Consider the following 41927-nt stretch of genomic DNA (forward strand, 5'->3'; position numbering starts at 1 on the left):
GTTGCAGCCGGCCTCCAGGTGGGCGGGCTCGGCGTCCTCGATCTCGTTGTGGCTGATGCCGTCGGCGCAGGGCACGAAGATCATGGCGGCAGGCGCCACGCGCGCCAGGTAGACGGCATCGTGGCCCGCGCCGCTGACCACGTCCATGGCGCTGTAGCCCAGGTCGGCGGCATTGGCGCGCACGGCCTCCACCAGGTGCGGCGTGAAGGGCTGGGGCGGGAAGTAGACGACCTGCTCCACGCCAACGGTCACGCCATGCGCGGCGGCAATGCGCTCGCAGGCCGCGCGCAGTGCGGCGTCCATGTCCAGCAACTGGCCGTCGTCCGGCGCGCGCAGGTCCACGCTGAGCTTGACGCCGCCCGGGATCACGTTGCGCGAGTTGGGAAACACCTCCAGCGATCCCACGGTGCCGCGCGCATGCGGCATGCGGTCCAGGGCGATGCGGTTGACCTCGGCCACGATGCAGCTGGCGGCCAGCAGGGCGTCGTGGCGCAGCTCCATGGGCGTGGGGCCGGCATGGGCCTCCATGCCCTGCACGCTGACGTCGTACCAGCGCTGGCCCAGCGCGGCGCTGACCACGCCGATCACGCGTTCATGGTTTTCCAGCACCGGGCCCTGCTCGATATGGGCTTCGAAATACGCGCCCACGGCAGGCGCCGGGCCGGCCGGCCCGGCATAGCCGATGGCGCGCAGCGCCTCGTCCACGCTCACGCCCTGGGCATCGCGCTGGGCCAGCGCATGCTCCAGCGTGAAGGCATTGACGAACACGCCCGAGCCCATCATCACGGGCACGAAGCGCGAGCCTTCCTCGTTGGTCCACACGGCCACCTCCACCGGGGCACGCGTGCGCACGCCGCCATCGTTGAGCGTGCGCAGCACCTCCAGCCCGGCCAGTACGCCGTAGTTGCCGTCGAACTTGCCGCCTGTGGGCTGGGTGTCGATGTGGCTGCCCGTCATCACGGGCGGCAGCGCATCGTCCAGGCCCGCGCGGCGCGCGAAGATGTTGCCGATGGCATCGACGCGGATGCTGCAGCCGGCCTCGCGCGCCCACTGCACGAAGAGATCGCGCCCCTGGCGGTCCAGGTCCGTCAGCGCCAGGCGGCACACGCCGCCCTTGGGTGTGGCGCCTATGCGCGCCAGGTCCATCAGCGATTGCCACAGGCGGGCGCCGTCGGTGCGCAGCCCGGCCGCAACGGCGGTGGCTGCAAGAGGGGTACTGAGATCCATGAATGACTCCTGGGAATGCGAAAGGCGGTGGATCAGGCGATCCCTACACCGAGATACCGGTCCTTGATGGCGTCATCGGCCAGGAAAGCGGCATTGCCTGCCTCGTGCGCAATCGCACCCTGTTCGATGATGTAGTGGCGGTCGGCCAGCTGGGTGCAGACCTCCAGGTTCTGCTCCACCAGCAAGATCGCCACGCCAGCGGCCTTGATGGTCTTGAGCTGGGCCACGATCTCCTCCACGATCACGGGCGCCAGGCCCTCGACGGGCTCGTCCAGCATGAGCAGGCGCGGCGCGTTCATCAGGGCGCGGCCTATGGCCAGCATCTGCTGCTCGCCGCCCGACAGCTGCCCGCCGCCGTTGCCGCGCCGCTCCTTGAGGCGCGGGAAGATGCGGTAGATGTCGGCCAGCTGCCAGGGGGAGCGTTTGCGCTGGCCCAGCAGCAGGTTCTCCTCCACCGTGAGCAGCTTGAAGATGCCGCGGTGCTCTGGCACCAGGCAGATGCCGCGCTGGGCCACCTGGTGCGTGGCCAGCCGGTGCACGGGTTCACCGCCGAAGCGGATCTGCCCCTGCGAGGGCTGCATCACCCCCGCGATGGACTTGAGCGTGGTGGTCTTGCCCGCGCCGTTGCGGCCCAGCAGCGTGACCAGCTCGCCGTCCTGCACCTGCAGCGACACGCCCTGCAGCACATGGCTCTTGCCGTAGTGGGCGTGTATGCCCTCGACCGAAAGCAGGGGACCGCTCATGCCTTTCCTCCCGTGATCATGTTGCCCAGATAGGCGCTGCGCACGCGCTCGTCGGCGCGGATCTCGTGGGGCAGTCCTTCGGCCAGCACGCGGCCCTGCTGCATGACGGTGATGGTGTCGGAGATGTCCATGACGATGTTCATGTTGTGCTCGATGAGGACCACGGTGTGCTCGTCCCTGAGGCCCTGGATCAGGCGCTTCATCTCGTCCAGATCGTCGATGCCCATGCCCGAGGTCGGCTCGTCCAGGAAGATGGCCTTGGGCCGGGCGGCCAGGGCCATGCCCACCTCCAGCCGCCGCTGCTGGCCGTGCGAGAGGTTGCCGGCCGGCGTGTCCGCATGGCGCTCCAGGCCCAGGCGCGACAGCACGCTGGCCACGGTGTCGGCCAGGGCGCGAGCACCCACGGGCGCGTTCCAGCAGTCCAGTGCCCTGGCGGGGGCCACGCCCTGTGCGGCCAGGCGCAGGTTCTCGCGCACGGGCAGGGTCAGGAACAGGCTGGTGACCTGAAAGGACCGTGCCATGCCACGGCGCACGCGGCGGTGGTCGGGCTCGCGCGTCACGTCGTGGCCATCGAAGACGATGCGCCCGCCGCTCACGCTTTTGGTGCCCGTGAGCATGTGGAACAGCGTGGTCTTGCCCGCGCCGTTGGGGCCGATCACCGAGTGCACGGTGTGGGCGCGGACCTTGAGGTCCACGCCGCCCAGGGCGACGAACTTGTCATAGCGTTTCTCGACGCCCACGGCCTCGAGCAGGATGGGAGATGCTGCGGCGCTCATGCCTGGCCTCCTTTGGTTTCTGCAGCGGCCGCCTCGGCATCTGCCGGCCCTTTGCGGCGCACCAGGGCCCACAGGCTCTCGCCCAGGCCCCACAGGCCGCGCTGCAGGCCCAGGCTCACGATCATCAGCACCACGCCCAGCAGCAGCAGCCAGCGCGGCCACAGGGTGGACAGCCAGTCGCCCAGCAGCACATAGAAGGCCGCGCCCAGCACCGAGGCCAGCAGGTTGCCCGTGCCACCGATCACGGTCATCACCAGGATCATTTCGCTGGTGTGGTACTCGGCGTTGGACAGCGGGGCGATGCCCGTCATCATGGCGTGCAGCGCGCCGGCCAGGCCCGTGACCGCGCCCGAGATCACGAAGGCCTGCAGCTTCAGCAGCCTCAGGTCGTAGCCCACGGCGGCAGCGCGCTCCTCGTTGTCGCGCACGGCCAGCAGGGTGCGGCCGAACATGGAGTCGCAGACGCGGCGCAGCAGCCAGAACACCACCAGAAAGAGCACGGCCACAAAGCCGTAGTACTGCCAGGGCGTGGCCAGCGGCCACAGCGTCTGGCCGGCCACCGCGAGGGCGGGGCGGGGCACATCGAGCAGGCCGTTGTCGCCGCCGGTGATGTCCGTGGCCGAGTAGGCCAGAAAATAGAACATCTGCGCAAACGCCAGGGTGAGCATCACGAAGTAGGTGCCGCGCTGGCGTATGGCCACCCAGCCGACGATGGCCGCGCCCACGGCGCCCATGGCCGTGGCTGCCAGCAGCGCCAGCGGCATGGGCAGGGGCCAGCGCGTCAGCAGCAGGGCGATGGTGTAGCTGCCCAGGCCGAAGAAGATGCCCTGCCCGAAGGACAGCAGCCCCGTGTAGCCCAGCAGCAGATTGCAGCCCATGGCCGCGAGGCCGAAGATCAGCACCTCGCTGGCCAGCGAGCCCGACTGCATGCACAGCGGCATGGCGACCACGATGGCCAGCGCGAGAAGGAGATGGGAATGCCTGGTCATGGTCTTCATCCTTTGCGGCCCAGCAGGCCATGGGGTCGCAGCAGCAGCACGGCGGCCATGGCCACGTAGATCATCAGGCGCGCGCCCTCGGGCCACAGCGTGCTCATCACGCTTTGCACGATGCCGATCAGCAGGCCGCCGACCAGGGCGCCGCCGAAGCTGCCCAGCCCGCCCACGACCACGATCACGAAGGCCACGCCCAGCGCCTCCACGCCCATGAAGGGCTCGGCGCCGCGTATGGGTGCGGCCAGCACGCCGGCCAGCGCCGCCGTGGCCGCGCCCAGCGCGAACACCAGGCTGAAGATGCGCAGCACGTTCACGCCCAGCAGGGACACCATCTCGGTCGATTCGCTGCCCGCGCGCACCGCGCTGCCCAGCCGCGTGCCCTCCAGCAGCCACCACAGCAGCACGGCCAGCACGGCGGTGAAGCCGATCACGAACAGCCGGTACTTGGGATAGACGAAGCTGCCCCACATCACCACGCCCTGCAGCAGATCGGGCACGGCCACGCTGTCGCCCAGCGGGCCCCATTGCACGATCACCAGCTCCTGCACCACCAGGGCCAGGCCCACGGTGACGATGATGTGGAACTCATGCGCCTTGGCATACACATGGCGCAGCATGAGCTTTTCCACCAGCCAGCCCAGCGCGCCCACGGCCAGCGGCACCACGACCAGGGACAGCCAGAAGCTCATGCCCCAGCGCGTCATCTGGTAGCAGAAATAGGCGCCCAGCAGGTAGAAGGCACCGTGCGCGAAATTCACGAAACGCAGCAGGCCGAAAACGATGGACAGGCCCACGGCCAACAGGAAATACAGCATGCCTATGCCGATCCCGTTGATGGTCTGAAGCAGATAGATGCTCATACAGGGTCCGAAACGATGGACGAAGGAGGCGCCGTGGCGGCCTTGATGCGCGGTTCGCCATGAAACTGGCGAGGCCCAGGCGAGGGGCACCGAGCAAGGGCCGCCCCGCCGCGAGGGTGCCGTCCCCCCGCGACGCGAGAGGGGGGAGCGGCGTAGCCGCTCAGGGGGCTTTCAAGCCAATTTGCAGCCGGTCTGGTCTACGGGCAGGAAGGACTTGCCGGAGCTGACCACATCCACGTAGTCGTCCTTGTTCTTCATCTTGGACTTGGCCTTGCCCTTGAGCAGGTAGTAGCTCTTGAGCACCTGGTGGTCGGCCTTGCGCACTTCTTCCTCGCCCGTCAGGCCCTGGTACTTCATGCCTTCCAGCGCGCCGACCACGGCCTTGGGGTCGGCCGTGCCGGCCTTGATGATGGCGTCGATCATCAACTTGGTGCAGATGTAGTGGCCGGCCAGGCTGTAGTTGGGATTGGCCTTGAACTTGTCATTGCAGCGCTGCACCAGATCGCGGTTGAGCGGCGTGTCCACCGTGTGCCAGTACTGGGCGCCGAAGTACACGCCGTCGCACAGGTCGGCGCCCAGCGATTCGAACTGCTCCAGCCCGGAGGCCCAGGCGATCAGGATGGTCATGTTCTTGTTCATGCCGAAGCTGATGGCCTGGCGCAGCGTGTCCGAGGACTGGGCGCCGAAGTTCAGCAGCAGCAGCACGTCGGGCTTGGCGGCCACGGCATTGGTCAGGTAGCCGCTGAACTCCTTTTCGGTCAGCGAGTGGTAGCTGTTGCCCACATGCTCGATGCCCTTTTCCTTGAAGATGTTCTTGGCCGCCGTCAGCAGGCCGTCGCCGAACACGTACTGCGGCGTGATGGTGTACCAGCGCTTGGCCTTGGGCAGGGATTCGACCAGGGGGCGCACGGTCTGCTCGATGGCGCCGAAGGTGGGCGCCGACCAGCGGAAGGTGGCGCTGTTGCAGTCCTTGCCCGTGATCTCGTCTGCGCCTGCGGTGGTGATGAAGATGCCGCCGGCCTTCTCGGCCTCCTTGCCCATGGCCAGTGCCTCTGACGACAGGATGCCGCCTGCGAAGAAGCGCGTTCCCTGCTGCTGCGAAGACTCCTGCAGCTTGCGCACGGCCGTGGCGGGCTTGCCCTCGGTGTCCAGCACGGTGTAGGCCAGCGGGCGGCCCAGCGCCTTGCCGTACTGCTCTATGGCCAGCTTCATGCCCAGGTCCGCGTACTTGCCGTTGGCCGCGAAGGCGCCCGACATGGGCACGGGGCAGGCGAACTGGATGCTGTCCTTGGACTGCGCCCAGACGCTACGGCCCAGGCCCAGCGATGCGGGCAATGCGCCCAGTGCCGAGAGTTGCAGGAGGTGACGACGTTGCATGGGATCTCCGTGATGGGGACTGAAGGCGCGGCGGCCCGGGTACGCTTTTCAGAGCAAGTTGCATGCCAGTCGAAATGGGTGCGTGCAGGCTCCTTGATTCATATTTATAGTGATAAATAGAAGAAATAGGGCGCGTGCTAACCCTAGGCGGGCACGGCCACGCGCCATGGCGGTGCATACTGCACCAAACCCGCATGCAGACTGGGCGCGGACACGATCCGGTGCCCTTCCGGAGAACACAACAATGGATACACCCAAGTCGCCCTCCCTGGCAATCCGGCAGCTCAAGCGCCCGGATCTCGTGGCCCAGGAGATCAAGCGCCTGATCACCGAAAAGAACCTCAGCCCCGGCGACCGCTTGCCGCGCGAAAGCGAGCTGCAGGCACAGTTCCAGGTCAGCAAGGGCACGATCCGCGAGGCCCTCAAATCGCTGGAAGTGCAGGGGCTGATCACCATCTCCACCGGCCCTTCGGGCGGTGGCACGGTCGTCGAGGTGCCGCTGGACCGCACGCTGCAGTTCATGCAGAACTACCTGTTCTTCCAGGAGGTGACCATCGACGACATCTATACGGTGCGCCAGATGCTGGAGCCCGAGCTGGCGGCAGGCGCCGTACCCCATCTGACCGAGGCGGATTTCGACGCGCTGGAGCACAGCATCGCCTGCTGCGACCCCACGCAAAGCAGCGAGGACCTAGTGAGCCAGCGGCGCGAGGACGTGAACTTCCACGACATCCTTGCCGCGGCCAATCCCAACCCCTTCCTGCGCTTCACCTGCGAGCTCATCAACGAGATGATTCGCCAGCTCATCGTCTTCGCCAACCGCACGCCCCAGTCCGAGCACCGGCGCTTTGGCGAGGCCAATGCCCGGATCCACCGCGACATCGTGCAGGCCGCACGCGAACGGGATGCCGTGAAGGTGCATGCGCTGATGCAGCAGCACATGCGGGACGCGGCCAGCAGCGTCAAGCGCATGAAAGGCCGCATCCAGGGGCGGCTCATCCTGGATGCCGACAGCCTGCGCAGCCCGCGTCCGCAACGCGCCGTGCAGCCGGTAGAAAAGCCGGCGATGGCAGTGCCAAGGACTGCACCAAAAAAGGCAGCAGAGTCGGCACCCAGAACGGCAGCAAAGACGGCGCCAAAAACAACGGCAAGGCCGGCCGCAGAGACCACCGCAAAAGCCGTCGCAAAGACCAATGCAAAGCCCACTGCAAAGGCGGCTCCGAAGGCACCTCCAAAGGCGCCCGCCACGCCACCTTCCGTGCGTCCCGCCGCCGCACGCAAGCGCGCGGCCTCCTGAACTGTCCCGCGCCGGTCATTGCCGCCCCGCGCCACGCGTTTCGCGCCGCCCGCTGCTGGTATGCTGCCGCGCGCTCGGCCTTCACGCATTCCACCCCCCTCACGAGACAACAGCATGAGACAAACCCCTTTCGCATCTTCCCGTACCCCTGCCCTGTGGCGCGCCCTGGCCGGCGGCCTGGCGCTGGCGGCCACGCTGGCGGCGCCCCTTGCCCATGCCCAGGGCGCAGGCAGCTATCCGTCCAAGACCATTCGCCTGGTCGTGCCCTTTGCGCCTGGCGGCTCCACCGACATCCTGGGCCGCCTGCTGGCACAAAAGATGGGCGAGAGCATGCACACCACGGTGGTGGTGGACAACAAGCCCGGCGCCAACGGCACCATCGGCTGCGACCTGGTGGCCAAGGCGCCGGCCGACGGCTACACCGTGGTGCTGGGCGATGTGGGCTGCATGGCCATGGCCAAGGGCCTGTACACCAAGCTGCCTTATGACCCGCTGCGCGACTTCGCGCCCATCAGCCTGGTGGCACGCAGCCCGCTGGTGCTCACCGTGGGCGCGCAAAGCCCGTTCCACTCGCTCAAGGAGCTGACGGCGGCGGCCCAGGCCCAGCCCGGCAAGCTCAACTACCCCTCGTCGGGCACGGGCGGCCCCAACCACCTGGGCGCCGAGCTGTATGCCATGCAGGCCAAGGTCAAGATCGGCCATGTGCCCTACAAGGGCAGTGCGCCTTCCGTGGTCTCGCTGGCAGCCGGTGAGACCGACTTCGGCTTTCTCACGGCCGTGACGATTGCCGCGCAGCTCAAGGCCGGCAAGGTGCGTGCCCTGGCCGTGGCCCACAACGAGCGCCTGCAGTCCATGCCCGACGTGCCCACCATGTCCGAGGCCGGCCTCAAGGACTTCACGGCCGATGCCTGGTTCCTCGCGGCCGTGCCCGCAGGCACGCCCAAGCCCATCGTGGACCGGCTCTACGCCGAGATCGCCAAGGCCCTGCCCGCGCCCGAGGTCAAGGAAAAGCTGGACGCCATGGGCGTGCTGCCCTCGGGCCTCAAGCCCGATGCCTCGGCCCAGTTCCTGCGCGTGGAAGTGGACAAGTGGCGCGATGTGATCAAGAACGCGGGCATCACGCTGGACTGATTTCGCAGCCTTGCCGTTGCCATGTAAAAAGCCCCTGCGGCCTCACGGCCCAGGGGCTTTTCTCATGTACCGGAGATGCTCAGTTCGTTTCCGTCAGGGCATCGCCCAGGGCGCTGACCAGCCGCTCGATCTCGGCCTTCTCGCTGATGAAGGGCGGCGCGATCTGGATGGTGTCGCCGCCGTAGCGCACGTAAAAGCCCTTGTCCCAGCACTTCATGGCGATCTCGTAGGGACGGCGGGCCGGCTCGCCGGGCAGCGGCTCGATGGTGAAGCCCGCAGCCAGGCCGAAGTTGCGGATGTCGGCCACATGCTTTGCTCCCTTGAGGCTGTGCACGGCCTGCTCGAAGAACGGGGCCAGTGCGCGCACGCGGCCCGGGCCGTCCTCGCGCTGCAGCAGGTCCAGCGCGGCCACGCCCGCCGCACAGGCAATGGGGTGGGCCGAGTAGGTGTAGCCGTGCGGGAACTCCAGCATGTACTCGGGGCCGCCCGCTGCCATGAAGGTGTCGTAGATCTCCTTGCTGGCCACCACGGCGCCCAGGGGCTGGGCACCATTGGTCACCTGCTTGGCGATGTTCATGATGTCGGGCGTGACGCCGAAGGCCTCGGCCCCCGTCATGGCGCCGCAGCGGCCGAAGCCCGTGATGACCTCGTCGAAGATCAGCAGGATGTTGTTCTGCGAGCAGATCTCGCGCAGGCGCTGCAGGTAGCCGGCCGGCGGAATCACCACGCCGGCCGAGCCCGAGAAGGGCTCGACGATGACGGCCGCGATGTTGCTGGCGTCATGCAGGGCGATCAGGTCCAGCAGCCGGTCGGCCAGCGCGCGGCCATCGGTGGTGGGCATGCCTTTGTGGAAGGACCCCAGCGCCGGCTGCGTGTGCGGCAGGTGGTCGGCCTCCACGCCCTGGCCGAAGGTCTTGCGGTTGCCCACCATGCCGCCGACCGAGATGCCGCCGAAGTTCACGCCGTGGTAGCCCTTCTCGCGCCCGATCAGCCGGGTCTTGCCGCCCTGGCCCTTGGCACGCCAGTAGGCGCGCGCCATCTTCAGCGCCGTGTCGGCCGCCTCCGAGCCCGAGCCCGTGAAGAACACATGGTCCAGGCCTGCAGGCGTCAGCTCCTTGATCTTGTTGGCCAGCGCGAACGAGGCCGGGTGGCCGAACTGGAAGGCCGGCGCATAGTCCAGCTGCTGGGCCGCGCGGCCGATGGCTTCGGCGATCTCGCGGCGGCCATGGCCCAGGCCCGAGCACCACAGGCCCGACAGGCCGTCGAAGATCTTGCGGCCGTCGGCATCGGTGTAGTAGGCGCCCTGGGCGCTGGTGATCATGCGCGGGCGCGCCTTGAACTCGCGGTTGCCGGTGAAGGGCATCCAGTGGGCGTCAAGCCAGGCGGCATCGGTGCGCGTGGCGGCTGCAGTGCCTTGTTCGGTGGGAACCAGGGTCATGGTGATCTCCTCGGGCCGGGAAAGAAATAAAGGAACCGGCCCATTGTGATCGTGCCTTTTGATTTCTCGAAGTGCGTGATATCGAGGTTCACTTGCGGATTCCTGCAAGTGAGCAGGGGCTTGCCGATCCGGGCCAGGAGAGCGCGCATTGTGGGAATCCATGGCCGTCTCCGCCCTGGTGCTCGCCTATAGTGGCTCCCCTGTAGTGGTGGCCAGTTCAGGCGGGCACCGGGAGGCGAAGGGCGATGGCGGATTTTTCGATGGACAGCACCCCAGGCCGCCCGGCGCGGGACGGGCGCGCGCGGGCCGCGCTGGGCCAGTTGGGCGACATGGACCTGCGCCTGCTGCGCGTGTTCAAGGCCGTGGTCGAGTGCGGCGGCATGTCGGCTGCCGAGCTGGAGCTGAACATCGGCAGCTCCACGCTGAGTCGCCATATGAAGGACCTGGAGGAGCGCCTGGGCCTGACGCTGTGCCGGCGCGGGCGCGCGGGCTTCGCGCTCACGCCCGAAGGCCATCGCATCTACGAGGCCACCTTGCAACTGCTCGGTGGCGTGGAAGGCTTCCTGGGCCAGGTGGACGACATCCATGGTCGGCTGGCCGGCACGCTGGACGTGGCGCTGTTCGACAAGACCGTGGGCAATCCGCAGTCGCGCATACCCGAGGCGATCGGCGTTTTGCACGACCAGGCGCCGCAGCTGCATCTGCGCCTGCATGTGGCCTCTATCCAGGCCATCGAGCGCGGGCTGATGGAGGGGCGCTGGCAGGTGGGCGTGCTGCCATCGGCACCCAGTTCGGGCGCGCTGGACAGCGCCCGGCTGTTTGGCGAGCGCATGCAGCTGTACTGCGCCCCCGGCCATCCGCTGCATGGCGCCGACCATGGCGCGCTGGACTGGGACAGCCTGGGCGCACATGCCTTTGCAGGCCTGGGCTACCAGTCGCCCAACATGGCGCTCAGCCACCAGGCCGGCCTGCAGCGCCAGGCCACGGGTTTTGACCAGGAGGCCATTGCCATGCTGGTGCGATCGGGCCGCTACCTGGGCTTTCTGCCCGATCACTATGCACAGGCCATGCAGGACCAGGGCCTGCTGCAGGCCGTGGCACCGCACCGCTTTTTCTATCTGTGCGATTTCTTCGCCGTCTGGCGCAATGCCGTGGCCCCTGGGCGTGCGGCCCGGGTGTTCATTGACGCCCTGCTGTCCGTGCACCATGGATGAACGGGTTCATCACAGCCTTGGAAAGAGGAAATTCACAGGTTTGATATCAGGATATGCACAGGTTTTTACACAGTTTGTGCTCAGGTTTTTTCAGCGTATGCGCTTGACAATGTTTGGCATTGTGGCCGGGGCCAGGGCTTCAGTCCGCCCCGATTGCGCCGACATGCATGCATGGATTCCGTGTCGGCCCTGGGCCGTACGAGCAGCGCCTTGATACCAACGATTTCGCATTTCCCGGGTTCTTGCCACCATGCGCCGCCATGTCCACCTCTCTTGCCGCCACGGCAGGGCCGGGTTTCAGCCCGTGCCGCCATCGACCATCCTGGCCAGGGTCTCGGCCAGCCATTTCCCGAATGAGTCTGCGCCAAGGGGCTGCATGGGTGTCGGCATGGGCATGGGCATGTTCATCTCCGTGCTCCCGGCAGGCTCAGGCTGCAGCCGTGGGCGGCGCCATCGCGGCGGCGGCATCGGCACGGCGGCGCAGGCCCCGTTCCCAGAGCTTTTCATGGAAGAAGAAGGCCACGGCCTGGACAGTGGGCTCCAGCAGGCTGAGCGTCAGCGCGGCCCAGAGGTTGCGGGTCACGGCATAGGCCACGGCCGCCGCCACCGTGACGTGGATGACGTAGTAGCTGGCGGTTTTCATCAGCGTGTGGCGGTGGTGGTGCAGGGTCTGGCGGATGCGGGTCATGGGGCTTTCCTCGGGGCTTTTCTCGTGATGAGACTCCATGCTAGGTGTGATCAATAGCTGCGGCCAATCGAAAATGATTATCAAAGACATGAAGACTATCGATGGCGGGCAGGCAGGTGCCGTGGCCCTGTGCCATTCAGGGGGGGCGCCATGAATTGGGACGAGATCTTCGTGCTCGGATGGGCACCCCATCCGCAGTGGTTCCAGTGGCTGCATCCGGGCCTGGTGGCGCTGTCGGTGGTGGTGGCCGTGGCCACGTCGATGATGGCCATGCAGATCGCGGGGCTGGCGCGCAATGCCGCCTCGCCCCGGATACGCCGCACCGGCGTGCTGACCGGCGCCTTCTGCCTGGGCGCCGGCATCTGGGCCATGCACTTCATCGGCATGCTCGCCTTTGTGCCCTGCACCTTCGGCGACTACGACCCCTGGATCACCGCGCTGTCCATGCTGCCCAGCATGCTGGCGTCCTGGCTGGCGCTGACGCTGATGGTGCGGCCCCGGCTGTCCGCCCAGGCGCTGGTCGGCGGCGGCGTGCTCATGGGGCTGGGCATTGGCTCCATGCACTACATCGGCATGGCGGCGGCCCAGACCTGGAGCCTGATGCTCTACGACCCCTGGGGCGTGCTGCTGTCGGTGATCGTGGCCGCCACCATGGCCATGCTGTCGCTGTGGGTGCGCTTTCGGCTGGGCAACACGGGCCGCCTGTGGCCCACGCTGGTGGCCGGCATAGTCATGGGCCTGGCCATTTCCTGCATGCACTATGCGGGCCTGTACGCACTGCGCCTCAAGCCCGGTATCGATGCGCTGGCGCAGCAGCAGGCGCCCACGCATGCGCTGCTGGTGTTCTCCATCGTGGGCGTGGTGGTGCTGATCTTCGGCCTGGTGCTCGCGGTCAACATGACGCTGCGCTACCGCCAGATCTACCGGCAGGTCCAGCGCAGCGAGTCGCGCCTGCGCGCCGTGGTGGATACGGCGGTGGACGGCATCGTGATGATCGACGGGCGCGGCAGCATCGTCTCGTTCAACGGCGCGGCCGAGCGGCTGCTGGGCTGGACGGCGCAGGAGGTGCTGGGCCGCAGCGCCAGCCTGCTCATGCCTGCGTCGGGCTGCGATGGTGAGGGCGGCTCGCTGGAAAAGCAGCTGGCCACGGGCTTTGCAGGCCTGCTCGGCTCCAGCCGCGATGTCCATGCCCTGCACAAGGACGGCACGCAGATCGCCGTGCGCCTGGCCGTGGGCCGGGTGGCGATTGCGGGCGATCCGCTGTTCGTGGGCTTTGTGACCGACATCCGCGAGCGCCGCCAGATGCTGCAGTCGCTGCGCCGCAGCGAGGAGCAGTACCGCACCCTGATCAACAACGTGCCGGGCACCACCTTCCGCTGCCTGTACGACGGCAAGTGGACGCCGCTGCTGCTCAGCCGCTCCATCAAGGAGCTGACCGGCTGGACGGAGCAGGACTTCACGGACGGACTCACGGGCTGGGACCGGCTCATCCATGCCGAGGACCGCGACCGGCTGGAGGCTGCGGTCTCGCATTCGCTGTCACGGCGCCAGACCTACAACGCCGACTACCGCCTGCTGCACCGCGACGGCAGCACCCGCTGGGTGTCCGAGACCGGGCGCGGCGTCTTCAACGAGCACGACGAGCTGACCTGGATCGACGGCGTGATCATGGACCAGACGGCGGCGCGCGCGCGCAATGCCGAGTTCGAGGGCACGGTGCGCGCCATCGACCTGTCGCTGGCCACCATCGAGTACGACCTGCTGGGCCAAGTGCTGCGCGCCAACCGCAATTTCCTGGACCTGTTCGGCTACCGGCTCGACGAGGTCGCGGGCCGCCACCACGGCATGTTCTGCGAGCCCGGCTATGCCCACACGCCCGAGCATGTGCAGTTCTGGCGCCGCCTGGCCGAGGGCGAGTTCCAGGCCGGCGAATTCCTGCGCTGCGGGCGCGAGGGGCGGCGCATCTGGGTGCAGGCCACCTACAACCCCATACGCGACGCCGACGGCCGGCCCTACAAGATCGTCAAGCTGCTCACCGACATCAGTGCCCAGCGCAAGCTGGCCCAGGAGCTGGTGCTGGCCAAGGAGCATGCCGAGGCCGCCGCCGCCGCGCGCAGCACCTTCCTGGCCAACATGAGCCACGAAATCCGCACGCCCATGAACGCCATCATCGGCTTCACCGAGGCGCTGCGCGAAACCGCCCTGCAGCCCACGCAGGCGCGCTACCTGGACACGGTGCACTACGCGGCGCGCTCCATGCTGCGCCTGCTCAATGACATCCTGGACACGGCCAAGCTCGACAAGGGCGCGGTGGAGCTGGAGATCGAGGATTTCTCGGTGCGCGAGCTGTGCCAGCAGATCCTGGCGTCGCTGCGCATCACGGCCGACCGCAAGGGCCTGGACCTGCGCCTGGACTACGACCCGCACACGCCGGCGGCCCTGCGTGGCGACGGCATGCGCGTGCAGCAGATCCTGGTGAACCTGCTGGGCAATGCCGTGAAGTTCACCGAGCGTGGCCATGTGCTGCTGCGCGTGCGCTACGAGCAGGGCGTGCTGCAGCTCGATGTGCATGACACGGGCATCGGCATCGCGCCTGAGAAGATCCACCGCATCTTCGACCCCTTCGCCCAGGCCGACGCCTCGACCACGCGGCGCTTTGGCGGCACGGGCCTGGGCACGACCATCTCGCGCCAGCTGGCCGAGCTCATGGGCGGCAGCATCCAGCTGCACAGCACCGTGGGCGTGGGCACGGTGTTCGAGGTGCGCCTGCCCCTGCCGGTCGGCGAGAGCCCGCTGTCCGAGCGCGGCGCGGCCAGCCGCGGCCTGCCGCCGCTGCACATCCTGGCCGTGGACGATGTGCCCGAGAACCTGGAGCTGCTGCAGATCAACTTCTCCAGCCAGAACCACCAGATGGCGCTGGCGCATGACGGCGCCGAGGCGCTGCGCTGCGTGCAGGCGCAGGAGCCGCCCTTCGACGTGGTGCTGATGGACCTGCAGATGCCGGGCATGGACGGCCTGGCGGCGGCGCGCGCCATCCGCGTCTGGGAGCGGCAGCTGCAGCGCCGGCCCGTGCCCATCGTCGCGCTGTCGGCCAGCGTGCTGGAGAAGGACCGCAGCGACGCCAGCGCCGCCGGCATGGACGGCTTTGCCTCCAAGCCGCTGGACATGGCGCGGCTGCAGGCCGAGATTGCGCGGCTGCTGTCGCTGCAGGTGGCGCTCAAGGAGGCCAGGCCGCCCGCGCCCGCCAGTGCCCAGGCGGGGCTGCCTGATGTCACGGTGGACTGGGCCTCGGGCATTGCGCTGTGGGGCCGGGTCGATCCGCTGGTGGCCGCCATTCGGCGCTTTCTGAACGAGCAGCTTGATCTGGCCGATCGCCTGCGCCGCGCCCTGCAGCGCCCGGGGGCCGAAGCCCTGGTGGGCCTGGCGCACCGCGTGCGCGGCGCGGCAGGCAACCTGGGGCTGCAGGCTGTATACCGCCTGGCATCGCGCCTGGAAGGCCATGCGCAGGATGGCGCCCCGCAGCCCCAGCTGCTTGCCCTCATCGACCAGTTGCAGCAGGCGCTGGATGCCGTGACGCAGGAGCTGCGCCAGCGCCATCCGGCCGCCATGCCGGTGGCCGAGGTCGCGGGCCAGGCGCTGCCCGGCGGCACGGCACCGGCGCCGCCCGTGGCCGATGCCGGGCCGCAGGGCGGCGCGTCCTGCCTGCCGGCCGATGCCCGGCCCTGGCTGGAGCGCATCGTTGCCGCATTGCAAAGCGGGGAGCTGGACGGGCAGGCCATGCAGGCCCTGGTGCGCATACTGACGGCCGAACAGCTGCAACCACTGCAGCAGGCACTGGATAATTTCGACTTCGAGCGTGCGCAGGAATGCGCCCAGCAGCTGCAGCAGCAACTGCCCTCGATCGATGGAGACAGAGCATGAATGCGCCCAATCTACTGGCAACGGACAAGCGCCCGCGCCTGCTGCTGGTCGATGACGACCCGACCAACCTGCATGTGCTGCGCCAGATCCTGGGCGAGGACTACCGGCTCTCGTTCGCCACGGACGGGCGCAAGGCACTGCAGCTGGCACAGCACCAGCCGGACCTGATCCTGCTGGACATCATGATGCCCGAGCTGGACGGCTACGCCGTGTGCCGCCAGCTCAAGGCACATGCCGACACCGCCCGCATCCCGGTGATCTTCATCACGGCCCTGTCGGACGGGCAGGACGAGGCGCTGGGCTTTGCCTCCGGCGCGGTGGACTACATCGTCAAGCCCGTGCGTGCGCCTGTGGTGCGCGCGCGGGTGCGCAACCACCTGTCGCTGGTCAAGCTCGACGAGTTGCGCAGCACCCGCCTGCAGATCGTGCAGCGCCTGGGCCGCGCGGCCGAGTACCGCGACAACGAAACCGGCATGCACGTGATCCGCATGAGCCACTACGCAAAGACGTTGGCGCTGGCGGCGGGCTGCACGGACGAGTGGGCGGACGACCTGCTCAACGCCGCGCCCATGCACGACGTGGGCAAGATCGGCATCCCCGACGCCATCCTGCTCAAGAACGGCCCGCTGACGGCCGAGGAATGGACGGTCATGCGCCGCCATCCGCAGATCGGCGCCGAGATCATTGGCGAGCACGACTCCCAGGTGCTGCAGATGGCCTACAGCATTGCGCTGACCCATCACGAGAAATGGGACGGCACGGGCTACCCGCAGGGCCTGGCGGGCGAGGACATTCCGCTGGCCTCGCGCATCGTGGCCGTGGCCGACGTGTTCGACGCGCTCACCACGGAGCGCCCCTACAAGCACGCCTGGACCGTGGACGACGCCATGGAGCACATAGAGCAGCAGGCCGGCGCCCACTTCGACCCGCGCCTGGTGCCGCTGTTCATCGGCCTGCGCCCGCAGCTGGAAGACATACGCGAGCGCTGGAAGGATTGACTGCACCGGCAGCACCGATTCCGGCAGGGCATGCTGGGGCATGGGCCATCGCTTACCCTGGCGGGCCTGCCATCGCCGCTCAAATGACCTCTCCATGTCTTCTACCCCGTCCCTCGCTGGCCGCTTCCATGTCCGCGCACTGACCGCTGCCGACCTGTCCGATCTGCTGCACATCCAGCTGGCCTGCTATGGCGCGGACTATGCCGAGAGCGGCGAGGTCTTTGCGCGGCGCCTGGCCAGCGCGGTGAACTGCTCGCTGGCGCTGGAGCAGGGCGGCCGGGTGCGCGCCTACCTCGCGGCCTACCGCAGCCGGATGGCCAAGATCACCCCGCTGCACGGTGACTTCGAAGCCGTGGAGCAGGCCGACACCCTCTACCTGCACGACATGGCCGTGCACCCCGACGCTGCAGGCCAGGGCCTGGCGCGCGCGCTGCTGGCGCCGCTGTGGGACAGGGCGCGTGCCGAGGGCCTGCGCCACACGGCCCTGGTCTCGGTGCAGGGCTCACGCGGCTACTGGGAGCGCCATGGCTATGCCGTGCAGGCGCTGGTGAACCCGCTGCAGCAGCAGCGCCTGGACAGCTATGGCGACGGTGCGCTGTACATGGTCCGGCCGCTGTAGGGGGCGGTGTCGCGTGGGTGGCCGGCAGGGCGTGTTGAGGGCGTGTTGATGGGGTTTTGGCCGGGGACGTGGTGGCCGCCTCTGGTCATAATGCGCGCCATGCCCGATCGCTGGAAACCCAATGTCACTGTGGCGGCCATCATTGAGCGCGATGGCCGTTTTCTGCTGGTGGAAGAAGACACGGCCGATGGCGTGCGCTACAACACGCCCGCAGGCCATCTCGACCCGGCCGAGTCGCCCATCGCCGCCTGCGTGCGCGAGGTCGATGAGGAAACCGCGCACGACTTCGTGCCCACGGCCCTGGTCGGCATTTACCTGAACCGCTTCGTGCGCACGCGCACGGGTTCGGACATCACTTATCTGCGCTTTGCATTCACGGGCGAGCTGGGGGACTTCCGGGCCGGCCAGCCGCTGGATGACGGCATCCTGCGCACGGTCTGGATGACGCTGGACGAACTGAAGGCCTGCACAGCCCAGCACCGCAGCCCGCTGGTGATGCAAAGCATCGAGGACTACCTGGCCGGCCGCCGCTATCCGCTGGAGCTGATCCATACCGATCCCAGCGTGATGCAGGCTCCGCAGCCCCACTGAGTCACCAAGGCACCGAGCACCATGCCGGCCCTGTCTGTCACAAAACGCCACGCTCCCGCGTCTTGATGGCATGCAGACCTCCTCCGCCCCTGACGATCCCCTGGCGCTGTTCGAGCGCCACCGCCCGCGCCTGTTCGGCCTGGCCTACCGCATGCTGGGCCAGCGCGCCGATGCCGAGGACCTGGTCCAGGAAGCCTGGCTGCGCTGGCATGGCGCCGAGCGCGCCGGCATCGAGCAGCCCGAGGCCTGGCTGGTCTCCGTGACCACGCGCCTGGCCATAGACCGGCTGCGCCGCCTGCGTGCCGAGCGCGAGCACTACCAGGGCTTCTGGCTGCCCGAGCCCCTGGTCCAGCCCTGGGCCGAGGAGTCCGCGCCCTCGGCCGAAGACCTGCTGGAGCGGGCCCACGACGTGTCCACGGCCCTGATGTTCGTGCTGGAGCAGCTCACCCCCGACGAACGTGCGGCCTTCCTGCTGCGCGAGATCTTCGATGCCGACTATGCCGAGGTGGCCCAGACCCTGGGCCGCAGCGAGGCCGCCTGCCGCCAGCTTGTGCACCGCGCCCGCAGCCATGTGCAGGCCGGCCGCCCGCGCTTTGCGGCGCCGCCCGAGGCCCATGCCGCGCTGCTGCAGCGCTTTGCGCAGGCCGTGCAGGGGGGAAACTTCGCGCAGATCCAGGCGCTGTTCGCGCCCGATGCCGAGCTCATCAGCGACGGCGGCGGCAAGGTGCCCTCGTTCGGCCGCGTGCTGGAGACGGGCCGGCGCCTGGCCCTGCTGTACTTCGCCACCACGCGCCGCATGCGGCGCAACGGCCAGCAACAGAGCCTGCATCTGGCGCGCGTCAACGGCCTGCCAGGCCTGCTGCGCTGCATCGACGGCGAACTGGAGTCCGTGCAGACGCTGCTGGTCGAGGACGGCCTGATCCGCTGCATCTACACGCTGCGCAACCCCGACAAGCTGGCCGGCGTGGCCGTGCCGGCGCCATTGCCGTTCCCTGCAGGCCCTGCCGCGTAGTCAGATGGTCAGATGAACTGAAGATCGCGGGGCGTGACGCCCTCGAACACGCGCTGCAGCTGGGCCAGGCTCAATCCATACATGCGCTGGAACAGGCCGCCCAGCACGGCGCGGTACTCGTTGAGCACGGGGTGGTCGCGGTTCTGGAACAGGTTTTTCTGATTGACTTCGACCTGCTCGCCCACGATGCGACCGCCCGCGCGCGAGGACAGCCCGCCGCCCAGCAGCCAGTAGGTCGTGCCGTGGCCGTGGTCCGTGCCCTTGTTGCCGTTCTCGCGGAAGGTGCGGCCGAACTCGCTGATCACCACCACCACCGTATGCCGCCAGGCTTCGGGGCCGATCTCCTGGGCAAAGCCGGCCAGGCCCCGGCCCAGCTCGTCCAGCCGCCCGGCCAGCGCGCCCGTGGCGCCGCCCTGGGCCACGTGCGTGTCCCAGCCGCCCACATCGACGAAGCCCAGGTCGAAGCGCTCGCGCATCAGGGCCGCCATGCGCTGCGCCACCAGGGCAAAGCCGCGTGCGCTGATGGCATTGCGCCCGGCCTGGTCCATTTCCTCCTGCACGCTGCGCTGCACGGCATCACGCACCGCAAAGCCCTCCTGCACGGCCGGGCCCAGGGCAGTGCCCGCGTACATGGCGGCAATGGCCTGGCTGCGGCGATCGTCCAGGCCGCCCTTGCCCACGGATGCCAGCGCCATGTTGGCGGCCGGCAGGCTGCCGCGCAGCAGCAGTGGAAGCTGGGGCGTGAAGGCCATGGGCGATACCGCCGTGCGGCCATCCTGTCCCAGCACCTGGGCCAGCCGGTTCAGAAAGCCCGACTGGTAGCTGCGGCGCCCGTCCAGGCCCTGGCCCAGCTCGATGGAGTCCTGCGTCTCGAAATGGCTGCGCGACAGGTCGTGCGTGCCCGCAAAGGGCACAAAGCAGGCCTGGCCTGCCTGGAACAGCGGGTGGATGCTGTCCTGCAGCACCGGGTGCAGGCCCCAGCGGTCGTCCAGCGCCAGGGCGCCCCGGGCCTCGCCGGGCCGGGCAATGGCGATGCTGGGGCGGGCCTCGTAGTAGAAGTCGCTGTGCGTGGGCACGAGCAGATTGCTGCTGTCATAGGCGCCGCGCAGGAACACCAGCAGCAGGCGCGGCGTGGCTGGCTGGGGCGTGGCGGCTTGCAGCCGGCCCAGGTGGGCGGCAAAGGGCAGGGTGGAGGCCAGGGACAGAAAGTGGCGTCGCTGCATGGACAGTCTCCCGGGGGTCAGCGGAACATCATTTCGGGGGCGGACAGGAAGTAGGTATTCCAGTCCGCCGGATTGCGGGCCTGGGCCAGTGCCGCCTGCGTGGCCTGGCTCCACTGCGGCAGGCGCTGGCGCACGCTGGCCAATTCCGACAGCGTGGGGTAAGGCGGCTTCTCCAGCGCGTCTGCGGGGTCGGCGCGGAACAGCACGGCGCTGCGCGTGGCGATCTGGCGCGCCACCTCGAAGCGCGCCGCCATCTGGCCCGAGCTGGCCCAGTCGGACTGCATCTGCGGATAGCCGTCCGGCGTCTCATGCGCATAGAGGTTCTGCCCCAGCCGGTTGACCCAGCCCAGCACCGGCGCCACGTCGGCCGCCACGCGCTGGTCCACCGACAGCCGCGTGGCGGCCAGCACGTAGTGCAGCGGATCGCGGAACTTGCGGCCGAAGCGGGCGGCCTCGGGATCGGCCAGCAGCGTGGCCACGGTGGCCGCGATATCGCCCCGGCTGCGCGTGAAGGCCTGGGCCGTGCGCTGCACCAGGGCGGGCGGCGGATCGTCGGCAATGAAGAACACCGCCAGCTTGCGCGCGATGAACTGTGCCGTGGCCGGCGAGGCGACGATGCGGTCCAGCGCCTCCTGGACCTCGGCCATGCCGCGTGCGCGCAGGGGCTGGCCCAGGAAGGTCTTGGGGCCGTAGTCGTGCCGGTTGGGGTTGAACTCGAAAAAGCCCGAGCGCAGGTAGTCGCCCTGGCGCTCGGGGCGCATGCGCGGCGGCGGCGTGCCGGCCGGCTGCAGGCTGATGCCCACGCCGGTCAGGATGCGCGCCATCTCCTGCACATCGGCCTGGGTGTAGCCGCTGCCCACGCCCATGGTGTGCAGCTCCAGCAGTTCGCGCGCGTAGTTCTCGTTGATGCGGCCTGCCGCATTGCTGGCGTTGTCTAGGTAGCGCAGCATGGCCGGGTGGCGCAGCGAGGCTTCCAGCAGGCTGCGAAAGCTGCCCAGCGCATGCGGGCGTATGGCCTGCTCCTCGTAGTCGCCCACCCAGGCGCGGATATCGGCCTTGCGCAGGCTGACGCTGAAATGGTTCATCCAGAACCAGGTCATCTGCTCCTGCAACTGCGCCGGCGAGTACAGCGCGCGGATCACGAAGCGCTTCTGGGCATCGTTGCCCAACTGGTTCAGCGTGCGCTGGTAGGCCTGCTGCAGCGTGGCCTTTTCATCGGCCGATGCCGCCTCCTGCACGGCCTTGCGCTGGGTCTCCAGTTCCAGCAGCACCTCGTTCATGGGGCGCTGGCTGATGCTCAGCTGGTCAATCCGTTGCTGTGCCTGCGGCGGCAGCGGCCGGGGGCCGGGCTGCAACTGCCGGGCCAGCCAGGCTTTGAGGCCCAGGCGCTGCAGCTGTGCATCCTCGCTGTCGGTGGCGCCCCAGGTCACGCGGTCCAGCCATTGCTGGCGCTGCGCGGCGGTGAGGGGCGCATCGGGCAGGGCCTGGAGTGCAGGCGTTGCGGAGGAGGGCGGCGCCTGCAGGGGCGCGCAGCCCGTGGCCAGGGTGATGGCGCAGAACGTGAGAGCGATGGCGAACGGCGATGTGCGGCGCATGGTGTCTCGGTGGTTAGGGGGCATCCATTGGACGCCAGCATCCTCCGCCCATGTGCTTCGCCCTGTAAAGCGCCAGTAGCAAAAAGTAAAAGGCAAAAAAAAGCGGAGTGTGAAGCACTCCGCTTTATCTGAGGAACCCGGCCTTACTTGCTTGCCCGGCTTGCGCACTCCGCGCAGTGTCCGTACAGGGCCATCGAATGGTCCTGGATCACCCAGCCCTTGGCCTTGGCGATCAGGTTCTGGCGCTTTTCGATATCGGGATCGTAGAACTCCTCGACCTTGCCGCAGCTGGTGCACACGAAGTGGTCGTGGTGCTGGCCTTCATTGAGTTCGTAGACGGCCTTGCCGCTCTCGAAATTGCTGCGGATGAGGATGCCGGCCTGCTCGAACTGCGTGAGCACGCGGTAGACCGTGGCCAGGCCGATGTCCGAGCGTTCGTCCAGCAGCACGCGGAACACGTCTTCGGCCGTCATGTGGCGTTGCGCACCCGTCTGGAAGATCTCCAGGATCTTCAGGCGGGGAAGCGTGGCCTTCAGGCCGGTACTCTTGAGTTCGTCGATGTTCTTCATGTCTGGGTCTTTGGCAGAGACTGCCCGCTGGACTGCCACCATGGCAGGCGCGGGGCGGCGAACAAAATGGCCCTGGTGCCAGGGGCGTCGCATGATCGCAAGCCCTAGGGACCAGCCGCTACAATGATCCACGATCATATCCCTATGCTGATACCAATGCATGTTCAAGCCCGTTGCCGCACGAGTGCGGCCCTGATGCTGTCGATCGGGGTGGCGCTGGCAGGCTGCAGCAGCCTCGATGGCGCCGCGCACCGAGTCGCCAATGTCGTCACTCCCTACAAGGTCGAGGTCGTCCAAGGCAACTTCGTCTCCCGTGAACAGGTCGAGGCCCTGCAGCCCGGCATGAGCCGCCAGCAGGTGCGCGACATTCTCGGCACGCCGCTGGTCACCAGCGTATTCCACGCCGACCGCTGGGAATATGTGTTCACCATCAAGCGCCCCGGCGTCGATTCGCAGGTGCGCAAGCTGACCGTCTTCTTCAACGGCGACCTGTTTGCCCGCTCCGAAGGCGACGAGATGCCCACCGAGGCCGAATTCGTCGCCAGCCTGGGCTCCAAGAAGAAGCTGGGCAAGATTCCTCAGCTGGAAGCCAGCGAGGAGCAGCTGTCCAAGTTCCCGGCCGCCAAGCCTGTGCAAGAGCCCGTGGCTGCCGAGCCGCCGCCCACAGCGGCCAGCTACCCGCCACTGGAATCCGGCGCCCGTTGATATCGCCGCCCGCGCGCCGCAAGGCATGCGGGCGTTTTTCCGTGGATGGCGGCCGCCGCAGTGCCTGTCTGGCGCCGCTTTTGCCTGCTGTCCATGCATTGAGCTTGTGCATCCCTTTCCCGACATGAACGCCACGACTGCCACTTCCTCCAGCAACAACCAGCGCCTGCGTGTGGCCGTGGCCGGCGCCTCCGGCCGCATGGGCCGCATGCTGATCGAGGCCATCGCGCAAAGCGATGACCTTGCGCTGGCCGCCGCGCTGGACCGCGCCGACAGCCCTTCGCTGGGCACCGACCCCTCGGCCTTCCTGGGCCAGCCCAGCGGCATCGCCATCGAAAGCGATGTGCGTGCCGCGCTGTCCAAGGCCGATTGCCTGATCGACTTCACGCGCCCCGAGGGCACGTTGGACCACCTGGCCATCTGCGCCGAGCTGGGCGTCAAGCTGGTCATCGGCACCACGGGCTTCAGCGACGAGCAAAAGACCCGCATCGCCGAGTACGCCCAGCGCACGGCCGTGGTGCTGTCGCCCAACATGAGCGTGGGCGTGAACGTCACCTTCAAGCTGCTGGAGATGGCGGCCAAGGCGCTGTCCAGCGGCTATGACATCGAAATCGTCGAGGCCCACCACCGCCACAAGGTCGATGCCCCCTCGGGCACGGCCCTCAAGATGGGCGAGGTCATCGCCGAAGCCCAGGGCACGAAGCTGGCCGACCGCGCCGTCTACGAGCGCTTCGGCCACACCGGCGCGCGCGAGCACAACACCATCGGCTTTGCCACCGTGCGCGGCGGCGACATCATCGGCGACCACACGGTGCTGTTCGCGGGCACGGGCGAGCGCATCGAGATCTCGCACAAGTCCAGCAGCCGTGCCGGCTATGCGCAGGGCAGCCTGCGGGCGGCGCGCTTCCTGGCAGGCAAGGCAACGGGCCAGTACGACATGAACGATGTCCTGGGTCTGTGATGGCACAGACCCAGGGCCGTAGCGCCGCGTACCTCTCTTTGGCCATACGGGCGAGATAAAGACCATGACCGGCCCACTCTGGCTCTGGTGGCAGCAAGGCGACGCCGTGGCGCGCGGCACGGCGCTGCTGCTGCTGGCGCTGTCGGTGGCCAGCTGGGTGGTCATCGTCTGGAAGATCTGGTTCATGGCCGCCAGCCGCCGCCGCGTTCCACAGGCCATTGCGGCCTTCTGGAGTGCGCCGGACCTGGCCACGGGCCAGGCCCGCATGGCCGAGGGCGATCGCCAGCAACTGGTGGCGCCCATGGCCGGGGCCGTATCCCAGGCCCTCGCGCCCACGGGCAGCAGCGGCATGGCGCTCTCGGGGCGCGCAGCGCGCTCCGTGCGCCTCACGCGCGGCCTGCGCCAGGCGCTGCAGTCGGCCAGCCACCAGCTTCAGTGGGGCCAGACCCTGCTGGCCACCGTGGGCGCCACGGCGCCCTTCGTCGGCCTGCTGGGCACCGTTTGGGGCATTCACCACGCGCTGGCCACGCTGGCCGGCAGCGGACAGATCGGCATCGAGCAACTGGCCGGCCCTGTGGGCGAGGCCCTGGTGATGACGGCAGCCGGCCTGGCCGTGGCCCTGCCGGCCGTGCTGGCCTATAACCTGCTGGGCCGCGCCGCCGCCCAGATGGAAGCCCTGCTCGAAGGCTTTGCCCATGACCTGCAGGCCATGTTCGGCCTGGAGCAGCCGGGGCAGGCGCAGCAGGATGACGGCATGCCCGTCGCCGGTCTGCCGGCCGGCCCCATGGAAGCGCCCTGACCGGGCGGCCAGGCAGGAGCGCACATGGCCTTCGGACGACTGAGCGGCAAGGAGAGCGTCCCCCAGCCCATGCACGCCATCAACGTCACCCCGCTGGTGGACGTGATGCTGGTGCTGGTGGTCATCTTCATTCTTGCGGCGCCCATGCTGGCCGCCTCCCTGCGCGTGCAGTTGCCCCAGGCCCAGGGCACCCAGCCCATGGCGGCTGCGGGCGAGGACGATGCGCTGCTGCTGGAGGTCGATGCGCAGGGCGCGCTCTGGGTGCAGGGCCAGCCCACCACGCCCGAGGCACTGCGCGAGCGCCTGGCCCGGCTTGGCGCCCGCAATCCCCAGGCCGAGCTGCAATTGCGTGCCGACCAGGCCGTGCCCTATGGCCGCGTGGCCGAGCTCATGGGCTGGGCCCACGCGGCGGGCCTGACGCGCATGGGCTTCGTGGCGGAGCCTGCGCGAAGCCAGGAGGGCCGGTCCGCCGCCGTCCTGGGCCCCTCCGGCGCCGGGCGCTGAAACGCCTCCGGGCCTGCGCCCGCGAACCTATTGGTGTCCTTCGGGCCAGCGCTCGCTGCCCGCCAGCCGCAGATGCTGGCCATGGTCCGAGGAACGCTGGTACAGGCTGAGCCCAAACAGCGGCAGCATGCCGATCAGGTGGTCGAAGATCGCGCCCTGTATGGCCTCGTACTCCACCCAGACCGTGGTGCTGGTGTAGCAAAACAGCTCCAGCGGCACGCCCATGGGCGAAGGCTCCATGGTGCGCACCAGCAAAAACATGTTCGGCGTCTTGTGGATGTGCGGATGGCGCAGCAGGTAGGCGTATGCATAGGCCTTGAAAACGGCCAGATTGCTGAGTTGCTGCGCGGCCATCTCGCTGCCTGCAGGCGCGTCGGCCATGCGCAGGTCGCCGCTGCGGGTCCAATGGTCCTTCAGGGGCTCCAGCAGCGCCAGTTTCTGCCGCTGCTCGGGCGTCAGCAGGCGGATGGTGTGGGCGTCTATGTGCAGCGAGCGGCGGATGCGGCGCCCGCCCGACTCGAACATGCCGCGCCAGTTCTTGTAGCTGTCGCTCATCAGCCGCCAGGTGGGAATGGTGGTGATGGTCTTGTCCCAGTTCTGCACCTTCACCGTGTGCAGCGCGATGTCGATCACGAAGCCATCGGCGCCGACCTGGGGCATCTCTATCCAGTCGCCCACGCGCAGCATGTCGTTGGAGCCCAGCTGCACACCGGCCACGAAGGACATGATGGTGTCCTTGAAGATCAGCATCAGCACGGCCGAGGCCGCGCCCAGGCCCGACAGCAGCAACAGCGGCGAGCGGTCCACCAGGGTGGCGACGATGAGCACGATGGCGATCAGGAACACCAGCAGCTTGCCCAGCTGCACATAGCTCTTGATCGAATGGGCCTGCGTGGCCTTGCGCTCTTCCTTGAGCTCGTGCGCCTCGTTCATGGCGTTGAGCAGGGCGCTGATCACGCGGGCCACGTGGTAGATGGTGCAGGCGATGGCCAGGTTCAGGATCAGCGTGGCCCACTGCGGCTGCAGCTGCGGTATGGCCTGCACGCCCGACTGCATGACCAGCGAAGGCACGGCCTTGGCCAGCCGCTGCAGCACGCTGTCGTGCAGCAGCACCTGCGCCCATTCCATCTCCACCAGCGTGCTGCGCATGCGCGGCAGCACACGCAGCAGCAGCCATTGCACGACAAACCCCGCCGAACGGGCCAGCAGCACCAGCGCGCACAGCGCGGCCAGGGCCTGCATGACGGGATCCCAGCCGGAAATCAAAGACCAGTTCAGCAAGAAAAACTCCAGGGCGTTGCAGTGCCGGCTTGCCTGCAGCCGGCACCATGAGGCCGCGCGCGGTGGCGGCATGCCCGGGAGATGCGCATCGGTTCCTGCGCAAGCCCGGGCTGGCGATGGAGGAACGCCTGCGGCATGGCGCCGCAGAGTTGGCAAGCATACGCAGTGCGGCTTTTCCCCGTGCCACAGGCGGGCAAGCGGCCGCCGATGACGCAGTACCGCCTGCGGGCTTGTGGGCGGCTTCGGGCACGGCCGGGCCGGGGGCCTAAAATCGCCGGTTGATTCCGGCAATCCACCTTGTCAGGCCTCTGGGCCGCAGCACCATGCAAGAGAAATACAACCACATCGACGTTGAGCGCGCAGCGCAAGACCACTGGTCCGCCCGCGACGCTTACCGCGTGACCGAAGACCAGGCCAAGCCCAAGTTCTACGCCTGCTCCATGCTGCCCTACCCCAGCGGCAAGCTGCACATGGGCCATGTGCGCAACTACACCATCAACGACATGCTGACGCGCCAGCTGCGCATGAAGGGCTACAACGTCCTCATGCCCATGGGCTGGGACGCCTTCGGCCTGCCGGCCGAGAACGCTGCGCTCAAGAACAAGGTGCCGCCCGCGCAGTGGACCTACGACAACATCGCCTACATGAAAAAGCAGATGCAGGCGATGGGGCTGGCCATCGACTGGAGCCGCGAGATCGCCACCTGCGACCCCGACTACTACAAGTGGAACCAGTGGCTGTTCCTGAAGATGCTGGAAAAGGGCATTGCCTACCGCAAGACCCAGGTCGTGAACTGGGACCCGGTGGACCAGACCGTGCTGGCCAACGAGCAGGTCATCGACGGCCGCGGCTGGCGCACGGGCGCGCCGGTCGAAAAGCGCGAAATCCCCGGCTACTACCTGAAGATCACCGACTACGCCCAGGAGCTGCTGGACCATGTCCAGGTGGGCGGCGACAAGGCCACGCTGACCGGCTGGCCTGAAAAAGTCCGCCTGATGCAGGAAAACTGGATCGGCAAGAGCTCCGGCGTGCGCTTTGCGTTCACCCACGACATCCGTGGCGCCGACGGCCAGCCCATCCAGGACGGCCGCCTGTACGTGTTCACCACGCGTGCCGACACCATCATGGGCGTGACGTTCTGCGCAGTGGCGCCCGAGCATCCGCTGGCCCTGCATGCCGCCGCCACGAGCCCCAAGCTGGCCGCCTTCATCGAAGAGTGCAAGAAGGGCGGCACCACCGAGGCCGAACTCGCGGTCAAGGAAAAGGAAGGCCTGCCCACGGGCCTGTTCGTCACGCATCCGCTGACGGGCGCCCAGGTCGAGGTCTGGGTCGGCAACTACGTGCTCATGAGCTACGGCGACGGCGCCGTCATGGGCGTGCCCGCGCATGACGAGCGCGACTTCGCCTTTGCGAAGAAGTACGGCATCGCCATCCGCCAGGTCATCGCGGTCGAAGGCGAGGCCTTCAGCACCGAGGCATGGGCCGACTCGTACGGCGACAAGCAGCGCGCTGTCTGCATCGATTCCGGCGAACTCGACGGCCTGTCCCATGTGGCGGCCGTGGACAAGGTGGCCGAACTGCTGGCCGCCAAGGGCCTTGGCGAGAAGAAAACCACCTGGCGCCTGCGCGACTGGGGCGTGAGTCGCCAGCGCTACTGGGGCACGCCGATTCCCATCATCCACTGCGAGGACTGCGGCGCCCAGCCCGTGCCCGCCAAGGACCTGCCCGTGGTCCTGCCCCAGGACCTGGTGCCCGACGGCTCGGGCAACCCCCTGATCAAGAGCGAAGCCTTCCACGCCGGCGTGGTCTGCCCCTGCTGCGGCAAGAGCGCGCGCCGCGAGACCGACACCATGGACACCTTCGTGGACTCGTCCTGGTACTTCATGCGCTATTGCGACGCCAGGAACAGCGAGCAGATGGTGGCGGAAGGTGCCGAGTACTGGATGCGGGACCAGAATGCCGCCACCGGCGGCAGCGGCATGGACCAGTACATCGGCGGCATCGAGCACGCCATCCTGCACCTGCTGTACGCGCGCTTCTGGACCAAGGTCATGCGTGACCTGGGCCTGGTCAAGGTCGATGAGCCCTTCACCAAGCTGCTGACCCAGGGCATGGTGCTCAACCACATCTACAGCCGCCGCACGGCCAAGGGTGCCAAGGAGTACTTCTGGCCCAAGGATGTCGAGCATGTGTTCGACGAGACCGGCAAGATCGTGGGCGCCAAGCTCAAGGCCGAGGTGGACAGCGCCGATGGCCTGCTGCCCGTGGGCACGGACATCGACTACGAGGGCGTGGGCACCATGTCCAAGTCCAAGAACAACGGCATCGATCCGCAGGAGCTGATCGAGAAGTACGGCGCCGACACCGCGCGCCTGTACACCATGTTCACCGCGCCGCCCGAGCTGACGCTGGAGTGGAACGATGCCGCCGTCGAAGGCAGCTACCGCTTCCTGCGCCGCGTCTACAACTTCGGCGCCAAGCTGTCGCAGATGGACATGGCCGGTGCCGTGCAAAGCGTGGCCGGCGCCAAGTCGCTGGACGACGTGGAGTTCGGCAAGGCCGCCAAGTCCCTGCGCCTGGAGATCCATACCGTGCTCAAGCAGGTGGAATACGACTACCAGCGCATGCAGTACAACACCGTGGTCTCGGGCGCCATGAAGATGATCAACGCGCTGGAGGACTTCAAGTCCTTCGACGACGCGGGCGCCCAGGTGGCGCTGATCGAAGGCTTCGGCATCCTGCTGCGCGTGCTCTACCCGGCCACGCCCCACCTGGCCCATGCGCTGTGGAGCGAGCTGGGCTACGCCGCCCACCTGGGCGACGTGCTGGATGCGCCCTGGCCCCAGGTCGATCCCCAGGCCCTGGTGCAGGACGAGATCTCTCTGGTGCTGCAGGTCAACGGCAAGCTGCGCGGGGCCATCCTGGTGTCCTCGACGGCCGACAAGGCCGAGATCGAGCGCATCGCCCTGGCCAACGAGGAATGCCAGAAGTTCACCAACGGTGCCGTGCCCAAGAAGGTGATCGTGGTGCCTGGCCGCCTCGTGAACGTCGTGGTCTGACCCCCTGGGCGCCGGGCCTGCCCGGCGCCCGCAAGGAACAAGCATGCAAAAACGTACCCTGCTCACCGCCCTGGCCCTGGCTCCGCTGCTGGGGGCCTGCGGCTTTCGCCTGCGGGGGGTGCCGACCTTCGTGTTCCGCTCGCTGTACATCCAGGCGGGCCGGGGCTCTCCGGTAGCGCGGGAGCTGTCGCGCAATCTGGCCAGTGCCAGCGACAAGCTGACCGTGCTGCGCGATCCGGCATCGCCCGACGATGCCGAAGCGATCTTCCAGATCGTCAGCGAGCGGCAGGAGCGGGTCATCGTCGGCATGAACGCGCTGGGCCAGGTGCGCGAGTTGCAGCTGCGCCTGCGCGTGCGCTTCAAGCTGCGCACGCCCAATGGCGACGAGCCGATTCCCGAGACCGAAATCCTGCAGCAGCGCGATGTGACGTACAACGAAACCAACGCGCTGTCCAAGGAAGCCGAGGAGGCCATGCTCTACAAGGACATGCGCACTGACATCGTGCAGCAGTTGCTGCGCCGTCTGGCGGCCGTCAAGAGCCTGACCTGAGTTCCATGCAGCTTGCCCTGAACCAGCTTGGCGGCCATCTGGCCAAGGGCCTGCGCCCGCTTTATGTGCTGCACGGCGACGAGCCGCTGCAGCAGCAGGAGGCGGCCGATGCCATCCGCGCCGCGGCGCGCGCGGCCGGCTATACCGAGCGCAGCAGCTATACCGTGGCCGGCGCGCATTTCGACTGGAGCGCCGTGCTGGCGGCCGGTGGCTCGCTGTCGCTGTTCGCCGACCGGCAGATCGTCGAGATCCGCATTCCCTCGGGCAAGCCCGGCAAGGACGGCGGCGCCGCGCTGCAGCAGATCGCCGAGTCCGCGCGGGGCAACGACAGCACGCTTACCCTGGTCCTGCTGCCGCGCCTGGACAAGGCCACCAAGACGGGGGCCTGGTTCAGCGCGCTGGAGGCCCAGGGCATGACGCTGCAGATCGATCCCATTGAGCGCGCCCAGTTGCCGGCCTGGATTGCCCAGCGGCTGGCGGCCCAGGGCCAGCGCGTGGCACCCGGCGAGGAAGGGCAGCGCACGCTGCAGTTCTTTGCCGACCGCGTCGAAGGCAACCTGCTGGCCGCGCACCAGGAAATCCAGAAGCTGGCGCTGTTGCATCCCGAGGGTGAACTGAGCCAGGCCCAGGTCGAGCAGGCCGTGCTCAATGTGGCGCGCTACGACGTTTTCAAGCTGTCGGAGGCCGTGCTGGGCGGGCAGCTGGCGCGCGTCTCGCGCATGCTCGATGGCCTGCAGGCCGAAGGCACGGCCGAGGTGCTGGTGCACTGGACCCTGGCCGAGGACATCCGCGCCATCTGCCGCGTGAGGGACGCCATGGCCGCAGGCCAGCCCCTGCCGATGGCGCTGCGCGCCCAGCGCATCTGGGGCGTCAAGGAACGCTTGTTCGAGCGCCTGCTGCCGCGCATCACCGATGCCCAGGCCGCACGCCTGCTGCAATCGGCCCACGCGGTGGACGGCATCGTCAAAGGCCTGGCCTTCGAAGGCTGGCCGCGCGACGGCTGGCAGGCCCTGCGCCGCCTGGCCGTGGACCTGGCCCAGGCCGGCGCCAAGGGCTGACGTACCGTTCCTAGCGCGTCTTTTCCAGCTGCGCCTGGGCCTTGGTGGCCCAGGTCTCAAGGTTGTCCAGCAGGTCCTTCTGGCTGAAGGAGCAGCTTTCCTCGCTGAACAGCGCGCTGGACTCCAGTCGGTCCAGCAGATTGAGCAGCACTTCGCCGTAGCGCGGCGGCAGGGCCTGCAGCAACTCCGACGAGGCCCTGGCCTGCTGTCCGAGCACGGCGGCCGACAGCTGCTGCTGTGCCAGTTGGGCGAAGCCGGCGTGCAACTGGGCGAGCTGCTGGGCGGCGAGAAGAGTGTCGTGGCTGGTGGACATGGCGGGAAACCTCTGCGTACTGGGCAGCAGTGTAGGGTGGCCGCGACATCCTGCCGGCCGCCGCAACGCGGGGTTTGCCCTCTGGCGGCCGTGCGCAGACGCATCCCGGCCGCATCGCAGCCGCATGTCGGCGCGGGGCATGCCCGGTCCCGGTGCGCAAATGGGCGCAACTCGGCGAGAATCTCGGAATGAACGCGCTCAATATCGTCGAATACACCCACAACCTGGGCGTTCAGGCCAAAGTGGCCTCCGCCCAGATGGCCCGAGCCTCGGCTGCCGTCAAAAGCCGCGCCCTGCTGGCGCTGGCGCGCCTGCTGCGGGAGAACGTGGAGCCGTTGCAGACCGACAACGCCCGTGACCTCGACCGCGCCGTGGCCAACGGCCTGTCCGCACCCATGGTGGACCGCCTGCGCCTGACGCCCAAGGTGCTTGAAACCTGTGCCCAGGGCTGCGAACAGCTGGCATCCATGGCCGACGTGATCGGCGAGATCATCGGCATGAAGCAAATGCCCAGCGGCATCCGCGTGGGCCAGATGCGCGTGCCCATCGGCGTGTTCGGCATGATCTACGAGAGCCGCCCCAACGTGACCATCGAGGCGGCCAGCCTCAGCATCAAGAGCGGCAACGCCTGCATTCTGCGCGGCGGCTCGGAAGCCATCGACTCCAACAAGGCACTGGCTGCCCTCGTCGCCAGGGCGCTGGCCGAGGCCGGCCTGCCCGAGCACGGCGTGCAGCTGGTGCAGACCACGGACCGCGAGGCCGTGGGCCAGCTCATTGCCATGCCCGACTACGTGGACGTCATCATCCCGCGCGGCGGCAAGGGCCTGATCGAGCGCATCAGCCGCGAGGCCAAGGTGCCCGTCATCAAGCACCTGGACGGCAATTGCCACACCTATGTCGATGATCCCTGCGACATCGCCATGGCCGTCAAGGTGGCCGACAACGCCAAGACCAACAAGTACAGCCCCTGCAACGCCAGCGAGAGCCTGCTGGTGGCGCGCGGCGTGGCCGCCGAGTTCCTGCCGCAGATCGGCGCCATCTACGCCGCCAAGGGGGTCGAGATGCGCGGCTGCCCCGAATCGCTGGCCATCCTGAAGTCCGTGGCCGGTGCCCAGCTGGCCGAGGCCACCGAGCAGGACTGGAGCGAGGAATACCTGGCGCCCATCATCAGCGTCAAGATCGTCGCGGGTGTGGACGAAGCCATCGCCCACATCAACCGCTACTCCAGCCACCACACGGATGCCATCCTCACGCGCGACCACATGCATGCCCAGCGCTTTCTGCGCGAGGTGGACTCGGCCAGCGTCATGGTCAATGCCAGCACGCGCTTTGCCGATGGCTTCGAGTACGGCCTGGGTGCGGAAATCGGCATCAGCACCGACAAGTTCCATGCGCGCGGTCCTGTGGGCATCGAAGGTCTCACCTCGCTCAAATACGTGGTGCTGGGTGAAGGCGAAGTCCGCACCTGACCGGACCTTGCTGCGCGCCGGCAGGCACCCTGCCGGGACGCCCCGCGCCGGGATGCCCCGCGCCGGCACCGCAGCACCGCAATGAACCCATGAAAATCATCATTCTTGGCGCCGGCCGTGTGGGCTACAGCGTGGCTGAAAGCCTGGTGTCCGAACGCAACGACATCACGGTGATCGACACCGATGCGCGTCGCCTGCGCGAGCTGGAGTCGCGGTTCGACCTGCGCGGCGTCGTGGGCAACGGTATCGATCCCCAGGTGCTGGCCGAGGCCGGAGCCAAGGACACGGACCTGCTGATCGCCTGCGCCGCGCTCGACGAAACCAACCTGGTGTGCTGCAAGTTGGCCCAGGTGCTGTTCGAGATTCCCACCCGCATCGCGCGCGTGCGCTCCTCGGGCTTTGGCGATGACGAGACGCTGCTGGGCAAGGAAGGCTTCGGCGTGGACCGCATCATCTGCCCCGAGGAATCGCTGACCAACTACATCAGCAAGCTCATCGAGTTCCCCGAAGCCATGCAGGTGCGCGCCTTCGCGGGCGGACGCGCCGCGCTGGCCTCGGTGCGCGCGCGCGACGGCGCCCCCGCCGTCGGCAAGCACATCGGCGAGCTGCGCGACTGCATGCCCGAGCTGGCCATGCGCATCGTGGCCATCTACCGGCGTTTCCTGGAGGAGCCCGACCGCTTCGTGCGCTGCGACGGCAACACCCGCATCGAGCCCGGCGACGAAGTCTTCATCCTGGCCGCGCGCGAGCATGTGGCCGAGGTGCTGCGCGCCATCCACCAGCCCGCGGGCCGGCCTTCGCGCCCCGTCTACCGCATCATGATCGCCGGTGGCGACCAGGTCAGCCTGCGCCTGGCGCTGCAGCTGTCGCGCGTGCCGGGCCGCTTTCACATCAAGATCATCGAGCCCGACGAGCAGCGCTGCCAGGACCTGGCCTCGCTGCTGCCGGCCGAGGTGCTGGTGCTGCACGGCGATGCCACCGACGAGGACCTGCTGGCCGATGAAAGCGTGGAGGACGTGGACCTGTTCCTGGCCCTCACCGACGACGACGAGAACAACATCATGGCCAGCCTGCTGGGCAAGCGCATGGGCGCGCGGCGCGTGCTCTCGCTGATCACGCGGCGCGCCTATGCCGACCTGATGCACGGCACGCAGATCGACATTGCGCTGTCGCCGGCCCAGGCCATGCTCGGCGAGCTGCTGGCCTATGTGCGCCGCGGCGACGTGCAGGCCGTGCACAGCCTGCGCCGGGGCGTGGCCGAGGCGCTGGAGATCGTGGCGCGCGGCGACCGCAAGAGCTCGCGCGTGGTCGGCCGCAAGGTCGAGGACCTGCGCGTGCCCGAGGATGCGCACATCGGCCTCATCGTGCGCGGCATTCCCGAAGGCGTGCCGGCCGACGAGATCGCGGCCGGCGCCGAGCCCGAGGTCATCATCCCGCGCGGCAACACCGTGATCGAGAGCGGCGACCACGTGGTCTTCTTCCTGCCCCACAAGCGGCTGGTGCGGGACGTGGAAAACCTGTTCCGCGTCAGCGCCACCTTCTTCTGAGCCCATACCCATGCGCGACCTGTTCCCCGTCCTGCGCGTGCTTGGCATGCTCATGGTCATGTTCGCGCTGTCCATGCTGCTGCCCTTTGCCGTGTCCTGGTTTGCCGACGACGGCATCTGGCGCATCTACCCCTGGGCCATCGGCATCACGGCGGCGGCGGGGCTGTCGCTGTGGGTAGGCCTGGACCATTTCCGGCGCGAGCTGCAGCCGCGCCACGGCGTCATCCTCGTCACCCTGGTCTGGGTGGTGCTGCCGCTGTGCGCCATGCTGCCCCTGGTGCTGGGCCTGGGCCATGTGGGCCTGAGCATCAGCTTCACCCATGCCTATTTCGAGGCCGTCTCGGGCCTGACGACGACGGGCGCCACCGTGCTCACGGGGCTGGATGCATTGCCCGTGTCCATCAATGTCTGGCGCACTTTCCTGCAATGGCTGGGCGGCATGGGCATCCTGATCCTGGCCGTGGCCATCCTGCCGCTGCTGGGCGTGGGCGGTGCCCAGCTGTTCCGCGCCGAGGCCGCCGGCCCCATCAAGGACACCAAGCTGACGCCGCGCATGACCGAGACCGCCAAGGGCCTGTGGGGCGTCTACGGCGTGTTCTCGCTGGCCTGTGCACTGGCCTTCTGGGCCGCGGGCATGGAGCCGCTGGATGCGCTGATGCACATGTTCGCCACGGTGAGCCTGGGCGGCCTGTCCTCGCACGACGCCAGCTTTGCCTACTTCGACTCGCCGCTGATCGAGCTGATCGCCCTGGTCTTCATGCTGCTGGCCAGCTGCAACTTCGCGCTGTACTTCGTGGCCATGCGCAAGGGCCGCTGGGACGGCTTCTGGCGCGACCCCGAAATGCGCGCCACGCTGGCCGTGCTGCTGGGCGGCGGGCTCATCGTCGCGCTGCTGCTGTGGGCCAAGGGCGTGTACGGGCCTGTCGAGGCGCTGCGCTATGGCATCTTCCACGTGGTCTCGGTGGCCACGACCACGGGCTTCACCACCGTCGACTACCTGAGCTGGCCCGTCTTCGCGCCCGTGCTCATGCTGCTGCTGTCGGGCGTGGCCACCAGCGCGGGCTCCACGGGTGGCGGCATCAAGATGGTGCGCATGCTCATCCTGCTCAAGCAGGCGCGGCGCGAGCTCACGCGGCTCGTGCACCCGCGCGCCATGCAGCCCGTGCGGCTGGGCAACGGCGTGGTGGACGACCGCATGATCTTCTCGGTGCTGGCCTTCATGCTGGTCTATGGCGCCACCGTGATCACGCTCAGCATGGTGCTGCTGCTCACCGACCTGGACCCGGTGACCGCCTTTTCCGCCGTGCTGGCCAGCGTGCACTGCATGGGGCCGGGCCTGGGCGCGCTGGGGCCGAGCTCCAACTATGCTGTGCTCACCGACTTCCAGACCTGGATCTGCACCCTGGCCATGCTGCTGGGGCGCCTGGAAATCCTCAGTTTCATGGCGCTGCTTTCCCCGGCTTTCTGGCGCCGATGATGCCGAAGAGACTAGGGAAAACACTTAGGCCATGGTCCAATCTCTACAATTGCCCCCCACCGCCGTACCCAGAGGGTCTTTATGGTTCCACATCTCATCACGGCCCTGACAGGCCCGATCAACGAGCTTGAGCAGCGCATCCTCGACTCCATGCCGGCGATCGAGCGCTGGTTCCGGCTCGAATGGATGGAACACACGCCGCCTTTCTATTGCTCGGTGGACATCCGCAACGCCGGCTTCAAGCTCGCGCCCGTGGATACCAACCTGTTTCCTGGCGGCTGGAACAACCTGACCGACGAAATGCTGCCGCTGGCCGTGCAGGCGGCCATGGCGGCGATCGAGAAGATCTGCCCCGAAGCGCGCAACCTGCTCATCATTCCCGAGAACCACACGCGCAACACCCATTACCTGGCCAACGTGGTGCAGCTCAAGCGCATCTTCAACATGGCCGGTCTGAATGTGCGCATCGGCTCCATCAGCCCCGATGTGAAGAAGACCACCACCGTCACCCTGCCGCATGGCGACACGGTGACGCTGGAGCCGGTGATCCGCAGCAAGCGCCGCATCGGCCTCAAGGATTTCGATCCCTGCACCATCTTGCTCAACAACGACCTGTCCTCCGGCGTTCCGGGCATCGTCGAGGAGCTGTACGAGCAATACCTGCTGCCGCCCCTGCATGCAGGCTGGAGCGTGCGCCGCAAGAGCCGCCATTTCCAGAGCTACGAGGAAGTGGCCAAGCGCTTCGGCAAGCTGCTGGGCATCGATCCCTGGCTGATCAACCCGCTGTTCGGGCGCAGCGAAGGCATCGACTTCGCCAATGGCGTGGGCATGGAAGGCCTGGCCGAGCAGGTCGATGTGCTGCTGGCCAAGGTGCGCCGCAAGTACAAGGAATACGGCATCAAGGAAAAGCCGTTTGCCATCGTCAAGGCCGACAACGGCACCTATGGCATGGGCGTGATGACCGTGCGCGACGCCAAGGAACTGGCCGAGCTGCCGCGCAAGAGCCGCAACAAGATGGGCATGATCAAGGACGGCCAGACCGTGCACGACGTGATCATCCAGGAAGGCGTGCTCACCCAGGAGCGCATGAACAACGCCGTGGCCGAGCCCGTGGTCTACATGATGGACCGCTACGTGGTCGGCGGCTTCTACCGCATGCACCCCGAGCGCGATGTGGACGAAAACCTCAACGCGCCCGGTGCCGGCTTCGTGCCGCTGGCCTTCCAGCACAGCACCCAGCTGCCCCAGATCGGCGCCCGCCCGGGTGCCAGCATGCCCAATCGCTTCTACATGTACGGCGTGGTGGCCCGGGTCGCCATGCTGGCGGCCAGCTATGAGCTGGAGGCGACCAACCCCAACGCGGAAATCTACGACTGATCGGGGTGCTGTCCGATGCGCTCGTCATCAGGACAGCGGACAATGCCGGCATTTCAATTGACTGAAGCCATCTCCCCACGGGATGGCGCATAGACCTGTGCAGAAAACCAAATCTTCGTTGGCCGCGCTCACCCTGGGCGCCATCGGCGTGGTCTATGGCGATATCGGCACCAGCGTGCTGTATTCGGTCAAGGAGGTGTTCGGCTCCGGCCATGTGCCGTTCACCCAGGAGAACATCTACGGCGTCCTGTCGCTGCTGTTCTGGACGCTGACGGTCATCGTCTCGCTCAAATACGTGGTCCTGGTGCTGCGCGCCGACAACAACGGCGAAGGCGGCCTGGTCGCCATGCTGGCCCTGGCCTCGCAGACCGTCAAGGACAAGCCACGCCTGCGCAGCGTGCTGCTGCTCATCGGCATCTTCGGCACCTCGCTGTTCTATGGCGACGGCGTGATCACGCCGGCCATCTCCGTGCTTTCGGCCGTCGAGGGCCTGGAGGTGGTGTCCCCGCACTTCACCAAGGCGGTGATCCCGCTGACCCTGGTCATCCTGTTCCTGCTGTTCTGGTTCCAGAAGCACGGCACGGCAGGGATAGGGCGCTTTTTCGGCCCCATCACCCTGGTCTGGTTCGCCACCATCGCCGCCCTGGGCATACACCAGATCGCCGGCCATCCGGAAATCCTGGCGGCCATCAGCCCGCACTTCGCGGTGCGCTTCATCTGGGACAACCCCGGCACCAGCTTCATCATCCTGGGCGCCGTCGTGCTGTGCGTGACCGGGGCGGAGGCGCTCTACGCCGACCTGGGCCACTTCGGCAAGAAGCCCATCCGCCTGGCCTGGTTCTCCGTGGCCATGCCTGCCCTCACGCTCAATTACTTCGGCCAGGGTGCGCTGCTGCTGGCCAACCCGGCCGCCGTGAAGAATCCCTTCTACATGATGGCCCCGGCCTGGGCCCTGCTGCCCCTGGTGCTGATGGCCACCATGGCCACGGTCATCGCTTCGCAGGCCCTGATCACGGGCGCCTTCAGCGTCACGCGCCAGGTCATACAGCTGGGCTATCTGCCGCGCCTGGAAGTGCGCCACACCAGCGTGCGCGAGGCCGGCCAGATCTACATGCCCCTGGTCAACTGGAGCCTGTTCGTGGCGATTGCGCTGGCCGTGGTGCTGTTCCGCTCCAGCGGCAACCTGGCGGCCGCCTACGGCATTGCGGTGACGCTGGACATGCTGATCACCACCACGCTGACCTTCTTCGTGATCCGCTACCGCTGGAACTACCCGCTGGCCCTGTGCATTGCCGCCACCGGCTTCTTCTTCCTGGTGGACCTGGCCTTCTTCTCGTCCAACCTGCTCAAGCTGTTCGATGGCGGCTGGTTCCCGCTGCTGATCGGCGGCACGGTGTTCTCGCTGATGATGACCTGGCGCAAGGGCCGCGAGCTGCTGCACCAAAAGCTGCAGGCCGATGCCATCGACCTCAAGAGCTTCCTCGAATCGGTCTGGCGTCATCCCCCGGCGCGGGTGCCGGGCACGGCCGTCTTCCTGTCCGGCGAGCCTGGCACAGTGCCCAACGCCCTGCTGCACAACCTCAAGCACAACAAGGTGCTGCACAGCCAGAACATCTTCGTCACGGTGCGCAACCACGAAATTCCCTGGGTGGGCCTGGACAAGCGTACCGAGATCGAGGCCCTGGGCAGCGACTGCTGGCAGGTCATCATCAACTACGGCTTCAAGAACGAACCCGACGTGCCAGCGGCGCTGTCCCTGTTGCGCCCCCGGGGCTGCCAGCTCGACGCCATGGAGACCAGCTACTTCCTGTCGCGCGACGTCATCATCCCGCGCATCAGCCACCGCATGGCGCCCTGGCGCGAAAAGCTGTTCGCCCAGATGCACCGCAACGCCAGCCGTGTCTCCGACTTCCTGCACCTGCCCAGCAACTCCGTGGTGGAGCTGGGCTCCAAGATCGAGCTGTAGGCGTCGCCCGCGCATCGCACGATCCGCGACTGTGGTGACAGAATCGCGCGATGCGCTTTCTCCGTGACTTGAGTCCCTCCGCCTTTGCGGCCGGCTTCGTGGCCGTGCTCGTGGGCTTCACCAGCTCGGTGGCCCTGGTCTTCCAGGCCGCCCAGGCCTTCCATGCCACGCCCGAGCAGATCACCTCCTGGGTCTGGGCGCTGGGGCTGGGCATGGGCCTGTGCTCCTTGCTGCCCTCGCTGATACTGCGCATGCCCGTCATGGTCGCCTGGTCCACACCAGGCGCTGCCGTGCTGACCACGGCGGGGCTTGCCGGAGGCTTTTCCATGGGCGAGGCCGTCGGCGCCTTCATCATCAGCGCGGGGCTGATCATCCTGGTGGGTGCCACAGGCTGGTTCGAGCGCGTCATGAACCGCATCCCCATGGAAATCGCTGCCGCCCTCCTGGCGGGCGTACTGGCCAACTTCGGCATGCAGGCCTTTGCCGCCGCCAGGCACGCGCTGCCCCTGGTGCTGGTCATGCTGCTGACCTATCTGCTGTCGCGCCGCCTGGCACCGCGCTATGCGGTCATCGCCACGCTGGCGGTCTCCATCGCCTGGGTGGCGCTCACCGGCCAGATGCAATGGTCTGCCGTGCATGCAGGCCTTGCCTGGCCGGTCTTCACCATGCCCGAGTTCTCCGTGCCCGCCCTGGTGAGCCTGGCCTTGCCCCTGTTCGTCGTCACCATGGCCTCGCAGAACCTGCCCGGCGTGGCCGTCATCCGCGCCACGGGCTACAACCTGCCCATCTCCCGCATCATCAGCATGACCGGCATCGCCACCCTGGTGCTGGCCCCCTTTGGCGGATATGCGCTCAACCTCAGCGCCATCACCGCCGCCATCTGCATGGGGCCGGAGGCCCATGAGGACAAATCACGCCGCTATACGGCGGCGGCCGTCTGCGGCCTCTTCTATATAGTCATCGGCATCTTCGGCGCCGTGGTCACAGGGCTGCTCACCGCCTTCCCCAGGGAACTGGTGGTCTGCATTGCGGGACTGGCCCTGCTGGGCTCCATCGGCAGCGGCCTGGCCACGGCCCTGCAGGGAGAGGAGCACCGGGAGGCGGCGCTGATCACCTTCCTGGTCACGCTCAGCGGCGTGGTGATAGCCGGAGTCGGCTCGGCGTTTTGGGGCGTGGTCGCAGGCAGCCTGGCGCTATTTGTGCAACATTACCGACGTGCACGGGCCAGCTGACATGCGGCCCAGGCCCGGGCACCCCCTTTTGCTTCCTATATATAGGCGAGGCACGGGCCGCCGCCTTCCGCACACAAGCCATGCAAATCCTCTTCGTTGCCGATCCGCTCGAATCGTTCCAGACCTACAAGGACACCACCTTCGCCATGATGAGGGAGGCACAGCGGCGCGGCCACTCCATCGTGGCCTGTGAACCCAGGCAGCTTTCCTGGCAGCGTGGCGGCAAGGTCGTCGCCCATGTACGGCACATCCAGCTCACGGGGGATGCGCAGCAGTGGTTTGAGACAACCCAGGAGGGGCTGGCTGAACTGGCAGGCTTTGACGCCATCCTCATGCGCAAGGACCCGCCCTTCGATTCCGAATACTTCTATTCCACGCACCTGCTCGAACAGGCCGAGCGTGAAGGCGCCAAGGTCTTCAACAAGCCCAGGGCGCTGCGGGACCATCCGGAAAAGCTGGCCATCCTCGAATTCCCGCAATTCATCGGCCCCACCCTGGTCACTCGCAGTGCACAGGATATCCGTGCCTTCCATGAAGAGCACCAGGACATCATCCTCAAGCCGCTGGACGGCATGGGCGGCATGGGCATCTTCCGGGTCGGCGCCGATGGCCGCAACCTGGGCAGCATCATCGAAACCCTGAACCAGGGCGGTGCCAGCAGCGTCATGGTGCAGAAGTTCCTGCCTGAGATCACCCAGGGCGACAAGCGTGTGCTCGTCATCGGAGGCAAGCCGGTCCCCTACTGCCTGGCACGCATCCCCCAGGGCAACGAAGTGCGTGGCAACCTGGCAGCGGGCGGCAAGGGCGTGGCCCAGCCGCTGAGCGAGCACGACAAGGTCATGGCCGAGGAGATCGGTCCCATCCTCATGGAGCGTGGCCTGCTGCTGGCGGGCGTCGATGTCATCGGGCAATGCATCACCGAGATCAATGTGACCAGCCCCACCTGCTTCCAGGAGATCTACGACCAGACCGGCTGCGACGTGGCCAGCCTCTTCGTCGATGCCCTGGAACAGGCTCTGGCTACGGCCTGAAAAAATCCTGGCGGATGACGTCAGTCATCCGCCAGGATTGGTGCTAGAATTGCGCCCCTGCACTCGATGACATGCAGATGTCTGAAAAGTGAAGCTTCCAGGGTTTTGCAAGAACGTCAAAAAACGTGCTACAATGCAAGGCTCTGCTGAAGAGAAGCGATGCAGATCGCTGGTGTTGAAAAGATCAAAGAAATTTGATTACAACGACGCTAAAAACTGTGCTAGAATTCAAGGCTTCGCTGATCGTAGCGAGTCGGAAGTAAAGAAGAAATTCTCTGCTTCGATCCTTAAAAATATACAGCCGATAAGCGTGGGCGTTTGAGG

Annotated in this window: 35 protein-coding genes (1 of these 35 cut by a window edge); 22 read left to right on the top strand and 13 right to left on the bottom strand. The window is 67.5% G+C overall.

The features are described from left to right. The 6 genes from LGR64_RS28300 to LGR64_RS28325 form a co-directional block, all read right to left on the bottom strand. On the bottom strand, nt 1–1227 hold the 5' portion of the coding sequence (locus tag LGR64_RS28300) for a Zn-dependent hydrolase (protein WP_141833130.1). It extends 69 nt beyond the left edge of the window; only the first 1227 of its 1296 coding nucleotides appear in the window; the start codon lies at nt 1225–1227; its stop codon lies off the left edge, out of view. 32 nt (nt 1228–1259) lie between these two features. Beyond that, the gene (locus LGR64_RS28305) at nt 1260–1970 is read right to left on the bottom strand and encodes an ABC transporter ATP-binding protein (RefSeq protein WP_013804788.1); all 711 of its coding nucleotides are present in this window, start codon (nt 1968–1970) and stop codon (nt 1260–1262) included. Next, complete coding sequence (locus LGR64_RS28310; RefSeq protein WP_012207823.1) at nt 1967–2746, bottom strand: ABC transporter ATP-binding protein; 780 nt, start codon at nt 2744–2746, stop codon at nt 1967–1969. Before LGR64_RS28310 ends, LGR64_RS28305 begins: the two co-directional genes overlap by 4 nt. Continuing rightward, the gene (locus LGR64_RS28315) at nt 2743–3735 is read right to left on the bottom strand and encodes a branched-chain amino acid ABC transporter permease (protein WP_170962116.1); all 993 of its coding nucleotides are present in this window, start codon (nt 3733–3735) and stop codon (nt 2743–2745) included. The genes LGR64_RS28310 and LGR64_RS28315 overlap by 4 nt, the downstream gene beginning before the upstream one ends. 5 nt (nt 3736–3740) lie before the next feature. Then, the gene (locus LGR64_RS28320) at nt 3741–4601 is read right to left on the bottom strand and encodes a branched-chain amino acid ABC transporter permease (protein ID WP_012207821.1); all 861 of its coding nucleotides are present in this window, start codon (nt 4599–4601) and stop codon (nt 3741–3743) included. Nucleotides 4602–4772: 171 nt separating this feature from the next. Then, nucleotides 4773–5978 (bottom strand): ABC transporter substrate-binding protein, encoded by a 1206-nt coding sequence (locus LGR64_RS28325; RefSeq protein WP_141833132.1) that lies wholly within the window; start codon nt 5976–5978, stop codon nt 4773–4775. A gap of 244 nt (nt 5979–6222) precedes the next feature. Here LGR64_RS28325 and LGR64_RS28330 point away from each other — a divergent pair, with 244 nt between their 5' ends. Together LGR64_RS28330 and LGR64_RS28335 are read left to right on the top strand one after the other, a co-directional pair. After that, a complete protein-coding gene (locus LGR64_RS28330; protein WP_088166384.1) occupies nt 6223–7275 on the top strand; it encodes an FCD domain-containing protein in 1053 nt (350 codons plus the stop codon). Between the two features lie 114 nt (nt 7276–7389). Beyond that, entirely contained in the window at nt 7390–8406 is a 1017-nt protein-coding gene (locus tag LGR64_RS28335; RefSeq protein ID WP_013804784.1) for a Bug family tripartite tricarboxylate transporter substrate binding protein, read from the top strand. 79 nt (nt 8407–8485) lie between these two features. On the opposite strand, the gene LGR64_RS28340 is transcribed toward LGR64_RS28335, so the two are convergent. Next, a complete protein-coding gene (locus LGR64_RS28340; protein WP_141833136.1) occupies nt 8486–9844 on the bottom strand; it encodes an aspartate aminotransferase family protein in 1359 nt (452 codons plus the stop codon). A 245-nt stretch (nt 9845–10089) separates the two neighbouring features. Between LGR64_RS28340 and LGR64_RS28345 the strand changes: the two genes are divergently transcribed. Then, on the top strand, nt 10090–11058 hold the full coding sequence (locus LGR64_RS28345) for a LysR family transcriptional regulator (RefSeq protein ID WP_141833138.1): 969 nt from the start codon (nt 10090–10092) through the stop codon (nt 11056–11058). A gap of 427 nt (nt 11059–11485) precedes the next feature. Here the strand turns inward: LGR64_RS28345 and LGR64_RS28350 are convergent, their stop codons facing one another. Beyond that, nucleotides 11486–11746: a DUF2061 domain-containing protein gene (locus LGR64_RS28350; protein WP_013804781.1), complete on the bottom strand. Its 261-nt coding sequence runs from the start codon at nt 11744–11746 to the stop codon at nt 11486–11488. A 150-nt stretch (nt 11747–11896) separates the two neighbouring features. Here LGR64_RS28350 and LGR64_RS28355 point away from each other — a divergent pair, with 150 nt between their 5' ends. The 5 genes from LGR64_RS28355 to sigJ all read left to right on the top strand — a co-directional run bounded on the left by LGR64_RS28355 (nt 11897) and on the right by sigJ (nt 18887). Further along, the gene (locus LGR64_RS28355) at nt 11897–15667 is read left to right on the top strand and encodes a PAS domain S-box protein (RefSeq protein WP_141833140.1); all 3771 of its coding nucleotides are present in this window, start codon (nt 11897–11899) and stop codon (nt 15665–15667) included. Continuing rightward, the gene (locus LGR64_RS28360) at nt 15664–16665 is read left to right on the top strand and encodes an HD-GYP domain-containing protein (RefSeq protein ID WP_034397447.1); all 1002 of its coding nucleotides are present in this window, start codon (nt 15664–15666) and stop codon (nt 16663–16665) included. The genes LGR64_RS28355 and LGR64_RS28360 overlap by 4 nt, the downstream gene beginning before the upstream one ends. 94 nt (nt 16666–16759) lie before the next feature. After that, nucleotides 16760–17284, top strand: a complete 525-nt coding sequence (locus LGR64_RS28365) for a GNAT family N-acetyltransferase (protein ID WP_141833142.1) — start codon at nt 16760–16762, stop codon at nt 17282–17284. 90 nt (nt 17285–17374) lie between these two features. Beyond that, a complete protein-coding gene (locus LGR64_RS28370; protein ID WP_141833144.1) occupies nt 17375–17875 on the top strand; it encodes an NUDIX hydrolase in 501 nt (166 codons plus the stop codon). 70 nt (nt 17876–17945) lie between these two features. Next, complete coding sequence (sigJ, locus tag LGR64_RS28375) at nt 17946–18887, top strand: RNA polymerase sigma factor SigJ (RefSeq protein ID WP_141833146.1); 942 nt, start codon at nt 17946–17948, stop codon at nt 18885–18887. An 8-nt stretch (nt 18888–18895) separates the two neighbouring features. Here the strand turns inward: sigJ and LGR64_RS28380 are convergent, their stop codons facing one another. From LGR64_RS28380 to fur, 3 genes are all read right to left on the bottom strand, one after another. Next, nucleotides 18896–20110 carry a DUF1501 domain-containing protein gene (locus LGR64_RS28380; protein WP_141833148.1) on the bottom strand — a complete coding sequence of 405 codons (1215 nt, stop codon included), beginning with the start codon at nt 20108–20110 and terminating at the stop codon, nt 18896–18898. Nucleotides 20111–20127: 17 nt separating this feature from the next. Beyond that, a complete protein-coding gene (locus LGR64_RS28385) occupies nt 20128–21705 on the bottom strand; it encodes a DUF1800 domain-containing protein (protein ID WP_141833150.1) in 1578 nt (525 codons plus the stop codon). Between the two features lie 143 nt (nt 21706–21848). Further along, the gene (fur, locus tag LGR64_RS28390; RefSeq protein WP_034397437.1) at nt 21849–22274 is read right to left on the bottom strand and encodes a ferric iron uptake transcriptional regulator; all 426 of its coding nucleotides are present in this window, start codon (nt 22272–22274) and stop codon (nt 21849–21851) included. A 156-nt stretch (nt 22275–22430) separates the two neighbouring features. Here fur and LGR64_RS28395 point away from each other — a divergent pair, with 156 nt between their 5' ends. From LGR64_RS28395 to LGR64_RS28410, 4 genes are all read left to right on the top strand, one after another. After that, on the top strand, nt 22431–22979 hold the full coding sequence (locus LGR64_RS28395) for an outer membrane protein assembly factor BamE (RefSeq protein WP_088166376.1): 549 nt from the start codon (nt 22431–22433) through the stop codon (nt 22977–22979). Between the two features lie 124 nt (nt 22980–23103). Further along, nucleotides 23104–23940, top strand: coding sequence for a 4-hydroxy-tetrahydrodipicolinate reductase (gene dapB, locus LGR64_RS28400; protein ID WP_141833152.1), 837 nt, complete (start codon nt 23104–23106; stop codon nt 23938–23940). Between the two features lie 64 nt (nt 23941–24004). Beyond that, nucleotides 24005–24739 carry a MotA/TolQ/ExbB proton channel family protein gene (locus LGR64_RS28405; protein ID WP_141833154.1) on the top strand — a complete coding sequence of 245 codons (735 nt, stop codon included), beginning with the start codon at nt 24005–24007 and terminating at the stop codon, nt 24737–24739. A 24-nt stretch (nt 24740–24763) separates the two neighbouring features. After that, the gene (locus tag LGR64_RS28410; RefSeq protein WP_141833156.1) at nt 24764–25243 is read left to right on the top strand and encodes an ExbD/TolR family protein; all 480 of its coding nucleotides are present in this window, start codon (nt 24764–24766) and stop codon (nt 25241–25243) included. 27 nt (nt 25244–25270) lie between these two features. Here LGR64_RS28410 and LGR64_RS28415 read toward each other — a convergent pair whose 3' ends face one another. Then, nucleotides 25271–26485 (bottom strand): mechanosensitive ion channel family protein, encoded by a 1215-nt coding sequence (locus LGR64_RS28415; protein ID WP_141833185.1) that lies wholly within the window; start codon nt 26483–26485, stop codon nt 25271–25273. A 362-nt stretch (nt 26486–26847) separates the two neighbouring features. On the opposite strand from LGR64_RS28415, the gene leuS reads away from it, so the two are divergent. The 3 genes from leuS to holA are packed head-to-tail and all read left to right on the top strand — an operon-like array spanning nt 26848 to nt 31191. Further along, nucleotides 26848–29583, top strand: coding sequence for a leucine--tRNA ligase (leuS, locus tag LGR64_RS28420; protein WP_141833158.1), 2736 nt, complete (start codon nt 26848–26850; stop codon nt 29581–29583). Between the two features lie 43 nt (nt 29584–29626). Next, complete coding sequence (locus LGR64_RS28425; protein ID WP_012207799.1) at nt 29627–30133, top strand: LPS-assembly lipoprotein LptE; 507 nt, start codon at nt 29627–29629, stop codon at nt 30131–30133. A gap of 5 nt (nt 30134–30138) precedes the next feature. Then, nucleotides 30139–31191: a DNA polymerase III subunit delta gene (gene holA, locus LGR64_RS28430; RefSeq protein ID WP_012207798.1), complete on the top strand. Its 1053-nt coding sequence runs from the start codon at nt 30139–30141 to the stop codon at nt 31189–31191. 10 nt (nt 31192–31201) lie between these two features. Here the strand turns inward: holA and LGR64_RS28435 are convergent, their stop codons facing one another. Beyond that, a complete protein-coding gene (locus LGR64_RS28435) occupies nt 31202–31504 on the bottom strand; it encodes a hypothetical protein (RefSeq protein WP_013804767.1) in 303 nt (100 codons plus the stop codon). 188 nt (nt 31505–31692) lie between these two features. On the opposite strand from LGR64_RS28435, the gene LGR64_RS28440 reads away from it, so the two are divergent. From LGR64_RS28440 to gshB, 7 genes are all read left to right on the top strand, one after another. Beyond that, entirely contained in the window at nt 31693–32973 is a 1281-nt protein-coding gene (locus LGR64_RS28440) for a glutamate-5-semialdehyde dehydrogenase (RefSeq protein WP_012207797.1), read from the top strand. A gap of 89 nt (nt 32974–33062) precedes the next feature. After that, complete coding sequence (trkA, locus tag LGR64_RS28445; RefSeq protein WP_012207796.1) at nt 33063–34520, top strand: Trk system potassium transporter TrkA; 1458 nt, start codon at nt 33063–33065, stop codon at nt 34518–34520. 10 nt (nt 34521–34530) lie between these two features. Then, complete coding sequence (locus LGR64_RS28450) at nt 34531–35997, top strand: TrkH family potassium uptake protein (protein ID WP_013804766.1); 1467 nt, start codon at nt 34531–34533, stop codon at nt 35995–35997. 81 nt (nt 35998–36078) lie between these two features. Further along, entirely contained in the window at nt 36079–37374 is a 1296-nt protein-coding gene (gshA, locus tag LGR64_RS28455) for a glutamate--cysteine ligase (RefSeq protein WP_012207794.1), read from the top strand. 97 nt (nt 37375–37471) lie between these two features. Further along, nucleotides 37472–39340 (top strand): potassium transporter Kup, encoded by a 1869-nt coding sequence (locus tag LGR64_RS28460; RefSeq protein WP_034397428.1) that lies wholly within the window; start codon nt 37472–37474, stop codon nt 39338–39340. 50 nt (nt 39341–39390) lie between these two features. Next, nucleotides 39391–40572, top strand: a complete 1182-nt coding sequence (locus LGR64_RS28465; protein ID WP_141833160.1) for a benzoate/H(+) symporter BenE family transporter — start codon at nt 39391–39393, stop codon at nt 40570–40572. An 80-nt stretch (nt 40573–40652) separates the two neighbouring features. Next, nucleotides 40653–41603, top strand: coding sequence for a glutathione synthase (gene gshB / locus LGR64_RS28470; protein WP_141833162.1), 951 nt, complete (start codon nt 40653–40655; stop codon nt 41601–41603). The last annotated feature ends 324 nt before the right edge of the window (nt 41604–41927 follow it).

It is taken from the genome of Delftia sp. Lp-1 (assembly GCF_020523835.1).
Lineage (GTDB): Bacteria > Pseudomonadota > Gammaproteobacteria > Burkholderiales > Burkholderiaceae_C > Comamonas > Comamonas acidovorans.

Bases quoted from the DNA above. Each gene is read 5' to 3' on its own strand.
- LGR64_RS28305 (WP_013804788.1), bottom strand. From the start codon at position 1,970: ATGAGCGGTCCCCTGCTTTCGGTCGAGGGCATACACGCCCACTACGGC.
- LGR64_RS28310 (WP_012207823.1), bottom strand. From the start codon at position 2,746: ATGAGCGCCGCAGCATCTCCCATCCTGCTCGAGGCCGTGGGCGTCGAG.
- LGR64_RS28315 (WP_170962116.1), bottom strand. From the start codon at position 3,735: ATGACCAGGCATTCCCATCTCCTTCTCGCGCTGGCCATCGTGGTCGCC.
- LGR64_RS28320 (WP_012207821.1), bottom strand. From the start codon at position 4,601: ATGAGCATCTATCTGCTTCAGACCATCAACGGGATCGGCATAGGCATG.
- LGR64_RS28325 (WP_141833132.1), bottom strand. From the start codon at position 5,978: ATGCAACGTCGTCACCTCCTGCAACTCTCGGCACTGGGCGCATTGCCC.
- LGR64_RS28330 (WP_088166384.1), top strand. From the start codon at position 6,223: ATGGATACACCCAAGTCGCCCTCCCTGGCAATCCGGCAGCTCAAGCGC.
- LGR64_RS28335 (WP_013804784.1), top strand. From the start codon at position 7,390: ATGAGACAAACCCCTTTCGCATCTTCCCGTACCCCTGCCCTGTGGCGC.
- LGR64_RS28340 (WP_141833136.1), bottom strand. From the start codon at position 9,844: ATGACCCTGGTTCCCACCGAACAAGGCACTGCAGCCGCCACGCGCACC.
- LGR64_RS28345 (WP_141833138.1), top strand. From the start codon at position 10,090: ATGGCGGATTTTTCGATGGACAGCACCCCAGGCCGCCCGGCGCGGGAC.
- LGR64_RS28350 (WP_013804781.1), bottom strand. From the start codon at position 11,746: ATGACCCGCATCCGCCAGACCCTGCACCACCACCGCCACACGCTGATG.
- LGR64_RS28355 (WP_141833140.1), top strand. From the start codon at position 11,897: ATGAATTGGGACGAGATCTTCGTGCTCGGATGGGCACCCCATCCGCAG.
- LGR64_RS28360 (WP_034397447.1), top strand. From the start codon at position 15,664: ATGAATGCGCCCAATCTACTGGCAACGGACAAGCGCCCGCGCCTGCTG.
- LGR64_RS28365 (WP_141833142.1), top strand. From the start codon at position 16,760: ATGTCTTCTACCCCGTCCCTCGCTGGCCGCTTCCATGTCCGCGCACTG.
- LGR64_RS28370 (WP_141833144.1), top strand. From the start codon at position 17,375: ATGCGCGCCATGCCCGATCGCTGGAAACCCAATGTCACTGTGGCGGCC.
- sigJ (WP_141833146.1), top strand. From the start codon at position 17,946: ATGCAGACCTCCTCCGCCCCTGACGATCCCCTGGCGCTGTTCGAGCGC.
- LGR64_RS28380 (WP_141833148.1), bottom strand. From the start codon at position 20,110: ATGCAGCGACGCCACTTTCTGTCCCTGGCCTCCACCCTGCCCTTTGCC.
- LGR64_RS28385 (WP_141833150.1), bottom strand. From the start codon at position 21,705: ATGCGCCGCACATCGCCGTTCGCCATCGCTCTCACGTTCTGCGCCATC.
- fur (WP_034397437.1), bottom strand. From the start codon at position 22,274: ATGAAGAACATCGACGAACTCAAGAGTACCGGCCTGAAGGCCACGCTT.
- LGR64_RS28395 (WP_088166376.1), top strand. From the start codon at position 22,431: ATGCATGTTCAAGCCCGTTGCCGCACGAGTGCGGCCCTGATGCTGTCG.
- dapB (WP_141833152.1), top strand. From the start codon at position 23,104: ATGAACGCCACGACTGCCACTTCCTCCAGCAACAACCAGCGCCTGCGT.
- LGR64_RS28405 (WP_141833154.1), top strand. From the start codon at position 24,005: ATGACCGGCCCACTCTGGCTCTGGTGGCAGCAAGGCGACGCCGTGGCG.
- LGR64_RS28410 (WP_141833156.1), top strand. From the start codon at position 24,764: ATGGCCTTCGGACGACTGAGCGGCAAGGAGAGCGTCCCCCAGCCCATG.
- LGR64_RS28415 (WP_141833185.1), bottom strand. From the start codon at position 26,485: ATGCAGGCCCTGGCCGCGCTGTGCGCGCTGGTGCTGCTGGCCCGTTCG.
- leuS (WP_141833158.1), top strand. From the start codon at position 26,848: ATGCAAGAGAAATACAACCACATCGACGTTGAGCGCGCAGCGCAAGAC.
- LGR64_RS28425 (WP_012207799.1), top strand. From the start codon at position 29,627: ATGCAAAAACGTACCCTGCTCACCGCCCTGGCCCTGGCTCCGCTGCTG.
- holA (WP_012207798.1), top strand. From the start codon at position 30,139: ATGCAGCTTGCCCTGAACCAGCTTGGCGGCCATCTGGCCAAGGGCCTG.
- LGR64_RS28435 (WP_013804767.1), bottom strand. From the start codon at position 31,504: ATGTCCACCAGCCACGACACTCTTCTCGCCGCCCAGCAGCTCGCCCAG.
- LGR64_RS28440 (WP_012207797.1), top strand. From the start codon at position 31,693: ATGAACGCGCTCAATATCGTCGAATACACCCACAACCTGGGCGTTCAG.
- trkA (WP_012207796.1), top strand. From the start codon at position 33,063: ATGAAAATCATCATTCTTGGCGCCGGCCGTGTGGGCTACAGCGTGGCT.
- LGR64_RS28450 (WP_013804766.1), top strand. From the start codon at position 34,531: ATGCGCGACCTGTTCCCCGTCCTGCGCGTGCTTGGCATGCTCATGGTC.
- gshA (WP_012207794.1), top strand. From the start codon at position 36,079: ATGGTTCCACATCTCATCACGGCCCTGACAGGCCCGATCAACGAGCTT.
- LGR64_RS28465 (WP_141833160.1), top strand. From the start codon at position 39,391: ATGCGCTTTCTCCGTGACTTGAGTCCCTCCGCCTTTGCGGCCGGCTTC.
- gshB (WP_141833162.1), top strand. From the start codon at position 40,653: ATGCAAATCCTCTTCGTTGCCGATCCGCTCGAATCGTTCCAGACCTAC.